The sequence below is a fragment of the Nocardia grenadensis NBRC 108939 genome (assembly GCF_001613445.1).
GTDB classification, from domain to species: domain Bacteria; phylum Actinomycetota; class Actinomycetes; order Mycobacteriales; family Mycobacteriaceae; genus Nocardia; species Nocardia grenadensis.
Map to the genome: position 1 here is coordinate 1 of NZ_BDCJ01000009.1, position 55,379 is coordinate 55,379.

Consider the following 55,379-nt stretch of genomic DNA (forward strand, 5'->3'; position numbering starts at 1 on the left):
CTTTCAAGATAGGGGACCCATTCGTGGGTCCCCTATCTGCGTTTCTGCCTACGGTGATATGGCCCGTAAACTTGGTGTGAGCACAATCCACCATTGTCGGCGGTTCGACCGTATTGCCGTCGCAATCCGTTGATCCAGTCTGGTAACCGAGAGAGGGACCCGCCGTGCCGGAACAGAACAATGGCCGGAAACCGTTCCGGCGCACTTCTTCCGGACCCGACGCCGGCTTCCGGCGCGGCGAGGGCGCCGCTGACGGCAGCCGCTCGGGTGGCGATTCCGGAGGTACGGGAGAAGGCGGCCGTTCGGGTGGCCGGGGCGGATTCCGCCGAGACGACGATCGCGGCGATGCCCGCCGCACCCGCGAACCGGATGCCAGGGGCGCGGGACGTGACCGGCCGGGGTCCGGCGGTAGCGAATTCGGTGGTGACCGGCCACGCGGTCCGCAGCGGCCCGATCGAACCGGCCGCGAAGAGCGGACCGGCTCTCCGGGGCAGCGCGACCGCGGTGCCGACCGGTCAGGATTCCGGAGTGAAGGGACACGGTCGAATTGGGAGGACAATCGTTCCCGTGGTTCACGACCGCAGTCGCGTCCGGACGGTGACAAGCGGGAGTACGGCACGCGCGAGCGCGGGGACTTCCGGTCGCAGGGAGGCGCTGCTTCTTTCGGTGATTCGGATCGAGGGCGGGACAATCGCGGCGGCGGACGCGGGGACAGCCGGGGCGGTGGCCGCCCGTCCGAGCAGTCCGCTCGTGGTGCCGATGAGCGTCGTTTCGGTGGACGGGGCGGATCCGACCGGCCCGACCGTGGGGGTGATGAGCGTCGTTTCGGTGGGCGCGGTGGATCCGACCGGTCCGACCGTGGGGGTGATGAGCGTCGTTTCGGTGGGCGCGGTGGATCCGACCGGTCCGACCGTGGGGCCGACCGGCCGCGCCGGGACGGGGTGGGGCCGGCGGAGAGCGGCAGCGGTCCGGGATTTTCTCGCGGTGGCGACGCCGGCGGACCCCGGCGCCGGGGCGGTGAGGGTGGGGGCCGTGGGGCCGATCGTCGCCCGCCGCGGCCCGACGAGCCCGATCTGCCCGATGAGGTCCAGGCCGGGGATCTCGATCCTTCGATCCGGCGCGATCTGCTGAGTCTGGACAAAGGCAATGCGGAAACTGTCGCCCGGCATCTGGCGATGGCGGTGCAGGTTCTCGACGACGACCCGCAGCTGGCATTGGCCCATGCGCGGGCCGCGCGGCAACGGGCCGGACGGATCGCCGTCGTGCGGGAGACCGCCGGCGTTATCGCCTATCACGCCGGAGAATGGGCCGAAGCCCTATCCGAGCTGCGTGCGGCGCGGCGGATGGCGGGCGGGTCCGGCTTGCTCGCGGTGATGGCCGACTGCGAACGTGGTCTCGGCCGGCCCGAACGCGCCATCGAGATCGGTCGCAGTGACGAGGGTCGCGCGCTGACCGGTGACGAGGCGATCGAACTGCGGATCGTGGTCGCGGGCGCGCGGATGGACCTCGGCCAGTACGACCAGGCCGTGGTGACCCTGCAGACTCCCGACCTCGACCCGTCCCGCACCGGTTCGGGTCCGGCGCGGCTGTTCTATGCCTACGCCGACGCGCTGGTCGCGGCCGGGCGTACCGATGAGGGACAGACCTGGTTCTTCAACGCGGCCGCCGCGGACCTCGACGGCGAAACCGATGCCGAGGAGCGTGCGGCCGAACTGACCGGCGAGGCCTGATCCGCGGCGGTCAGGACCGGGTGACCGACCAGTTGAGCTCGGTTCGCAGATCGGCCGGGTCCATCTCCGGGTTCGGTTCGGTGAGGTAGACCTCCCAGCGGTCGGCGCCCGGAACCAGGCCCTGTTCGGTGATCCAGCCGTGCAGGCGGTCCCAGGTGACGCCCAGCGTGTCGAACGCGCCATAATGCACCACACGAGCGATCGGGCCGGCCGGGAGCACACCGGGGACGACGTCGCCGTCGAGGCTGATGCGCCGGTCGACGGGGAACCCCACCTCCAGTTCCGTGGCCTCCTCGGAAGCGGCTCCCCACCGGGCGAGAGCCGGGCCGGTGATCAGGGCCTCCTGCGCGGCGAGGGCCGGCGGGAGGATGCCGAACGAGGTGTCGAAGAACGAGATCGTCTGCGCCGGCGCCACCCGGCCGCGCACCACGGCGGTGAGGGTCTCGGCGATCTCGAGCAGTTCTGGTTCGGCTGTGCGTTCGGCAGTCACGGTTCTCCTGGATAGCAGTCGTCGGTCGGCCGCGGCAGGTCGGCCTCTCTCCGGTTCCGACGGGTCACGGCATGGGAATTCATCGGCGTCCGCACATCGCGTTCACCGCGGCCGGCGGCGGATGGCAGCCTGCCAGCAGCGGTGTGGAGATATGGCCGGTAACTGGCCCGGACGCCGGTAGCGCCCTGGCTCCGTTGCGGCCGGAGCGCAGTCCCGGCGGCGGCCCTCGAGTTCACCGGGTCGACCCGGCACACATGAGAAGCTCACGGTCGTGAGGGGTGATCGTGGTCGCGGCATCGAGAGTCTCTCGAATGTGCCGTGGTATTCGGCAGAACACAGCGGCCCGTTCGGCGCCTCCGCGGTGACCGGGAGCGCGCTCTCAGAAGCGGCCCCGCCGGGCGAGATCCCGGGCCGGCGATCACGGCCTCCTGCGCCGCGAGGCCGGTGGGACGATGCGGAACGAGGCGGGTAGCGGCAACCCACCCATACCTGCCACTGCTGCGTAAGGGCTATCCGAAGATGCCCGGGCGCGAATATCGCACCGCGCTCCCCGGCCCAGGACGTCGGTCGCCTGTCCATCGGGGTGCCGGGTGGGCGACGGGAGACGGCTGGGTGTCCGGGGCGTCGGGGACAGGACGTAGGGTCCGGGTGTGCGGGAAGCGAGTGAGACACGGTTGCGGGACAGGTACGAGGCGCTGCTGCTGGATCTGGACGGAACCCTCTACCGGGGCGCCGATGTGATCGACGGTGCGCCCGAGGCGCTGGCGGGCGGGACCCAGCGATCGGTGTATGTCACCAACAACGCGAGCCGGGCGGCCGGCAGTGTGGCGGCCCATCTGGCCGAGCTGGGATATCCGGCGACGGAGGCGAATGTGGTGACCAGCGCGCAGGCGGCGAGCCGGTTACTCGCCGAGCGGCTGGCGCCCGGCGCCGAGGTGCTGGTCGTCGGTTCCGACGACCTGGCGGCGGAGATCAAGACGTCCGGTCTGCAACCGGTACGCCGGGCGACGGAGACGGTGGCGGCGGTCGTCCAGGGACATTCGCCACAGACGGCCTGGCCGGACCTGGCCGAGGCGGCCTACGCGTTGCGGGCGGGGGCGCTGTGGGTGGCGGCCAATACCGATCGGACGCTGCCGAACGAGCGCGGACTCGCGCCGGGTAACGGCGCGATGGTCGCGGCGCTGCGGGCCGCCACCGATCTGGAACCCGTGGTGGCCGGCAAGCCGTATCCACCGCTGCTCGAAGACGCGCTGATCCGGGCGGAGACACGCGCGGCCCTGGTCGTGGGCGACCGGCTCGACACCGATATCTCCGGTGCGCAAGCCGTGGATCTGGATTCGCTGCTCGTACTGACCGGGGTCAGTACCGCCGACGAACTCATCGGTCTGCCGGAGGCGGACCTGCCGACCTATGTCGCCGACAGTCTGGACGCCCTGCGGCAGCCGCCGGTGCCGGGCCTTGTCGCCCCGGAAGAGGTGCGCGCGCAGCTGCGGGCACACCCTGGCCGGGCGCTGACGGTGCGCGCGCCCCGTTCGGAAATCCGATAGCGTTGAGCTCACGATGACTACCCCGACCCCTCGCCCGAACACTCCCGGCACCGCCCGCTCCGGGCCGCTGCCCGGCCGGCATCTGCCCGGGGCCGCCGGGCACGGTGAACCCGCCGATCCGGACCGGATCCGCGCCGAGGTCCGCGACCTGCTCGCCGAACTCGGGCCGGTGCCGGATACCGGAGGCGCGACCGGGGACGATTCCGTCGGCACCGATCTGGCCCGCCGTGCGCATATCCTGGACCAGGCACACGAAGTGCTGGTACAGGCGCTGGCCACGGTGGACAAGATCTGAGGTGGCCAGGCGGGCGCGGGTGGACGCGGAACTGGTCCGCCGTGGTCTGGCGCGGTCACGGGAACACGCGGTGGAGTTGATCGGCGCCGGGCGGGTGCTGATCAACGGCACGGTGGCGGTGAAACCGGCGACCGCGGTGGAGACCGGTACCCCACTGGTGGTCAAGGAACAGGTCGACGAGGTCGCCTGGGCCTCGCGTGGGGCGCACAAACTGCTGGGTGCGCTGGAGGTGTTCGAAACGCGGGGTCTGTCGGTCGCGGGTCGGCGCTGCCTCGACGCCGGGGCGTCGACCGGCGGTTTCACCGATGTGCTGCTGAGCCGGGACGCGCGCGAGGTGGTCGCGGTCGATGTGGGCTACGGCCAGCTGGTGTGGCGGTTGCGTACCGACGACCGGGTGCGGGTGCACGACCGGACCAATGTGCGGAGCCTGACCGTCGACGATATCGGCGGGCCGGTGGAGCTGGTGGTCGCCGATCTGTCGTTCATCGCGCTGACGTTGGTACTGCCCGCGCTGGCGGGTTGCGTGCTGCCGGGCGCCGATCTGCTGCCGATGGTGAAACCGCAGTTCGAGGTCGGCAAGGATCGGGTCGGATCCGGCGGGGTGGTGCGGGATCCGCAGCTGCGGGCCGACGCGGTGTGTTCGGTCGCCGCCGCTGCCGCGGAGCTCGGGTTGCAGACCCGGGGTGTGGTGGCCAGTCCGTTGCCCGGTCCGTCCGGCAATGTCGAATACTTTCTGTGGCTGTGCCGGGACGACTCGGCGAGCTACACCATCGACGAGGTGGGGGAACTGGTGCGGCGGGCAGTCGAGGAGGGGCCACAGTGAACACGGAGGCACCCCGGCCGCGGGAGATCCTGCTGGTCTCCCATCCCGGACGGGCCGAGATCAGCGAGACGGCGCATCGGGTCGCGAAGATCTGCGCGGAAGCCGGAATCGGGTTGCGGGTGCTGGCCGACGAGGCCTACAGCACTCGATTCGACGCCGATGCCGAACCGATCGCCGACCCCTGCGGATATCCGGTGCAGGTGGTCGCCCACGAACCCGAGGCGGCGCGGGGTTGCGAGATGGTGCTGGCGCTCGGCGGTGACGGCACCCTGCTGCGCGCCGCGGAACTGGCCCGGCAGGTGACGGTTCCGGTGCTGGGCATCAACCTGGGGCGGATCGGGTTTCTCACCGAGGCCGAGGCGGAGAACCTGGACGAGGCGCTCGCCCAGGTCGTCCGGCGCGACTACCGCGTCGAACGGCGGATGACTCTGGACGTCAGTGTCCGGCTCGACGACGAGATCATCGAACGGGGGTGGGCGCTGAACGAGGCCAGTATCGAGAATGCGGCCCGGATGGGTGTTCTCGAAGTGGTACTCGAAGTCGACGGGCGACCGGTCTCCTCCTACGGTTGTGACGGAATCCTTGTCGCGACCCCTACCGGATCGACGGCGTATGCTTTCTCCGCGGGTGGGCCGGTGGTGTGGCCGGAACTGGAAGCGCTGCTGGTGATTCCGAGCAACGCGCACGCTCTGTTCGCCCGGCCCCTGGTCACCAGCCCGGATTCACGAATCGCGGTCGAATCCGTTGCCACCGGCCACGATGCGATAGTTTTCCTGGATGGCAGGCGCACCCTCGCACTGCCGCGGGGCGGCCGGGTCGAAGCGGTCCGAGGTGCCGAGCCGGTGCGGTGGGTGCGGCTGGATTCCGCGCCGTTCGCGGATCGGATGGTGCGCAAGTTCGAGCTGCCGGTCACGGGTTGGCGGGGCCGGCGGCGAACGGAGGGCACACGTGCTGACAGAGATAAGAATTGACGGACTGGGCGTCATCTCGACGGCCACCGCGCAATTCCACGAAGGGCTGACTGTGCTCACCGGGGAAACCGGAGCGGGCAAGACGATGGTGGTCACCAGCCTGCACCTGCTGAGCGGTGCGCGCGCCGATGCCGGGCGGGTCCGGCTGGGCGCGAATCGCGCGGTGGTGGAGGGCCGGTTCACCCTGGAAGAGGTGAACGAGTCGGCGCGCGCCGAAGCGGAACGGGTGCTGGAATCGGCGGCGGCCGTTGCCGACGACGACGGTACGGTGATCGCGATCCGCACCGTCGGCAGCGACGGGCGGTCCCGGGCGCATCTGGGCGGCCGTGGCGTACCGGCTTCGGTGCTGGCCGATTTCACCGCGCCGATGCTCACCGTGCACGGTCAGAACGACCAGTTGCGATTACAGCGTCCCGAACAGCAGTTGCACGCGCTGGACCAGTTCGCCGACGCGACGGTGGGGCCGCTGCTGCGGGACTACGTGGAACACCGCCGTGCCTGGCTGGATGCCCGGACGACGCTGCTGGAACGCACCGCGCGCGGCCGGGAGATGGCGGCCGAGGCCGAGCGGCTGACCCAGTCGCTGGCCGAAATCGACGCCGTCGCACCGGAGCCCGGGGAGGACGAGCGCCTGGTCGCGGAGATCAGGCGGCTCAGCGACCTGGATTCGCTGCGGGAGGCGGCGGCGACCGCGCACGAGGCGCTCGCCGGTCCGGCCGATAATCCCGGCGAAGGGGTCGGGGCGCTGGACGCGCTCGGCGTGGCCCGCTCCCGGGTGGAGGGCGCCGAGGATCCGGCGCTGGCGGCGCTGTCGCCGCGGCTGGCGGAGGCGATCGCGGTGGTGGTGGATCTGACCACCGAGCTGAGCGGCTATCTGTCGGGTCTGCCGTCGGACCCCGGGGCGCTGGAATCCATGCTGTCGCGGCAGGCGGAGTTGAAATCGCTGACCCGTAAATACGCACCCGATATCGACGGGGTGATCGCGTGGGCGGACGAGGCGCGGACCCGGCTGGACTCGCTGGATGTCTCGGAGGAGACCCTCGCGGCGCTGACCGCCGAGGTCGAGGCGGGGGCGGATCGGGTGCGGGCCGCGGCGGTGAAACTGTCGCAGGCGCGCACTGCCGCCGCGGGTGATCTGGCGGCGGCGGTGACCGAGGAGCTGAGCGGGCTCGCCATGGGCAAGGCGCGGCTGGAGGTCGAGGTGCGGCCGTTGCCTGCCGGTGCGCAGGATTCCGCGCCGCTGCTGGTCGACGGTGTCGAACTGCACGCCGGTCCGGCCGGGGTGGACGAGGTGGAGTTCCGGCTGGCCGCGCATTCCGGTGCGCAGTCGCTGCCGTTGAGCAAGAGCGCGTCCGGTGGTGAGCTCTCGCGGGTGATGCTGGCCCTGGAGGTGGTGCTGGCCGGTGCCGAGCACGGGGCGACCATGGTGTTCGACGAGGTGGACGCGGGTGTCGGCGGCCGGGCGGCGGTGGAGATCGGGCGGCGGCTGGCCCGGCTGGCACGTACCCATCAGGTCATTGTGGTGACGCATCTGGCGCAGGTGGCGGCATTCGCCGATACCCATCTGGTGGTCAACAAATCCGATGACGGCGAGGGTGCCGTGAATTCGGGGGTCCGGGCGCTGACCCAGGACGAGCGGATCGTGGAGCTGGCCCGCATGCTGGCCGGGCTCGACGATACCGAGACCGGTCGCGCGCATGCCTGGGAGCTGCTGAACACCGCCCGCGCCGAGCGGATGGCGGCATACTGACCCGTCGTGCGACACCCGGGACGCTGATCGGTACCGGTGCCGGAGGGGGCCGGTCGCCGGCCGGGTATCTCACCCGGCGCGGCCACCCGGCTCCGGTTTCGTGCCGGCAGGTCAGTCGACAGCTTTGCGCGCGGCGGAGATGAACTGGTTGATCAGGCCTTTGAGGCCGATCTCGAGCACTTTGGCCGGCACGGGGAGCGAGGGGTCGGAGGTCATCGTGTAGGTGACCCGGGTGCCGTTGTCGGCGTCGGCGAAGGTGATGACGCCGGTATGACTTTTCACCGGGGCGCCTTTGACGATCTTGTACTCCATCCGCTCGTTCGGTATCAGCGCGGTGATCTCCTCGACCACCCCGACCGGGCCGATACCGATCTTGTGCCGGGCGCCGACGCCCTCTCGTTCGGTGGTGCCCGGTGTGACGAGCGTGACGTTCACCGCGAGGAACGGATCAATGCTCTCGCGGTCGGCGAACAGCCGGTACACGGTCGCGCGCGGGGCGGCGATCACGGTATCGACGGTGGTGCTGGCCATGGAGACTCCTCTTCGTGTAGCTGTTCCGGGCAGCTTACGGCGCACGGCAGTGGATTTCGTCCGTCGCTACGCCGCGCGGAGCTCCCGATAACCGGTCGATAGCCGTTGAGTATCGACTCGCGGCGTGTCTCCACCAATGGTTGAGGGTTTGCGGCGATTATCACTGCATGAGGATGCTGGCGCTGCTGTCGAAGAATCCGGAGACGTTGCCCGGCCGAACCGGCACCGCCCGGGTCGACCGCGATACCCGGCGGCTACTCGAACGGGTGGAACCCGGTGATATCGCGGTCCTCGACGAAATGGACCTGGACCAGGTCACCGCGGATCAGTTGCTCGCGGCCGGGGTGGCGGCGGTGGTGAACAACTCGCTGTCGATCTCCGGGCGCTATCCCAATCCGGGTCCCGAACTCCTGGTGGCCGGCGGCGTGCTGCTGCTGGACACGGTCACCTCCGACGCCTTCGGTCGGATCAAGGACGGCGCGAAGGTGCGGATCGAGAACGGGGTCGTCTACGCCGACCGCCTCACCCGCCGGGAACCCGAGGTGCTGGTCGAATGCCTCGAACTCGACGAAACCGCGGTGGCCGACCGGCTATCGGAAGCGCGCAACGGTCTCGCCGGTCATCTCGAAGCCTTCGCCGGCGGCACTCTCGATTTCATCCGGACCGAATCATCGCTGCTCATGGACGGTATCGGGGTGCCCGAACCGGACCTGGACCTGAACGGCCGCCAGGTGGTGGTGGTCGGGGACGGGCCCGGGCATGCCGAGGACCTGAAGAAGCTCAAACCCTTCATCAAGGAGTACGCCCCGGTCATGATCGGGGTGGGACAGGGCGCCGAGACCGTCCGGCGCGCGGGCTACCGGCTGGATCTGATCGTCGCGAACCCCGAGCAGCTCCCCGCGAAAATCCTCACCGGTAGCGCCGAGTTGATCGTGCCGGCGGAACTGGACGGTTATGCGGAGGGCCTGGACCGGGTCAAGGAGCTGGGGATCGGCGCGATCACCTTTCCGTGCTCCGGGACGCCCGCGGATCTGGCGTTGCTGCTCGCGCACCACCGCGGCGCCGCGCTCATCGTCACGGCGGGCGCGCCCGCGTCCCTGGAGGAATTCTTCGACCGGTGCCGCCAGGACAGCAACCCCGCGACATTTCTCACGCGCCTGAAGGTCGGGGGCGCGCTCATGGACGCGACCGCGGTGGCCACGCTGTACCGGAGCCGGGTGTCCGGGGCGCTCATGGCGCTGATGGTGCTGGCCGCGCTCGTCGTGCTGATCGTGGCGGTGCTGGCCGCCGGCCACGGGAGTGAGGTGCTCGCGCCGGTGCAGGATCTGCTGCACCGCGCCGATCTGTGGGTTCGGGAGACGCTGAGCCGGCCCGGGGCGAGCTGAGCACCGCGGCCGACGCCCGGATATGAGGCGGTCCGCGCAATCACACAGCATCGTGTGGGGCGGGCGGTGCCGCGACGACTGTGCGCCGAACTGTGAGAGAAGTGGCCGGTGGTGTCCCCGGGGCGGGGGTGGTCGATTTTCGCTCGGCCCATCATCCCGATTCCGCCGCCGATGCGGCGATCGGGTGGTTAACCGGGGGTGGCGCTCGATCGTCGCCCGGGTTTCGTGTTACCGTGAAGACCCGTGGGTCATACACGGATTCAGGCGCGGGCAGCCACCAAGCATATTTTCGTCAGCGGCGGCGTCGCCTCCTCACTCGGCAAGGGTCTCACCGCCTCCAGTCTCGGTCAGTTGCTGACCGCGCGGGGGCTACGGGTCACCATGCAGAAACTCGACCCCTATCTGAACGTCGATCCCGGCACCATGAATCCGTTCCAGCACGGCGAGGTGTTCGTGACCGAGGACGGGGCCGAGACCGACCTCGATGTGGGGCACTACGAACGTTTCCTCGACCGGGAACTTTCCCGGGACGCCAACGTGACCACCGGTCAGGTGTACTCGTCGGTGATCGCCAAGGAGCGGCGCGGCGAATATCTCGGCGATACCGTGCAGGTCATCCCGCACATCACCGACGAGATCAAGGCGCGCATCCTGGCCATGCGCGGGCCGGACCTGCAAGGGCAGGAACCGGATGTGGTGATCACCGAGATCGGCGGCACGGTAGGAGACATCGAATCGCAGCCGTTCCTCGAAGCGGCCCGGCAGATCCGCCACGATATCGGCCGCGACAATGTCTTCTTCCTGCACGTCTCGCTGGTTCCGTACCTGGCCCCCTCGGGCGAGCTCAAGACCAAACCCACCCAGCACTCGGTGGCCGCGCTGCGCAGTATCGGTATCCAGCCCGACGCGCTCATCCTGCGCTGTGACCGCGAGGTACCGGCCGGCCTGAAGAACAAGATCGCGCTGATGTGCGACGTGGACGCCGACGCCTGTATCTCCACCCCTGACGCGCCGTCGATCTACGACATCCCCAAGGTGCTGCACCGGGAGGCCCTCGATGCCTACGTCGTGCGCAAACTCGGGCTGCCGTTCCGGGATGTGGACTGGACGATCTGGGGTGATCTTCTCGACCGCGTCCACGCGCCGCGGGAGACGGTGGAGGTCGCGCTGGTCGGCAAGTACGTGGACCTGCCCGACGCCTACCTGTCGGTCACCGAGGCGCTGCGGGCCGGTGGTTTCGCGCACCGGGCAAAGGTGAGCCTGCGCTGGGTACAGTCCGACGACTGCGCGACCCCGGCCGGCGCGCAGGCCGCCCTGCGCGATGTGGACGCGGTCCTCATTCCCGGCGGATTCGGGATCCGGGGGATCGAGGGCAAGGTCGGCGCCATCCATTACGCCCGTACCCGGGGGCTGCCGCTGCTCGGGCTGTGCCTGGGCCTGCAGTGCATGGTCATCGAGGCCGCACGGTCGGTGGGCCTGACCGACGCCAACTCCGCCGAGTTCGAACCGGAGACCGAGCACCCGGTGATCTCCACCATGGCCGACCAGGAACAGGCCGTGGCCGGGGAGGCCGATCTGGGTGGCACCATGCGGCTGGGTGCCTACCCGGCGGTCCTGGAGAAGGGTTCGGTGGTGGCCCGGGCCTACCAGGCCACCGAGGTCTCCGAACGGCACCGGCACCGCTACGAGGTGAACAACGCCTACCGCGACAAGATCGCCGCCGGCGGGCTGCGGTTCAGCGGTACGTCTCCGGACGGGCATCTGGTGGAGTTCGTCGAACTGCCTGCCGATATCCATCCCTTCTTCGTCGGCACCCAGGCCCATCCGGAGCTGAAGAGCCGGCCGACCCGGCCGCATCCGCTGTTCTCCGAGCTGATCGCCGCCGCGTTGCGGTACAAACTGGCCGAACGGCTGCCGGTCGATATCCCCGGCGAAGAAGAACTGGCCGGTACCTCCGAGCGGGTGTCGTGACCCCGGCGAACCCGGCGCCCGGCAGCCACGCCTTCGCGACGGTCGACAGCCGGGTCGTGTACTCGGGTGCGATTCTGGCGCTGCGGGTGGACCGGGTGGAGATGCCGGACGGGCGGGTCGTGGAACGCGAGGTCGTCGAACATCACGGTGCGGTGGCCGTGGTCGCGGTCGACGACGACGGCCGGGTGGTGCTGATCCGCCAGTACCGCCACCCCCTCGGGGAGCGGCTGCTCGAACTCCCGGCGGGCCTGATCGATATCCAGGGCGAGGATCCGCTGGAGGCCGCGCGCCGCGAACTCGCCGAGGAGACCGGGCTGGCCGCCCGGGACTGGTCGGTGCTGGTGGATGTCGCGCTGTCGCCGGGTTTCACCGACGAGGCATTGCGGGTGTATCTGGCGCGCGGGCTCGGTGAGACCGAACGACCGGACCCCGAACACGAGGAGGCCGACCTCGAGCTGGTGCGTATGCCGGTCGCCGAGGCGGTCCGCGCGGCGCTGGCCGGGACGATCGTGAACGCCACCGCCGTCGCCGGTCTGCTGGCGTTGAGCGCGGCCGAGGCCGCCGGCCTGCCGCTGCGGCCGGCCGACGCGCCGTGGCCGGGGCAGCCGGACGCACTGCTGCGCCGCCAGGCCGCGCAGCGGGACGCGGACTGACCGGGGGCCGCCGGTGCGGGAGGTCGATATCTTCCTGGACCATCTGGCCGTGGAGCGGGGTGCCGCGCGCAGCACCCTCTCCGCGTACCGCCGGGATCTGTCCCGCTACCGGGAGTTTCTGAGTGCACGCGGCCGCACCGACCTGGCCTCCGTCGTGGAGCGCGATATCACTGAGTTCGCGGTGGCTCTGCGGGCCGGCGACGCGCCGCATCCCCCGCTGGCGCCGGGCTCGGTGGCACGGGCCCTGATCGCGGTGCGGGGGCTGCACCGGTTCGCGGCCGCCGAAGGGCTGACCGGCGCCGATGTCGCGCATGCCGTCAAACCACCGATGGTGGGCCAGCGGCTGCCCAAAGCGCTCCCGGTGGATCAGGTGTTGCGGCTGCTGGACGCGGCGGATGCCGGCGCCGGGACCGGGGGGGAAGCCGCGGCGCGGGGGCTGCGTGACCGGGCGCTGCTGGAACTGCTGTACTCCACCGGCGCGCGGATCTCGGAGACCGTCGGACTCGATATCGACGACCTCGACCTCGACGACCGGGCGGTCGCCCTGCGCGGTAAGGGCGGTAAACAGCGGATCGTGCCGATCGGCCGCCCCGCGCTGGCCGCGGTGGACGCCTACCTGGTGCGGGGCCGGCCCGCCCTCGCGGCCCGCGCCCGCCGGTATATACCCGGCGCGGCGGCCGCGGTGTTCCTGAACGTGCGCGGCGGACGGTTGTCCCGGCAGAGCGCCTGGCAGGTGCTCCAACGCGCCGCCGAGCACGCCGGGATCACCGCCACGGTGTCCCCACACACCCTGCGGCATTCGTTCGCCACCCATCTGCTCGACGGTGGCGCCGATGTGCGGGTCGTCCAGGAACTACTGGGCCACGCGTCGGTGACCACCACCCAGATCTACACATTGGTCACGGTGGGGACGCTGCGCGAGGTCTGGGCGACGGCCCACCCGCGGGCGCGGTGAGCGGGTGTGTGCTCGGCGTGACGCCGCAGGCCACGCCGTGAACACCAACACGCCGCGGATACACGCGGCGCTCGAGCGGGGTCAACCGGTAGCGTCTAGGACTAGCCGGACCGTGGCGAAAGCGAGACCGTGCCTTGATCGGCCTCGTTACGCTCTACGAGGTGACGGACGGGTAGGAACATATAAGGAGCAGCGGATCGTGACGACAGCCGGATCGGCGGACTCGCCCAAGGGCGCCGAGAGCGACGATCGCGCCGCGTCTGTGTGGGGCGCGGGCCCCGAACCCGTTCCTGCCGACGCCGCGCTCGGGCCGACGGGCCGGCCCCGGCGTGCGGTCCCGGATCCGCCCGAGCCGTCGCACGAGGGCAATGCGCTCATCGTGGCGATGTGCAATCAGAAAGGCGGGGTGGGTAAGACCACCTCGACCATCAATCTCGGTGCGGCGCTGGCCGAATACGGCCGCCGGGTACTGCTGGTGGATCTCGATCCGCAGGGCGCGCTGTCGGCGGGGCTGGGTGTGGCACACCACGATCTGGACCTGACCGTGCACAATCTGCTCATCGGGGCGCCGGTGAGCGCCGATGACGTGCTCATGCAGACCAAGGTCGAGAATCTGGATCTGCTGCCCAGCAATATCGACCTGTCGGCGGCCGAGATCCAGTTGGTGAACGAGGTCGGCCGCGAGCAGTCGCTGGGCCGTGCGCTGGAACCGATCCGCGACCGCTACGACTACATCCTCATCGACTGCCAGCCGTCGCTGGGCCTGCTCACCGTGAATGCGCTCGCCTGCTCCGACGGGGTGATCATCCCGATGGAATGCGAGTACTTCTCGTTGCGCGGGCTGGCCCTGCTCAACGACACTGTGGAGAAGGTCCGGGACCGGCTGAACCCGCGGCTGAGTCTGTACGGCATCGTGGTGACCATGTTCGATGCCCGGTTGCTGCATTCCCGCCAGGTGATGGCGCGGGTGGTGGAGGTATTCGGGGAACTGGTCTACGACACCGCGATCGCGCGGACGGTCCGGTTCCCGGATGCCAGCGTCGCCGGTGAACCGATCACCACCTGGGCGCCGAAATCCAGTGGCGCCGAAGCGTATCGGGCGATGGCACGGGAAGTCATCCACCGGTCCGGTCGGTGAGCGGGCCGTCCCGGCCGGCATCGTCGACGATCAGCGAATCCGCCGCGCCCGCGGATCCGGCGGGGCCGGCAGCGGAGAAGTCGGGTTTCCATCTGCGGTTGAGCAATTTCGAAGGCCCGTTCGACCTGCTGCTCCAGTTGATCTCGCAACGCCGTCTCGATGTGACCGAGGTGGCGCTGCACAAGGTCACCGACGAATTCATCGCCTACACCAAAGCGTTGACCGCCGGATTGAACCAGCCGGGCAGTTCGCTGCGCACGGACAAGATCCTGGATCAGACCACCGAGTTCCTGGTGGTCGCGGCGACCCTGCTCGATCTGAAGGCGGCTCGGCTGCTGCCGTCTGGCGAGGTGACCGATCCCGACGATCTGGAGTTGCTCGAGGCCCGGGATCTGCTGTTCGCCCGGCTGCTGCAATACCGGGCGTTCAAGCAGGTCGCCGAGCTGCTCGGGGAACTGGAGGCGGCCGCGTTGCGCCGGTATCCGCGCAGTGTCGGCTTGGAGGAGCGGTTCGCGAGCCTGCTGCCGGAGGTCACCCTCGGGGTGGAGGCAGCCGGGTTCGCCGAGATCGCGGCGGCGGCGTTCCGGCCGCGGCCGGTGCCGACCGTGGGCCTCGACCATCTGCACGCGCACGCGATATCGGTGGCGGAGCAGGCGACGCTCGTGCTGGAGCGGCTGCGCGCACGCGGCGTGGGGGTATGGACCACGTTCGCCGAGTTGGTGGCCGATTGCGCGGCGCCGATCCAGATCGTGGCGCGGTTCCTGGCTTTGCTCGAGCTGTATCGGGGTAAGACGATCGAGTTCGACCAGCCCGATCCGCTGGGGCCATTGGCGGTGCGCTGGATAGGTGACGACGTGGACGGCGGTGCCGCGCCGGTGACCATAGAAGAGGACTACGGATGAGCGAGCCGGGCCCGAAGGCGGGCGTGTGGCACGGCCGGGCGGGATCCCGCACACATCCGCGGCGAATAGAGCACGGATGGGCCGGGACCGGAAGGCGGGAGCGTGACGTGACCATCTCGGGCTCTCGCGCGTACGTGGAGGACGGAGCATGACCGAGGCTGTGACCGATATCGCGCCCGAGCCGCTGGACGACGACGAATTCCGGGCGGCACTCGAGGCGCTGCTGCTCGTGGTGGACACTCCCGCGCCGGTGGAGCAGCTGGCCGCCGCGCTGGCGGAGACCCCGCAGCGGGTGGAACGCGCCCTGCGGGAGATGTCGGCGGAACTGGCCGCCCGGCGTAGCGGAATCGATCTGCGTTTCGCCGGGGACGGGTGGCGCTTCTATACTCGCAGCGAGTACGCACCGTATGTGGAGCGTATGTTGCTCGACGGCGCCCGGTCGAAGTTGACCAGGGCGGCTCTGGAGACGCTGGCGGTGGTGGCATACCGTCAGCCGGTGACCCGGGCCCGGGTCAGCGCGGTGCGCGGTGTCAACGTCGACGGTGTGATGCGCACCCTGCTGGCCAGGGGGTTGATCACCGAGGCGGGCACCGACCCGGAAACCAACGGCACGCTGTACGGCACCACCGAACTGTTCCTGGAACGGATCGGTTTGGCGTCGCTGAGCGATCTGCCGCCATTGGCGCCCCTGCTGCCGGGGGTGGACCTGATCGATGAGATCAACGACAGTCTGGAGACGGACCCCCGCTACACCAGGCTGCGAAAACCCGCCGAGGAAGATCTGAACCTCGGCGCCGAGGATTGACAGGAAAACGTGAAGACACCCGCTCGCCGAGACGGCATACCGGATCGTAAGAAAAGTGGCGACCAGGCCGGTCGCGGCCGCGGCGCCCCCCGGACGGGGGATGCTCGCCGCGGTGGCGGTGATACGCCTCGCACCGCCCGCACCGGAGGACCGCGCAGTACCGAACGGGGGGCCCGCAGCGACCAGCTGCCGCGCTCCGGGCGTGCCGCGGGTGCGGAATCGCCGGCCGGCGGACGCGGTGCCCGCACCGGTGGCGGTCGCGGTGGTTTCGCGACACCGGGCCGCGCGGGTGCGGCCGGGACCGGTCGCGGCGGCCCCGCGGGATCGTCCCGGGCCGGATCCGCGGGCCGCGGTGGTTCCGCGGGGACGGGCCGGGGCGGCTCGACCGCGGCGGGCCGCAGTGGCGCCGCCGGATCGCGGACCGGTGGCCGCCCGGCCGGCGGTACGGCCCGTCGGGCACAGAGCGCTCGTTCCGGGAGCAGCGCCCCGCAGCTGAACAATGCGAAACCGGCCCGGCATCAGCATGTGGAACCGGGTGAATCCGGTCACGTGAAGTTGCCGTGGGGAGAAGGCGAACGCCTGCAGAAGGTGCTGGCCAAGGCCGGGGTGGCCTCCCGCCGGGCCGCCGAGGAGATGATCGAGCAGGGGCGCGTCGAGGTCGACGGCATCATCGTGCGCGAACAGGGTCTGCGCATCGACCCGGAGAACGCCGTGGTGCGGGTGGACGGGACCCGGGTGGTGGTGCGCGAGGAACTCGTGCACCTGGCCCTGAACAAGCCCAAGGGCTGGCAGTCCACCATGTCCGACGATCTGGGCCGGCCCTGTGTCGGCGATATCGTCGCCGAGCGGGTCGCGGCCGGGCAACGGCTGTTCCATGTCGGCCGGTTGGACGCCGATACCGAAGGGTTGCTGCTGCTCACCAATGACGGCGATCTGGCGCACCGGCTGATGCACCCCTCCTTCGAGGTGTCCAAGACCTACCTGGCGACCGTGCAGGGCGAAGTGCACCGTTCGATCGGCAAGATCCTGCGCGAGGGCGTGGAGCTCGACGACGGACCGGCCAAGGTGGACCGCTTCCAGGTGCTCGAGGTCGACGAGGGACGTTCGCTGGTGAAGGTGGTGTTGCACGAGGGGCGCAAACATATCGTGCGGCGGCTGCTGGACGCGGTCGGGCATCCGGTGACCAGGCTCGTCCGCACCCATATCGGCCCGGTCGTCCTGAACGACCAACGTCCGGGCACGCTGCGCGTGCTGGGGCGCGATGAAATCGGCAAACTCTACGAGGCGGTGTCTTTGTGAACGGTGTGGAAGCTCCGGTGGGGGTCGTCGTGGATCCGGCCCGCGACCGGTCCCTGGTCGTCGCGATGGACGGTCCTTCGGGGACCGGTAAGTCCAGTGTGTCGCGGCGGCTGGCGGTACGGCTTTCGGCCCGCTACCTCGATACCGGCGCCATGTACCGGGTCGCCACGCTGCAGGTGCTGCGGGCGGGCGTCGACCCGGCGGATTCCGCCGCGGTGGCCGCGACGGTCACCGATATGCCGTTGCGGATCGGCACCGATCCCGACCGGGAACTGATCGAACTCGACGGTGACGATGTGCGTAGCGAGATCCGCGGAGCCGAGGTCACCGCGGCCGTGTCGGCGGTCTCGGCGGTGCCGGAGGTGCGGGAGCAGCTGGTGGCGCTGCAGCGCGAGATCGCGGTGAGCGCGGGCCGTATCGTGGTCGAGGGCCGGGATATCGGTACAACCGTCCTGCCCGACGCCGACGCCAAGATCTATCTGACCGCGTCCGCGCAGGCGCGCGCCCATCGGCGTAATCAGCAGAACATCGCCGAGGGCCGCGGGGACGACTACGCCGGGGTCCTCGCCGATGTAGAGCGCCGTGACCGCCTCGATTCGACGCGTGCGGTGTCGCCGCTGCGGCGGGCCGAGGACGCGGTGCAGGTCGACACCAGCGAACTGACCATGGACGAGACCATCGAGGAGCTGTACCGCGAGGTCGGCCGGCAGTTGGACCGGCCGCGGGATCGTGCCGCGGCGCGCAGCCGGGGAGTTGCCGGATGAGCGGGGACACCGTGAGTGACGTACTCGCCGGCGACGGCGTCTGGAGCGACGAATCGGAGTGGGAGCTCACCGATATCGCCGGTGACGGCGAAGCCGCCGATCATGTGCCGATGCCCACCCTGGCCGTGGTCGGCCGCCCGAACGTCGGTAAATCGACGCTGGTCAACCGCATTCTGGGCCGCCGCGAAGCCGTGGTCGAGGATGTGCCCGGGGTGACCCGGGACCGGGTGTCCTACGAGGCCAACTGGGCGGGCCGCCGCTTCTGGGTGCAGGACACCGGTGGCTGGGAACCCGATGCCAAGGGCCTGCAGCAGTCGGTGGCTCGGCAGGCGGAACTCGCCATGCGCACCGCCGATGCCATTGTGCTGGTGGTCGACGCGGTGGTCGGCGCGACCGCCACCGACGAGGCCGCGGTCAAGGTGCTGCGGCGGGCGAAGACACCGGTCATCCTGGTCGCCAACAAGGTCGACGACCAGCGCCTGGAGGCCGACGCGGCCGCCCTGTGGTCGCTGGGGCTCGGGGAGCCGCGCATGGTTTCCGCCGCGCACGGCCGCGGCACCGGTGATCTGCTCGACGATGTGCTCGATGTGCTGCCGGAGACCCCGCGGGAACTCGGCGGGCCCGGCGGCGGGCCACGCCGGGTGGCGCTGGTCGGGAAACCGAACGTCGGTAAGTCGAGCCTGCTGAACAAACTGAGCGGTGACGAGCGGTCGGTGGTGCACGATATCGCCGGCACCACCGTCGACCCGGTGGATTCACTGGTGGAACTGGGCGGCAAGGTCTGGCGTTTCGTCGATACCGCCGGGTTGCGGCGGAAGGTCGCCAACGCCAGCGGTACCGAGTACTACGCCTCGTTGCGCACCAAATCGGCGCTGGAGGCCTCCGAGGTGGCGATCATGCTGATCGACGCCGCGCAGCCCATCACCGAACAGGACCTGCGGGTGATCAGCCTGGTCGCGGACTCCGGGCGAGCTCTGGTGCTGGCGTTCAACAAATGGGATCTGGTGGACGAGGACCGCCGCCTGCAACTCGAGCGTGAGGTCGATCGCGATCTGGTGCGGGTGCCGTGGGCGCAGCGGGTCAATATCTCCGCGCAGACGGGCCGAGCGGTGCAGAAGCTCGTCCCGGCCATGGAGACCGCGCTGGAATCCTGGGACAAACGGATTTCGACCGGCCGTCTGAACACCTGGTTGAAAGAGGTGGTCGCCGCGACACCGCCGCCCATGCGCGGCGGTCGGCTGCCCCGCGTATTGTTCGCCACCCAGGCGACTACCAGGCCGCCGACCTTCGTCCTGTTCACCACCGGGTTCCTGGAGGCGGGCTATCGCCGGTTCCTGGAGCGGCGGCTGCGCGAGGAGTTCGGTTTTGCCGGGTCGCCGGTGCGGATCTCGGTCCGGGTCCGGGAGAAGCGCGCCAAGAAGTGAACCCCGGTGCTCATCCGCCGCGGAAGCGGGTGAGCACCGGCGTTTCCGGCCCGTGAGGCCCGCCGGCAGCGGGGGGATGCGTGCCACGGGTCGCGGCGGGACCGGATGCCGGCCGGTGGTAGCACGTGCCGCGCCGCCTCTTCACGGCGGAGCTCGGCGCGGGTGCCCGGACGGAACTTCGGCTCCCGGCCGCAGCCGCAGCTGTCGTATCGCGTCCCGGCGCTCAGTACTGCGGCGACCACCGACCAGGTGGTGCGGTCGTTTCGCCAGACTGGGGCGAAGTCCGTTCCGGCGCAGTACATTTCGTTTCCACAACGGGGGCACCGTACCGTACGGCCGAGCGCGGACCCGCCCCGGGCCCGCGATTTCAGCGCTGCTGCGATATCCGGCACGACGGGCAGATGTAGTGCGCCCGATACCGATATGACCTGTCGTCGCATACGTGGGTGAGAATAGCGGGCCCGCGCCGGAATATGCTCCGGAGAGCCGGGGCCGGTCCGGTTTCGTCCACCGGGGCGGATACGGAGGGAGTAGACATCATGGTCAGTCGCCGCGCCCGGGCGCTGTCGATGTTTCTGCGGGTCACCCGCAAACGCGGTATGGCGACCGCCGCGAAGGCGCGGGCCGCCATGGCCGAACCCGCCGGCACCCACACTCCGCCGCGGCGGTTGCGGCGGCGGCACCGGGTCGAAGAACGCCTCGTCGACGGATTTCCCTGCTATCGCGTGACTCCCCGGACGGCGCCGGAGTCCGGGAAAGTCGTCGTCTATCTGCACGGCGGTAGCTTCTTCCGGGAGATCAGCTGGTGGCACTGGCGGTTCGTCGATCGGCTCGTCACAGCCGGGCATCGGGTCGAGGTGCCGATCTATCCGCTGGCGCCGCGGTACACCTACCGATCGGCTCGGCCGTATCTGCTCGCGGTGTACCGGGAGGTGATCGGTGCGGTGGATCCCGGGCGGGTGCTGCTCGCCGGGGATTCCGCCGGTGGCACCCTGGCGTTGCTGCTCGCCCAGGCACTGCCGGATGCCGGGCTGCCCGGCCCGGCGCGGCTGATCCTGTTCGCGCCGTGTCTCGATATGCGCCTGTCCGCGCCGGAGATCGACCGGGTGCAGGCGGACGACCCGTGGCTGGCGCGGCCCGGCCTGCTCGAGGCGGGACGCGTCTGGGCCGGCGGGGACGACCTCGGGCTGCCGGAACTGAGCCCGATCAACGGTCCGGTGGACGGGCTACCGGAAACGGATCTCTTCGTGGGCACGCACGACATTCTGTACCCCGACGCGCGCGCGTTCGCCGAACGTGGCGGCGCGCGCGTGCGTCTCGTCGCCGAACCCGGTCTGTTCCATGTGTATCCGCTCGCTCCGGTCCCCGAGGCACGTCCCGTGGTGAAAGCGGTCCTGACCACATTGAATGCGCTGTGAGCGGCCGCACCGGCCGCCGTCGCCGGAGCGTGGCGCGCGCCGCGGACGCGGAAACGCCGGGCCGCCCGGGGAACTCGTGAACAGCCTGTGAACGCCTACGGAATTCGGTTGATTCGACCGTGACGATGCATCGCGGAGCAAAGGCCGGTACCGTACCCGGGCGTGACTACTTGTCTGCCATCGAATCACCCGAGGCGGGAGCCGTAATGACTGTCGAACCGCCACTCGAGGACGATGTCACGCAACTGGCTCAGCGCGTCGAACATGCTCGAGGTCGGCTGGCCTACCAGTTCGACCCCGCCCTCACCGAGGCACTGTCGGAATCGGAGTTGCGCGCCGAACGTGATCTCGCCGAGCGCATCCGCGAACAGGAGCGGGGGCAGCGCTGGAAGGAGATCCAAGCGGTCGCCTCGGCCAACGATCGGGCCAGACAGACCACCGAGCAGATCGAGAAGGCGGATATGCGCGACCTCTTGCTCGCCCGTAAAGCCATCGCCGCTCAGCGCCGGGAGTCCAGTCCGCACGCCAAACTCGCATCGCTGTACCGGCATCGGTCCTGGTCGTTGCGTGCGCTGGCCGGTGTGGTCGGTGCGGGGATGCTCTGGTCGGCCGTCAATGTGCAGCAGAACATCGCTCCCACCGGTGCGTCCGATCCGCTGTTCTGGTTCAGCTATCTGCTGGAAGCGATGATCAGTGTCTGCCTGATCATCATCATGATCGGCACCAACAAGGTCGCGGAGTGGGGGGTGATCAACAACCGTAAACAGGTGGCCGCCGCCGAGATCGCGCTGCTCACCCTGACCGTCGGACTGAACACCTACCCCTATCTGAGACTCGGCGAATGGTACGACGCCGCCGTGCACGCGGTCGCCCCGGTGATGATCGGTGTCGCGCTGCTCATCCACGACGCGGCGAGCAGTCGCTACGGTATGGCGATTCTGCGGGCCACCGAACAAGTCCGCGTGTTGCCCGACCCGGCGGATCAGATCCGCAACAATCTGCCCCGGGTGAGCCTGCGGCTCGATCACGCGAAGCCGGCCACCGAAATTCCGGCCGTCGAATCCGAGGCCAAACCGGCCGCGCTGGAACCGGCCGGTATGAAGACATCGGGGTCCGTATCGAGCGGTCCGGCCTTCCGGTCGGACAGCAAGGGCGGTGATACGGGAAAACGCCGGTCGGGGGATCTGGCGGAGGTCACTTCCGGGTTGATCGGGCGGACCAGCTCGCTGCTCGATGAGATGGCGGCCAATTCGCCCCTGTTCGAAGGGGATTCGGCCACCACGAAAACCGCCGATACCACCGACAAACTTCCGGTGACCAAGCCCAAGAAGCTCTCGGGGTTGGGTAAGGGTTCCGCCGACAGCGCCCGGAACGGCTCCGGGGAGGGCAAGGGCAAGTTGTCCGGAGACAAGGAGACCGACGAGTTCCTCGACGTCGTGCGCTCCTCGGACGGCTACGACACCGGCCAGTTCCGGGTCGCCGATATTCTCGAACAGGAGCTCGCCGACCTCCAGGCGGAGCGCCGCCGGGCCCGTTCCGGCCGTGCCCGCAGCACCTCCACCAACGGGGCCTGAGCCTGCTGGTGACCCGCGCCTCGCACGGGTCACCAGCGGTGCCGCGGTCAGGGGACAGCGATACCGTGGTGGGAGACGGTGAGGAGGCACGATGACCGAGCGCAAACCCGTGGGTGTCGACTTCGAGTCCTGGGTCGATCGCAAGATCCGGGAAGCCACCGAACGCGGCGACTTCGAGAACCTCGCCGGCGCCGGTGAACCGCTACCGGGCGCCGGGAACCCCTACCACGACGAGAACGCGTGGTTACGTGACTATCTGCGTCGCGAAGGAGTGAGCGGCGACGCCATGCTGCCGCCTTCGCTGCTGCTGCGCCGTGATGTGGAGCGGTTACCGGAGGCGGTCCGCGACGCCGAGTCCGAACATGAGGTACGGGAGACGGTCGCCGAGCTCAACGGGCGCATCGTCGACTGGTTGCGGATGCCCACCGGTCCGCAGGTGCCGGTCGCGCCGGTCGACGCGGACGCGGTCGTCCGGGACTGGCGGGAGCGGGCCACCCGGGTGGCCGCGGCCCGGCGCCCGGCTATCGCCCGCCCCGGCCCCGCGCCCGGCGTGCCCTGGTGGCGCCGGATCTTTCGTGGCCGCTGAGACCGAACCCGCCCGGACACCGCGGCGGTGCGGTTGTATGGAGGGATGGATCCAGCGACCCTCGCCGATCGGCTCGAGATCACCGATCTGCTCACCCACTACGCCACCGCCGTCGACAGCAAGGACTGGGCGCTGTACCGGACGGTATTCACCGCCGACGCGCAGATCGACTACAGCACGGCCGGCGGTCCGGTCGGCGATGTCGACACCGTGGTGGCCCGGCTGGCCGAACAGCTGAACCTGTTCGCCCGCACCCAGCATTTCATCTCCAATATCGCGGCGGACCTCGACGGCCATACCGCGAAGGTGCGGGCGATGTTCTTCAACCCGATGATCGTGTCCCCGGGTAAACAGTTCACCTGTGGCGGCTGGTACAACCACGACCTGATCCGGACTCCCGACGGCTGGCGCAGCACCCGGCTGCTGGAGGAGGCCGCCTGGTTCGACGGTATCGAGGCCGCGTTCGCCCAGTAGGCGGCCACGGTCAGCCGGTCAACGCGCTCTCGCTGTGCTCGCGCACATGCGTCTGTCGTGGATGCAGCTCGTACACCGCGAAGGCCGAGTGGATGACCGGCTGGGCGACATTGCGGACGCGGATACCGCCGGGTGTGGTGCCGCGTTCGCATCCGGCGTGCGCGTGCCCGTGCAGCGCCAGATCCGCCCGGTGGGTGTCGATGGGCTCACCGAGAAGATAGGAACCCAGAAACGGGTAGATCTCCCGCGGTTCCCCGTGCAGGGTGTCGCTGACGGGGGAGTAGTGGGTGAGGACCACCGTGATATCGGTGTCCAGCTCGGCCAGCGCGGTATCGAGCCGGGTGGCCAACTCCACGGTGTGCCCGGCGAACTCGCGCATCAGGTGTTCGCCGAACACGCTGGCGCATTTTCCGGCGAAACCGCCGCCGAAGCCCTTCGTCCCCGCGACACCCAGGGTGCGGTCACCGATCGTGAGCGTGGTGGCCTCACCCTCGAGGACCGTGATCCCGGCCACGGCCAGCATCTCGGTGATCTCGTCGGAGAGATCGCTGTGATGGTCGTGATTGCCCAGGACCGCGATAACCGGGACGCCGACATCGGCGAATTCCGTGGCCACCACCTCGGCTTCGGACAGGGTCCCGTGATTGGTCAGATCACCGGCCAGCAGCAGTACATCGGCGTGTTCCGGTAGATCGCGTAGCGCGGGACGCAGCATGCCCCGCGAATCGGTCCCCAGATGGACATCCCCCACAGCGGCGATCCGCATCGGTGCACTCCTTCCGCCCGGTGTCAGTCACCGAGGTTCTCGCATTCGCCCGGGCCGGGCGTTGCGGTCACGTGTACGTCGTTGTGGATCTGTGCGTCCGGGGCGATCTCGTGTACCACGTCCTCGAGCCGGCGTCGTCGCTCCGCGGTACCCACTTCCCCGTCGAGTACCACCACGTCGCCCCGGATCCGCACCCGCACGCCCTGTTCGGCGCAGCGCGGGTCCTCGGTCAAAGCCCGGTGTAGTTCGGCGGCCAGGTACTCCGGTGGCCGGCCCGGCGGACGGTTCTGGGTTTCCGACATCTATCCGGCCTTTCCTGAGGTTCGATCATCGGCCCGGGTATCGGCGATGCCGAGATCGTCGATCAACCCGAGGAACGCCCGCGCGTAGGGCGAATGTTCGGTCTGGACGCGCACCGACGGCCAGTCCACCTGTTCGCGAAGATCGCGGGAGATACGGAGGAGCGGGCTCAGGTCCAGCCGGTGCGCGTCGAAGACCAGCAGTTTGTCGACCAGCAGGTCGGTGCCGTGTACCACCGGCGCCATCGTCGGACCGACCCGCATGAGCTCCGCCCGGGCCAGCAGGGCATCGTCGACTTCGCGGTTGTTGGGCCGGTGGATGACATCGATGAGGGTGTCGCCGTCATAGGCCTTGGTGAGCCAATCCTCGGCCGCGTCGGCGATTCGCAGTCCCGCCCGGGCCAGTTCGCTGCGCGCCCGGCCGCAGTCGGCGGGTTTGACGAAGAGGTCGACGTCGTGATCCGAGGGTGGTCCGCCCCGGGCATAGACCGCGCAACCGCCCGCCACGGCGAAGGGGACGTCGTGGTGCGTCAGCGCATTCGCGGCTCGCGTCAGCGCATGCAGCAATTGCTGATGGGTCGGAGCCATACCGGGCGGCTACCCGGAAAAGGCGCCGCCAATCAGCTCACGACCGTGATCACCAGGGCCACCGCCACCACCACGAACGCCGCTACCAGGGCGATCGTCAGCACCACCGCCAGGACTCCGGTCGGGGGGAAGTGATGCCGCGTGGCCGGCTCCGCCGCGGACAACCCGGATGTCTGCGGGGTATCGGGCGGTGTGGAACCCGGCGGTACTCCGCCGCCCGGTTCCAGATCGGGGGTTTCGGCGGGGTCGGGGTCCATGGACGACATACCTTCTACCTCCCTTCTCGATCATTTCCGGAGCGCCTGGCCCGGCGGCGATGGCTGGTATCGCACAGCGGGTAGCTACCGGAACGTTTGCAGGTACACAGCGCGACCAGGAAACGGTCGGCGAGGATGCGGTCACCGTCCGGGGTAACCACCTCCAGCGGGCCCTCCACCAGCGCCGGACCCTCCGCGGTGAACGTGATTCGGCGCACCGGGTCCGCCGCATCCGGTGGGGTGGGGGCCGGGTGGGGCCGGGGATGGGGAGCGTCGTCCACCATCGCCCCGTCGTTCGCCGCGGCGGGGTCGGCGGGGCGGATCGCGGCGAGCAACTCGTCGGGACCGGCCGGTGTATCAGCGGGTTCGGTCGGCACGGATCACCACCAGTTCCTCGTGCTCTTGTTCGGGCTGGATCAGCCCGCGTTCGCGCAGCCACTCCTGCCGGCCGCGCATCACCGGCCCGAACGGGATGACGGTGCGGGCCACCACGTTCGCCTTCAGCCCGCCCGCACGCAAACGGGTGAGGGTCGCGGCGATACCCGAGACAGCGGAGTGCACGATCAGGGCGGTACCGCCGATGGCGAGCACCCGCGGCATCATCTCGCACAAGGGGTCCAGCAGATGGCGGCCGTGCCAGCCGGCGTCCCAGGCGCGCGCGGGGCCGTCCTCCGGCGGGCGGGTTTCGCTGGGTACATACGGCGGGTTGGCGACCACCACGTCGAATGTGCGGCCCTCGACCACCCGGGTGACGTCTCCGCACAGCAACTCCAGCCGCACTCCGTAGAGCCGGCTGTTGAACCAGGCCGAGGCCAGCGCGGCCCGCGACAGGTCCACCGCGGTGACCGTCGCCGCCCCCGACCGTGCGGCGTGGATCGCCAGCGCACCGGTTCCGGTGCACGCGTCCAGTACTTGCGCGTCGCGCGGTAGGGCAGCGTCGGTCATCGCCCGGGCGAGTAGCCGGGTATCCGGCTGAGGACGATAGACGCCGGGCACACGGACCAACACCGGACTCACCGTTCCGTCGTCCGCAGCGAGCTCTCGCCCACGCGCCAGCGGTCGAGCATCTGGTCCGCGCACCGGTCCTCGAGGAGGTCGGTCGCCTGGATGCCGAAAACCACCGATTCGGCCAGTCCGGGTTCACGGGAGAGCAGGTCGTCGAGTACCTCCCGGCGCACCACCTGTTCGTGGACGGCGTCGGCGGTCACGTGCTCGCTGTAGAACCGGACGCAGTCCGGGTGTGCGGAGAACCGCTGTAGCGCCTCGACCATCAGTTTCGAAGCCGGTGAGGAGGTGATCTCCACCGCCGCGAAGTGGCCCACGACCGCCCCTCGCAGTGAACGGCGCAGGCCGAACAGCGACATCATGTCGACCAGGGCGAGCGTGGAGGCGGGGACGACGTCCACATAGTGCAGATAGCCGTCGGACAGGCCCGCGCCGCGCAGCAGGTCGGCGTAGAGCCGGGCGTGGATGCGGTCCCCGTGCCCGCCGCCGAACTCGTCGAACTCGATCGCCACCAACCCGGCCTTCGCCCGGCCGCGCAGGCGGGGAATCACCCAGGCCACCGGATCGGCCTCCTTGTGGTGGTATATCGAGCGCTGGACGAAATACTCGCGTATCTGCCACCAGGAACCGTCGTCGCGCAGCCGGCCCGGGACACCGCCGGCTACCGGCACGGTGAGCAATCGCTCCAGTTCCGCGGTGACATCGGTACCTCCGGGTACCTCGGCGCGCAGGGTGGCGAGGAACCGCCGCTCGAGCTCCGTGCGTATCCGCAGCAGCCCCGGATCCCACTCCCAGTCGGCATCCACGCCACGGAAACCCTGATAGTGCAGCTCATAGCAGGTGTGCAGGGTCAGCTGGAAATCGTCACCGTAGGGGTCGAGGTCGTCGGGGACCTCGGGTACCGGCCGGCCGGGCGCGTCCCGCAGCAGGGTCAGCACGGCCTCCGACAGCGGGCCGCGGGCCACGGGGAGCGGCGGCGCGGTGACGGCGGTCTCGCGCGGGGTGAGTGTTTCGACCATGATCCGCCTTTCGGAGGCATCGAACTTCGGATCCGGGGAGGACAGCGGGACGCGCCGCACGTCACCCGGCCGGATAGGGCGCTCCGCGCAGGGCTCGGGCGAGGTGCGCCGCATTGCGGGCGGCGGTCGCGTTGGTGGAGGCGACCGCGCTGGGGACCTCGTCCAGATCCAGATAGTCGACGCCGCTCATGGCTTCGCCGTTCCAGTAGGTCCCGCCCTGGGCGGGCAGGCTGTAGCCGATATCGTTCAGGCCCTGGAACAGGTCGGCGGTGATCTTGTGGGCGCCGTCCTCGTTTCCGACCACCGCAGTCAGGGCGACCTTGCCGAACATGGCGGGTCGTCCGGCGTCGTCGGTTTCCGACATTCGGCGTCGAGTCTTTCCAGTACGCGCTGCGCCACCGACGACATATGGCCGACCCAGGTCGGGGTCGCGAAGAGCAGGATATCCGCGCCGGTGACGCGGGCCCGGACCGCCGGCCATTCGTCGCCGTCGCCCTCGTCGGCGCTGACGCCCGGGCGGATATCGTGATCGACGACCCGGATCACCTCGCCCGTCACATCGTGTTCCGCGAGTTCGTCGAGCACCTGCCGGGCCAGCAGATCGCTACTGGATCCGGCCGGTGAGCTCTTCAGCGAGCACACCAGCGCCACCGCGGTCAGAGAAGCCATTCCGGAACCTCCGCCCCTGTTCGGTCGACCGGTCCGACCCGGCCCTGTGCCTGTGCGCAATAGCCGATGGCACGGGGGATAAACATCTCTATCCAGCCGCACGGTGGTGTGTACGACAGGATATTCCGGGGTCGGCGGCGGTGTACACCGTCGGCCGACCGTGCCAGAATGGTCGGCAGGTTGAAAACATGCAGCCGATCCCGGTACCGCGTATCCCTCGGTGCTCGGGTTCGATGAGCGGGACCGGCTCCCGTTCCGATATCCGCCCGTAGCGCGTACGCCAACCGGAAATCCCCACCAGCAAGGGATGGGATTGATATGTCGGTTACCACCGCCCGGTACCAGGTCGATCAGCAACGGAAGCGCGACCCACGACCGGTGACCACCGGCCGTATGTGGTCGCGACGTAGTACCGAACACCCCGAATGTGTGATCGCCCGTGTCGAAGGCGAGTTGGATGCCGTAATGCACGACGAACTGCGCGATCTGCTCGAGCGGTGCCGCGCCGGCCTGTGCCACGCCGTGGTGCTCGACCTGCGTGCCACCACGTTCATGAGCATTCGCGCCGCCGTCCTCCTCACCGAAGCCAAGGCCGCCGCGTGGCGGGCCGGGGTGGAACTTCGGGTGGTCAGCGGCCGTAAGGAAGTGGAGCGGGCGCTCGAGGTCGCGGGTGTCCGGCCTCAGTTCCGGTATTTTCCGAGCCTGAGCAGCGCGCTCGCGAGCTGACCCGCGTTCGTCCAGGAGAACACCGCCCCGGCTGCGCGCGCAGCCGGGGCGGTGTCGCTTTCCGCGCGGGAGCAGTCGATACTCGAGGCGTGTCGCTAGAAGACGGCGTTGTCGCCGAGGAACTACTGGACTCGATCGGAAGCGTCTCGCAGTGTGCGGGCGCCTTCCGCTTCTGGTTCGCCGACCAACGCTGGGAATGGTCGGAAGCCGTCGCCGAGATGCACGGTTACCCGGCCGCGCCGCTGACGCCCAGCACCGAGCTGCTGCTCGGCCACATGCACCCCGATGATCGCGCCCAGGTGGCGAACGCCCTGGCGAAATCGGTGGCCGAAGAGACACCGTTCTGCAGCAGGCATCGCATAGTCGACCGCGCCGGCCGAGACAAGCAGGTGATCGTGGTGGCCGATGTGATGACCGATGAGCAGGGCACCGTCATCGGTTCCACGGGCTATTACATCGACCTCACCGAGACGCTCGCCGAAGAGCGGGAGGAGGCTCTGCACGACACACTGCCGGGTCTCTACGCGGCACGAGCGGTGATCGAGCAGGCCAAGGGCGCGTTGATGGTCGTGTACGGGATCAGTGCCGACCAGGCGTTCCGGGTGCTGATCTGGCGTTCCCAGGAGACCAACACCAAACTCCGGGCGCTGGCCGCGCAGTTGGTCGCCGAACTGCCCACGGTCGATCACGCCGCGCCCGCACTGCGCACCGAATTCGATCATCTGCTGCTGACCGTCCACGAACGGATCGACCACACGTGAACTGGGCGGGGTTTCGGCGATTCCGGCCGGGGTATGTGCGCATGTGACAATCAGGCCGACATCCGAGATAAAGATGAACCGCGGCGTCACCGACGGTCACGGGCACCGACGGGGCCCGGCGGGCGCCCCCCGCCCGCCGAGGTGCGGGCGGTAGGAACGAGGTGGTGATGCGCATGGGGGAGAGTGTCTCCGATTCCGTGTATACGACATCGGCGGATACGACGGTGGGCGTACGGATTCCGGCCCGGCACGAGCAGCTGGTGATGCTGCGCGCGCTGGCCGAGACCGTATCGCTGATTGCCGATTTCGGTCTGGACGAGGTGACCGATATCCGGCTCGCCCTCGACGAGGTGGCTACGTCGTTGATTGCGGCGGCTGTTCCCGATTCGAGTCTGACCTGCGATTTCGATTACGACGAGCATCGCATGACAGTGCGCGTAACCTCGATCTCGGAGGTCGACTCGCTCCGCGATCAGGAGGGATTCGGCTGGCATATCGTGCGGACGCTGACCCGCTCGGTCAGTGTGGAACAGCATCCCTACGACGTGGCGAGTGGTGGTTACCCGACCGATGTCGAGTTCAGCTGGTTCCGAGGAGGCGCCGATGGCGCGTGAAGGAGCACGGGCGGATCCCGGGCCTTCACGCCGCCATCGCGGCCACGACACTTACGACAATATCGAGCCGTTGTTCGGCAAAGCGGCCGCTCTCGCGGAGGGTGACCCCGCCCGCGCCGACCTGCGCGCGGAGATCATGCGGCGGTGTCTTCCGCTGGCCGAGCATATCGCCAGGAAGTTCTCCGGACGCGGCGAGAACTACGACGATCTGCTCCAGGTGGCTCGGCTGGGCCTGGTGAACGCGGTGGACCGCTTCGATGTCTCGCGTGGTTCGTCGTTCCTGTCCTTCGCCGTCCCGACCATCATGGGTGAGGTTCGCCGACATTTCCGCGACAACACCTGGTCGGTCCGGGTGCCGCGCCGGGTGAAGGAACTACAGCTCAACCTGGGCCCCACCATCGAGATCCTCTCGCAGCGGCTGGGGCGGGTGCCGCGGGCCAAGGAGATCGCCGCCGAACTCGAGATCGATGTGGTGGAGGTGACCCAGGCCCTCATCGCCGGTAATGCCTACCAGGCGTCCTCGCTGGACGCGCCCGCCACCGGGGAGGACAGCGACAGTTCGGCATTACCGTTGGTGGAATCGCTGGGCGCCGACGAGCCGTCCTACGGCTGGCTGGAGGATTACCTGGCCATCGAACCCCTGCTCGACGAGTTGTCCGAGCGGGAACGCCAGGTGCTGCGTATGCGGTTCTTCGAGTCCTGCACCCAGTCGCAGATCGCGGAGGAGCTGGGGGTCTCGCAGATGCATATCTCGCGGATACTCTCGCGCACTCTCGGCTGGCTCCGCGAGCAGGCGCTGCGCGACTGACCGGCACCGCCGGCCCGGCGGCCGGAGCCGGGATCAGCCGGTCGCCGCCGGATCCGTCCGGTCGGCGGGAGCGCGGGAAAGGATGCCGCGGACGAAGGCGGCCTGGCCCGCGTGCTGGAGGTCGTCGGCGATCACGCTGACCAGGCGTACACCCATGGTGACCGGCGGATCCCAGTTCGTGTCCACGACCGCGTCCAGGTCCCGGTCGTCCAGCGCGGCCACGAACCGGGCCGTCCGCGCGTGTACGGCGTCGTGGTATCCGGTGAGCAGTTCGGGCGGAGCGCTGATCAGGGCTACCTCGGCGGGGGTGTCACCGTAACCGGTGGCGTCCCGGTCGATCGGTAGGTCGAAGCGCTCGAACCAGCCGCGGCCCGTCCACAGTGATTCGGCGCCCTGTAGTTCCGCCAGATGCTCGTCCTGTACCCGAGTGAGGTGCCAGACCAGCCACGCGATGGAATTGGCCGCCGGATCGAGACGGTGGGTCAGGGCCTGCTCGTCGAGTCCGTCCACCGCTTCGTGGACCGCGCCGCGGATTCGATCGAAGGCTTCGGTCAGTAGATCGGCACTGTTCATCGCTGTCTCCGTCGCTGCTGGATAGCGTGGCAACGCCGACGCGACGGGCCGGGTGCCGCGAGCTGTCGTCCGGTATCGGCGCATTACCACGATCCGGGCCGCGCAAACGGGGGCGGCGCGACGAGAAATAGAACATGTTCTTGCTGCGTTCGGGTCGCCGTGCCATGGTGGCTCCATGGATCTGCAGGCACTCGAACTTCTCCGTGGCCTCAAGTACCGGTACTTCCGCACTCTGGATCTGAAACAGTGGGACGATTTCGCCGCCACGCTGGATCCGGAGATCGAAGCCCGCTACGGCACCCACGCCATGGGTAAGGAACTCACCCTCGACGGGCGCGACGCGGTGGTCGGTTTCATGCGCGAGAACATGGGCCCCGGCATCGTCACCACCCATGTGGCCAATCATCCGGAGATCACCGTGGACGGTGACACCGCGACCGGTAGCTGGCTGTTCGAGGACACGGTACTGGCCACGGATTTCGGGGTACTGATCCGCGGCGCCGGGTATTACACCGACCGCTACCGACGCGGCGCCGACGGGGTCTGGCGTATTCACGCCACCTCCTACGTCCGGATCTACGAATCCTCGCAATCGCTGGCCGATACCCCCAGCCATACGCTGCTCAGCAATATGTGGGCGACCGACTCGAAGTGAGCCCGCTCAGGGCACCGGAACCGCGCGACCGCGGATCCTGCCCTGTTCGAGCAGTTCGTAGGCGCGCCCTCCTTCCAGCGGGAACCGCTGGGGGCGCGCGGCGATCAGGCCTTCGCGGGCCGGCGCGATACTGTCGATGAGATCGCGTTTGGTGCCGCCGTAGAATTTGCGCACCGTCGCGCCCCAGGGCAGCCCGGGGCCGCCCGCGGGACCCGCGGTGATACCGGGATCGCCTTCGCTCGGCCCGATCATCCGGTAGGCCCCGTCGGGTCCGACCGATTCGACCGAGAGTCGGGCGGCCACCGGGCCGAACCTGCCCGTCCTCGTGCAGATCGCCGATTTCGATCGCGGCGCCCCACCGCACGCCACGGCGCGGGCGGCGTTCGCGGCACGGGTCGAGGTGCGCCACTATCCCTGCGACCACTTCGGAACCCGGCCGGGCAACCCGTTCTTCGACTCCGCCGTGGCCTACCAGCTGCTGTTCCTGCGTCGGCATCTGGCGGCGGCACGGAACGGGGACACTACCCCGGCCGTGAGCCGCTGATACCGGACCCGGCCTGCGGTAGCGTCTGCGGCACCCCGACGGTGTCCCACAGCACAAATCGCAGGCAGGTAACACCAGTTGTGAATGCCCTTACGTTCACGACGATTCGGCATATCGTCGGGCGGGTAATTCCCGGTGTCGGCGGTTGTCGCGGCCGCCGGCCCCTGATCGATACACAGGAGCAGAATGAGTGCCAAAACCGAACTCGTCCGCGAACTGAACGGACCCACTGCCGCGTCGGAAATGCTCTCCGACTCCGAGATCGAGGATCTGCTCGGATTGTTCCGCAGTGCCCAGCAACAGGAGAAGGACCTGCTCATCGAAGCTGTCAACGGAATGATCCGGTTCTTCCCCCCGCCGTTCCGGACGATCACCCGCCGGATCATGTTCGGGGACAAACTCGAAGGATGAGCGATCTGGTCACCCGCGCGCAGATGATCCTGCTCGCGCGCACGCTACACGTGCCTGTCGAACGTATCGCCTACCTCGAACGTCTGGGCGCCGAACACCTGCACGAACTCGAACAGCGGATGTCGGGCCGGATCTTCGAGTACCACGGCGAGATGTTCAAACGGATCGGGCGCCTGATCCCGATTATTCCCCTTACGGTGTCCCTGCCCCTGGTCCAGCGGATCGTGCCGCCCATGATGACCGGCCGAGCGGCCGGAGCGGTCGGCGTCGAGTACCCCGATGCGGCCGCCGAGACGCTCACCATGCTCAAAACCGAGTACGCCGCGGACTGTACACCGTATGTGGATCCCAAGGCGCTCGGCGAACTGGGCGACATCATGGCTTCCGAGCCGTTGGTCGCCATCGTGAACGAGGTCCTGCGCCGCAAAGACCACATCACCGTCGGGCCGTTTCTCGAGTACGCCAAACCGAAATTCGTCGAGGCGGTCGAGTACGGGACGCTGGATGACGAGGGCATCATCTTCTCCGCCGCCTACGCGTACTCCGCGCCCGCCATCAGCAACATACTGCGCCAGTTGCTGAACGGCCGGTCGAATCGGATTCCGCGAATGATGGAGACGGTGCTGGCCGGTTCGCCGGAACTGAAGGAGGCGGCGATCTCGGTGATGTCGCGGGCGTCCCGGGACGTGGTATCCGAGATCGGGGATATCCTGCTCGCGATCGCCGGTCCGGAAGCGCTGAGCAAACTCGCCGCCCACGTCATCCAGAAGGGCGCCGCGCCGGAACTGATGACCTTCATCTCGAAGCTCGGTCACCCGGCCCTGCAGCGGATGGCGATGAACCCGATCTTCGCCAATACCGCCGCGCTCACCGCGATCGTCGAATCCCTGGTGATCGCGTTCTATCCCGGGCCGTGGCGGGGTCTGCTGCTGCTGGCCGAACGTACCCATCCCGATGTGCAGCGCTTTATCGTCGGCCTGCTGGTGCGGATGCCGGTGGAGCGGATCGCCGAACTGCCGGAGATCGCGAACGCCGACGACCTGTGGCCGGAACTGCTCCGGCTGGTGGCTCTCGCCGATCATCCCTCGCAACGCCGGATCGGCGCGATCTGGGCGGGGTTGCCGGCGGAGCGGCGGGCCGGGCTGCACCGGCGGATCGCCGAGCTCCGGCTGGACGCGCGATTGGCCGGAATCGTCGAGCAGGTGCCCAACATATCGGTGGAGGAGGTGTTCTATCAGCGTCGGCGCCGTGGGCGGCGCCGCGGCTCGACCCCCGATAGCTGGAGTGTCGCCTGATCGCCTGCAGTTTGCCGAACAGCCGCCGGGTCGGGTCTCGATTCGATGCAGCTACGGTGTCGATCGCCCACAGCCCGGCATATTCGGTTACCTTCGTGTAGGTCTCTGATTTCGCTCGGAATTTGCTATCCCTCGCCGGATGCGGCGGCAAATCGACGAAAAGAGGTCGGCACGAGATGAGCAACGGACAGTTCCTCCATCGGATATGCCGTACGGCCGTACTCGCCGGTATCACGGCGGCCGTGCTGGCGCCCACAACGCCCGCGCTGGCCGAACCACTCTGGCCGAACGGACCGGACGTCCCCGGCGCACCGGCCGTCATCCCGACCCAGGCGCCCTGCTCGACGGCGGCCCGGGCCTGCCTGCGGCTGTCCAGCAACGAGGTCTGGTTGATGGACGACGGCAAGGTCGTCTACGGGCCGACGCCGATGTCGCACGGCATGGAGGGCTTCGAGACCCCGCCCGGCGTCTTCCGCGTCGCGTTCAAAGAGCTGTACCACTGGAGCACCATGCACAACGCCCCGATGCATTACGCGGTCTTCTTCAACGGCGATATCGCGTTCCACATCGGGCCGGTAGAACACAAATCGCACGGGTGCATCCGGCTGACCGAACCCGGCGCCGTCGCGGTCTACCACTACCTGAACCCGGGTGATGTGGTCGAGGTCGTGCCCTGATCTCCGGCCGAGCCGGTCCGGGCCGCGGCGCCCGGACCGGCGACCCGGTCCCCGGGGCGCGCGTCCGGTTTCGTACGCTTGCCCCATGTGGATCATCGTGGCTGTCGCCGTCATCAGTTGCCTGCTCATCGCGATCGGCTTCGCGCTGGGTCTGCCGGACTGAGCTCCGCCGATCCGCGGAAGAGCCCGCCCGCTTCGCCGCGGACGGGCGCTTTGTATCGTCCGGTGTTCGGCCGATCAGTCGGCGCCGGTCGTAGTGCTGTCCGCCGTCGATTCACGATCGGGCCGGTCGACCGCCACCGGGCGCAGTAGCGCCCACGTCACGAAGGCCACGGCGACCACCAGCAGAGCCAGGCCGGCCCAGAGGTTCACATTGATCCCTCCGGTCTTCGCCTCCTCGTCGACGGTGTCGTGCACGAGTCCGGTGATCGCCAGGATGATGCCGTAGAGGCCGAGCAGGCTGCCCACAATGGTGCGGATATCGAAGAGCACGATGGTTGTCCTATCCGGTGACGATATTGAGGACGATCACGAGCACCAGCGCGATACCCGCCAGCAGGACCGGGCGCTGATACCAGGGCAGGGTGGCGGCCTCGGGGTCTGTGCGCAGTTCGCGCGGTGTCTCCGAGTAGACCAGCCCGACCAGCTCGGCGGCCGGTTTCGGTGCGGTCACCAGCGTCACGGCCACGCTGACCAGGATATCCACCACGAAGGCGGCGCCGGCGGCGACGAAGCTCACGCCCTGGCCCGAGAGCGAGAACACCCCCGTCTGGTTCAGGACGAAGATGGTCACCGCCACCGCGGTACCCGCCACCAGGCCGGTCCAACCGGCCGTGGGAGTCATCCGTTTCCAGAACATGCCCAGGATGAAGGTGGCGAACAGGGGTGCGTTGAAGAAACTGAACAGCGTTTGCAGGTAGTCCATGATGTTGCTGAACCCGCCCGCGATGAAGGCGGTGAAGACGGCGGCGATGGTGGCGCCCACCGTGGCCAGCCGGCCCACCCGCAGGTAGTAGCCGTCGGATTTGTCCTTGACCACGTACTGCTGCCACAGGTCGATACTGAACACCGTGTTGAAGGCCGAGACATTGGCCGCCATCCCGGCCATGAAGGCGGCCAGCAGGCCGGCCAGGCCCACCCCGAGTAAACCGTTGGGCAGCACTTCCTTCATGAGGTAGAGCAGCGCCTGGTTGTAGGTGACGTCGCTTTCCACGTCCGGGTTCGCGGTGACCGCCGCTTTGTACTGGGCCATCTGCGGGACCAGTACCGCGCTGATCATGCCGGGAATGATCACGATCAGCGGAATGAGGATCTTCGGGTAGGCGCCGATGATCGGGGTGCGGCGCGCGGCGGCGATGGAATGGGTGGCCAGGGCGCGCTGCACCTCGACGAAGTTGGTGGTCCAGTACCCGAACGAGAGCACGAAGCCGAGGCCGAACACGATGCCGAGGATGGACAGGAAATCATTGGCGAAGCCCGACAACGCGTTACCCGGCCAGGAGTCCAGCTGTGCGGGGCCGCCGGGGGAGGCAGCCACTTTGTCCTGCAATCCGTCCCAGCCGCCTACCCGGTGCAGACCGATGAGGGTCAGCGGGAGCAGCGCGGCCACTATGACGAAGAACTGCAGCACCTCGTTGTAGATCGCCGCCGACAACCCACCCAGGGTGATGTAGGAGAGCACGATGATCGCCGCCGCGATCACCGCCACCCATAGTGGCCAGCCCAGCAGGACATTGAGAATGGTGCCGAGCAGATAGAGGTTGACCCCCGCGATGAGGACCTGGGCCAGCGCGAAACTGAGCGCGTTCACCAGATGCGCGCCGGTACCGAAGCGGCGGCGCATGAACTCCGGCACGCTGCGCACCTTGGAGCCGTAGTAGAACGGCATCATCACCACACCCAGGAAGAGCATGGCCGGGACCGCACCGATCCAGAAGTAGTGGAAGGCGGGGAAACCGTATTCGGCGCCGTTGGCCGACATGCCCATGATCTCGACCGCGCCGAGGTTGGCCGAGATGAACGCGAGCCCGGTGACCCAGGCCGGTAGGGACCGTCCGGAGAGGAAGAAGTCCATACTCGACGACACCCGTTGCCGGGCCAGTAGCCCGATACCGAGGACGAAGACGAAATAGAGGATGACTATCGCGTAGTCGACGGGCTGGGCATCGAGCCGCAGTACCTCGCCTTCCGCGACCAGTGAAACGACCTCGTGGGATAGCTCGTGCTGCGACATGCGACGTTCTCCTCGAAGCGGTCCCGGACAACCGCGTGCAGCTCGCGTCACCGCTTCTACCGATGGCTGGCCGCACTACCAGACCGGCTCTGGTGTATAAAACGTACCGCGCTGGTCGGCCGTCCGGGTGCTGTCCGGCGGAATCGGGCGTGTCCGGTGTGAGGAGAGTCCCGGTGGCCGGTCTCCGCCCGACTGCGAGCGCAGTGATGCGGGCGCAGCCCCTCGTGCGCCGTCCTGTGTGTTGCTACCATGGACGACGGCGCATCCAATCGCACTGTGCGCCAGGGAGATTCGAGTGTCCCTGGCGCCCCTGTGGTGTGCGCGGGTTTCGTGGTCACCGAAGTAGGGGTCGCCGTGATTGTACGCGTGCAGAGCACCGAATTGTCGGGTGTTCAACGTTTCGTCCGGCGACTCGTCTCCGATTGGGGCCCCGGCGCCGGCCGGACGGGCGGTGTGGCACTGCTCGGTTCGCCGCAACAGCGTTCGCGCCGCCGGTCCGCGCCGGACACCGACCTGCTGATCTGGACGCCGTACACCTGCACGCTGGTGGTACTGGCCGATTTCGGTTCGGTCCAGCACGGTGTGCTCACCACCGGACCCACCGGGCGCTGGCAACTCGGTGACGGCGCCGCGGATCTGCGCACCGGGAAGTCCACGCCGAATCCGGTGCTGCGCGGGCGCAAAGTGCGCAGCGAACTGACCGCGCTCTTCCGGCGGCACGGTCTCTCCGAACATATCGATGTACTCGTGGTATTGATCCCCAAGACCGGTTCGCGGATCACATGGACACCGCCGCCGCCGGAGGACGGTATCGAGACCGTCCTGGTCCGGATCGGTCGATCCGAGGGATTGACCGAGTATTTCGAGCGATCGGCTACGGGCCCGATGCGCTGGCGCGGCGAGGACATCGAGCGGGCCTTCGAGATCCTGGGAGCGACAAGATATCTGCCCGATCCGGACGCACTCGGCCAGGAGGGGTTCGCTGTCGCGCCCGGCAGCACTGCCGGTACTCGTGCCGCTTCGGGCGGGTCAGCGGAGCCGGTGGCCTCGACTGAACCGGGCCCTGTCGCAGCGCTATCCACGACGTCCGGCCTACCCCGGGAAGGACACGTCACCGAAGAATTCGTGGCTGCGCCACCCGGTGCTTCCGTGGAACAGGATGACCCCTCCGGCCCGCCGCTCCGGTTTTCGAGCGCCCTACCCGCACCGATGGCCGCTCCGGACGCGCATCCTGAGCGCGGTGAGATCACCCGTGGAATCGATACGGGCCCGGCCGATTCCGGCGAGCTGCGGAGCGGAGACGAGCGCCCGGTGGCGAGCGATGCGGCGAACTCGGCCGGTATGCGGGACATGGTTACCTCGGCTCGTGATCGGACCGGCTCGGATCAACGGTTGCCCGGTCCGGATGCCGGGGTGGAGGACGGCGCCGGGCGCCCGGCCGCGCGGGAATCCGGTGTCGGGGAAAGGGTTACCGGCGATGAGCGCGACGATGGTGTTTCCGCTGGTATGGCGGTGGAAACACTGCCGCGGCGGGGGGGCTCGGAACGAGAGGCCGGCCCGGAGCCGGTGGCGCGGACCGGCTCGCCGGCGGCATCGGTCGAGCCCGGCGCTCCGATGGCACCCACGGCCGTGCGCGATGATCCGGCCGCTGCCCTGGTCGAGCACGGTGGTCCAGCGGCGGCAACAGCGGGGCACGGCAGTGCGGCGCCGACAACGGCCGGGTACGGGAGTGCGGCCGAGTCCGGCGTACGGGCAGTGCCGGATCCGGCGGTGTCGCGCGAATTCGCCGGCTCGCAAGGGGACGACGAGCCGGCCGGCCCCGCCCGTATCGGGTCCCGTTCACCCGGGCACGGCGGCCGGGACTTCCCCGGGGCGGCGCCTGCTTCCGAGTCCGATGGTGGCCACCGGATCGGTGACCGCGTCCCGGCGCCGGCGCGGCGGGGTCTCGCCGGGCTCCGGGCGATTCCGGCGCGAGCGCGCCGGGCCGCGTCCGGTCCGCGCCCGGCGGCCCGGCCACCCCGGGAGCCCTGGGAGAGTCGCGCCCACGGCGGACCCGTGCGCCGCGGGAAGGATCTGCGGTATCCAGCGGTACTGGGGTTGGCCGGGGTGGCGCTCGCGGCCGTGACGGCGACAGTTTTCGCGGCGTCCGGCTTCGCCCGATTCGATGTCACCGAATACGGTGACCTGTGCGCGGGCGGTGAGGGGAATCCCGCCGCCGCACCGTATTCGGCGGCCGGGCCCAGTCCGGTGTATCTCGGCGAGGAACTGGCCGAGTACACCGCGTTCGGGCCCTCGGCGGTATGGCGGCCGATCGATTCCGGTGCGGTGCAGCTGGTCGCGTGCGTGGGACAGGAACGCCGCGGGGAACTCGTGCACACCTGCCAGTACCCGCCCGCACCCGGACAGCCGGTGGGCCGCACCCTCAACCTCTTCACGGCGGTCTATCGCCTCACCGTGTACGAGGCCCGCACCGGGAGCCGGCTGGCCGCGATGGAGATCACCGGCGACGCGTTCGGTACGGATCCCGCTGCCGCGGTGCCGGATCCGTGTCGCGCGGCCACCGGCGCGCCCGAGGACGGACTTCCGGGACGCCGATACAGCCGGCCCTCGCACCAGCAGATCGAACAGGCCCTCACCCCGTTCGTGGCACCGGCGTCGCAGCGGGTCCGGGCCGCTCGCTGAGTCGGTACCGGCGACCGTGCCGAGTCCGGTCGCCTGGTGCGGCGCGTCGCCTGTCCGCGCCGGAACCGACGGTGGGCGTCCGCGCAGCCGTTAGGCTCGGGGCACCGCCGATCAACGCCGCACCCGGCACCGGTGCCGGCCCGAACGCAGGAGACGCAGCACAGTGGGCAAAGGTTCGATCCTCATCACCGGTGCGAGTTCGGGTCTGGGCGCCGAGATGGCGCGGCAGTTCGCCGCCGTCGGCTACGACCTGGCCCTGTGCGCCCGGCGCACGGAGCGGCTCGGCGAGCTGGCCCGGGAGATCGAGGCGGCGCATCCCGGGACCCGGGTGCGGGTCGCCGAACTGGATGTCACCGATTTCGACGCGGTGCCCGAGGTTTTCGACGGTTTCGCCGCCGACCTAGGCCGGATAGACCGGGTGATCGTCAATGCCGGTCTCGGCAAAGGGGTGCCGTTCGGGAAGGGGGGCGAACGCCCCAACCGGCAGACCGTGCAGACCAATTTCCTCGGCGCCATGGCTCAGCTGGAGGCGGCCATGAAGATCTTCCGCGCGCAGGGCGGCGGTCATCTCGTGGTGATCTCATCGATCTCCGCGGTCCGCGGTATGCCCAAGACGATGACCGCCTACGCCGCGAGCAAGGCCGGGGTGGCCGCGCTGGCCGAGGGCATCGCCGCGGAACGGGTCCCGGGGGTGGATGTCTCGATCATCTATCCCGGCTATATCGCTTCGGAGATGAACGACAAGGCCGCGCATCCGCCCACCTTCCTGGTCGATACCCGCACCGGGGTCCGCTCCATGGTGTCGGCGATCGAGAAGCGTCGGTTCAAGGCCTACTGCCCGGCGTGGCCGTGGGTACCGCTGGCCTACGCGATGAAGGTGCTGCCGCTGTCCATCGTGCGCCGGCTGGCCGGTATCTGAGCGGTACCCGGCTCATTCGGGCGGTTCGAGCACTGTCACGGCCGTGGAGAGGTCGGTGAGCGCGGCCACTATCTCGGTCAGGCGCTCGATACCGAGTTCGGCCGTGAGCCGGGCAGCGAACTCGGCGTGCCGCGGCGTGATCCGGGTCACCGCGGCGTGACCCGCGTCGGTCATCGCGACCAGTTTCGCGCGGCGGTGCGCCGGATTCGGCCGGTATTCCGCGAGACCGCGTTCCACCAGCAGGTCGGCGATCCGTTGGACCCCCTGCCGGGTGACACCCATTGCCCGGGCGATGCCGGCCACCGGGAGCGGTTCGTGCAGTACGGCGCCCAGCACCTGCCACCAGGCGGCGGTGAGACCGGCAGGCCCGGCCAGGTCCTCGGCGATCGCGAGGAACTGGCCGTTGAGCCGAAACGAGGTGAGGGCGGCCGTACTGAACAGCTGCTGCTCGGAATTCTGCACGATGCCCGGACCTCAGACCGCTGCCTGCCGCGCCTCGTACTCGGCCAGGGCCGCGTAACCCGCCGGATCTCCCGCGCCGAACAGGCGGTACCAGCCGTCGAGTACCTCGGGTTCGTAGATCTCCAGGGCGGCCAGCACTTCGCGCGCGAACTCGAAGGGCGCGGTGGAATTCGCCGTGATCACCCCGCGATCGGTGACCGCCGGTTCGTCGACGTAGTGGTCGCCACCCGCGTACCCGCTGGCGGCCAGGAATGCGGCGACATTACTGGTGTGCCGGCGTTCGTCGAGCAGACCCGCCCGCGCGAGGCCGAAGGTCGCGCCACAGATCGCGGCGACCGGGACGCCGGCCGCGGCGAATTCGCGGGCCTTCCGGGTGAAGGCGTCGAGCTCACCGCGTTCCCAGCCGGTGGCGCCCGGCAGGATGAGCATGGCGCTGTCGGCCGGGGCGAGTTCGGCCAGGGCGATATCGGGCACGATGCGCATACCACCCATGGTGGTGACGGGCTCGGTGCTCATGCCGACGGTACGGGTGCGGTAGGCGCCGGGTTCGCGGTGCCAGGCGTCGTTGTTGATATGCGCGGTCGCCGCGCCCACCTCCCAGTCGGCGAGGGTGTCGAAGACGGCCACGTGCACGAATTTCGGGATCATGACAATATCCTGTCAATACGACATCATGCTGTCAATGTGGATCAGAAGCGTGGTGTCCCGCCCACCGCCCCGTCGCGTTCGAGAGCGGCCACCTCCGCCGTGCTGTATCCGAGTTCGGCCAGTACCGCGTGGTTGTCCTGACCGAGTAGCGGGGCGTGGGCGCGGTGGTAGCGGCCGGGACGAGGAGCTGCTGCGCTATCTCAGCATCATCCAGAACGGTCAGCGCCGAGCCGCGCTCGACGATACCGAGATCGGCGCTCAGACGATCCCGGGGCCGGTGAGGGCCTGATCATCGACCTCGCCCCGGCCAACTGGAATCTTGCCCAGTTCCCCGAGCCCGACAAGCTCGACTTGACCCGCCCGGCCCGCTCGCACGTCGGCTTCGGTTTCGGCCCGCACCAGTGCGTCGGCCAGCAGCCGGCCCAGGGGGATTACAGATCGTCTTCGAAACCCTGCTGCGGCGGATTCCCGCCATGCGCCTGGCGATTGCGGCCGAGGATGCCGAGTTCGAACACGACAAGCTCGCCTTCGGCGTAAACCGCTACCTGTGACGTGATGACCACGCCGCACAACTCCCGGAGAGGAAACGACCTGTGACGACCAGTCTGCCCGGCAACATCTACTACGACCCCTACGATGTCGAGCTGAACGCCGACCCGTATCCCATGTTCAAACGGCTCCGCGACGAGCGACCGCTCTACTACAACGAAACCCACGATTTCTACGCACTGAGCCGGTTCGCCGACGTCAATGCCGCCCTGATGGACCAGGAAACCTTCAGTTCGGCGCGTGGCGCGATCATCGAACTCGTCCAGACGAATATCGAGATCCCGCCGGGTGTGCTGCTCTTCGAGGATCCACCCGTCCACACCATGCACCGCAAACTGCTGTCGCGCATGTTCATCCCGCGCAAGATCTCCGCGCTGGAAGAAAAGGTGCGCGGGTTCTGCCGGCGCAGCCTCGACCCGTTCGTCGGCACCGGCCGTATCGATTTCATCGCCGACCTGGGCGCGCAGATGCCCATGCGGACCATCGGCATGCTGCTCGGCATTCCCGAAGAGGAACAGGAGGCGGTCCGGGATCGTGCCAACGACCTGACACGCACCGAAGAGGGCAAGCCGATGCAGTTCTCGGCGGAGAGCCTGGCCGGTGAATTTCTTGGGAAGTACGTCGACTGGCGGGCCGACAACCCCTCCGATGACATCATCTCCGAACTGCTCGATGTCGAATTCGAAGACGAGACCGGCACCCTGCGCCACCTGACCCGCGCCGAGGTGCTCGCCTACATCAATTTCGTATCCGTGGCCGGTAACGAGACCACCAGCCGGCTGATCGGCTGGGCGGGCAAGGTCCTCTCCGAACACCCCGACCAGCGCCGCGAACTCGTCGAGAACCCGTCTCTCATTCCCGCCGCCATCGAGGAACTGCTGCGCTTCGAACCCCCCGCGCCGCACGTGGCCCGCTATGTGACCCGGGATATCGAATTCCACGGCACGACGGTGCCCGCGGGCAGCGCCATGATGATGCTCATCGGCGCCGCCAACCGCGACCACCGCCAATTCGCGCCTGACGGCGATGTCTTCGATATCCACCGGGAGGCCAAACCGCACCTGGCCTTTGGCGTGGGCACTCACTTCTGCATGGGTTCGGCGCTGGCGCGATTGGAAGGCCGGATCGCACTGGAGGAGATCCTGAAACGCTTCCCGGAGTGGGAGGCCGACGCGTCCGACGCCAAACTCTCATCGACCTCCACAGTGCGCGGCTGGGAGAGTATGCCGGCCACGTTCTGAGGGGAGCCGACGGCAGGGGCGGCGTAATAGGGGGAGTATTCCGCCCGGCTGTCGACTCGTCATCGGTTGCCCGGCCGTTCGACCTCCAGCGCTTCCTCTTTCTCGGACACCGCCCGTTTCGGGCTCGGTGGTCTCAGAGGGTCATTACGTGTCGTTCCAGCACGGTGAGAATCGTCGCGCGGTCGACGGACCCGTGCGGCGTGACCGCGTCCAGCGACAAACCGGAGATCAGCGCGGCAAGATGCGCGGCGGCCGAAGCCGGGTCGGCGGTGCCGGTCGCGGCCACCGCGTCGGTGAGTACCTGTCGCAGATCCGCGGCCATCTGCCGCACCACCGGCCCGAACGCCGGGTCGAGCCGGGATGCGGCGATGATCTCCAGCAGGACGACGGCTTCCCGGTGGCGTTCCTCGTCCAGCGGTACCAGTTCCGCGAGCACGGCGAGCAGGTGCCCGCGGGCCGCCCCGCGGTCCCCGTTCCCGGGTGCGGGGTGACGGGTGAGGCGTTGCCCCATCCGGTTGCCGACCTCGGCCGCCACTGCCACGACCAGCGATTCGTGGTCGGCGAAGTAGTGCCGCACCGACCCCACGTTCAGGTCGGCCTCCACCGCGACCTTCCGGAAGGTCGCGGCGGCGATACCGCCGCGCACGATCAGGCGCAGCGCGGCGTCGACGATATGGCGGCGGCGCGCCTCGGCATCTACTCGGACCGGCACCGGTCCAGTCTAGAAAATCGGTTCAGGTTTGTATCACGGGTGTGATAAAAAGGTCGCCCGTGCTACCGACCTGTAGAAAGGACCGATGATGGACGAGGCCGCGGCGATTGCCGCCAACCGGGCGAACTGGGACGACCGGGCCGAGGTCCACCGGCGTTCGCGCATGTACGACGTGGATGCCTTCGTAGCCGATGCCGAACGGATCTCTCCGGTGGTGCGCAATGATCTGGCGGTGCTGGCCGCGCATCTGCCGGAATCCGGAGTACGGGATCGGTCCCTGTTGCATCTGCAGTGTCATATCGGCATCGACACACTCTCCTGGTCCCGCCTGGGCGCGGTCGAAGTGCACGGGCTCGATTTCTCGCCCAACTCGCTGAGGCACGCCGCGCGGATCGCGCAGGCCGCCGGTCGCGGGATCACCTTCGTGGAAGGCGACGCACGATTCGCCTCGGCCGTGCTGGACCGCCGGTTCGACCTCGTAGTCACCAGTGCCGGAACCATTGTATGGCTACCCGAACTGGATGACTGGGCGCGGTCGATCCACGACCTCCTCGAACCCGGCGGGCTATTCCTGATCCGCGACGACCATCCGATCCTCGGATCCATGGAATTCGAGCCCTGGCAGATCACCGACGATTATCTGGGCGGCGGCGGTCACCGCATCTACATCGAATCCGGTAGCTATACCGAGGACTCGTCCGGGCAGATCGCGCACGACACCGTGTCCGAGTGGCGGCACGGCCTGGGCGAGGTGGTCGGCGCGCTGCTCCGAGCGGGGCTGCGGATCGCCGCGGTGGAGGAACTGCCCGCCATGGACTGGCCTGCCTTCCCCGGCCTGGTGTTGTGCCCGCAGGGGTGGACGCTGCCGCCGGAAGCGCCGCGGATCCCACTGAACTTCGCCGTCGTGGCCACGCGACCGGACTGACCGTGCCGCCCCGCCCGCTCGGCCGGTTCGATGGGGCGGGTCCCGTCTCCCCTCTACGCTGGGTTGATGTTCTTCATCTTCGGTTTCGGCACCAAGCGGCGGAACCTCGGCCCCGGCGGAACCCGGACCTGCCCACGCTGCCACAACACGACGCAATGGCTGCGGGTACAAGAGTTCAAACAGCTCACGGTGTTCTTCGTCCCGGTCGCACGCTGGAAGCGCCGCTCACTCGAGGTGTGCGGAATCTGCGGCACCGCGATCGAAGCCTGAGCCGAGGCGCCGGCCTCGTTCTCCGGCGCCACGAGGTTCACCGAACCCTGTCCGACGGTCGACAGCTCGGCCGAGGAACATATCCGGGATCGGGTTCGTGCCGCCGCCGTATTCCGACCAGGCCGGTCCGGCCGGATTCGATGAGGGCGGTGGCGTCGAAATAGCAGTTGCCGGTGTTGTATCGCGCCTTACGGGACAGGATTTCCGCGGCGGCGTCACCCATGATCCGCGCCCGTCAGGAGGCACCCGGCAGACGGACCCGCGCGGCCAGGGCGCGATGGTCCGCGCCGGGTAGTCCGACGGTTTCCACCGCGACCGCGCGAGCGTCCGCGAGAACGATGTGGTCGATACCGACCACCGGCGGCCACCATTTGTCGGTCGGGTAGGTGACGAGATGTCCGGCGCCCGCTTGTTCGGCCGCGTCATGGAAACGCCCCGATATCAGCGCGCGGAATTGCGAATGGTCGTGGGTCGCGTTGAAGTCGCCGCCGGCGATCACCGGCCGGCCGACCGACGATCGGCCGAGAATATCGCGCAGCCGGGACAATTCGTCGGCCCATACCTGCGTGCCGTAGACCGGTGGCACCGGATGGAACGCGTACACCGTGACCGGCCCGACGCCGGGGATATTCGCCGTCGCCGCGAGCTGGTTCAGGACGAAGCCGTCGTATTCGACGGTCTCCGACAGCGGGTAGGCGCTCCAGATCCCCGTGCCGGCCGCGGTCCGGCCGGGGGAGAGGTACCGGTACGGCAACACCTCGTCGAGGCCGGCCCGGCCGAGATCCGCGACCGCCGCCGGTGTGAGTTCGTTGACGGTGAGCACACCGACCTTCCGGTCCCGCACCTCCTGGATAAGGGCCCGGGGGTCGGCTCCGTCGAACAGGAGATTGGCCTGCATCACTGTCAGTTCGGGGCCGTCGGCGGTACCCGGGTGGCCGAAATACAGCGGACCCTGGGTCCATGCCGCGGCGGCGGCAACGAGGGCCGCCACTGCCACGCCGTGCCACTGCCGCACGGCCACCCACACCGCCAGGGCGACCGGTGCGGAAGCCATCAGGTACGGCGCAATGGAAGCGCCCAGGACCAGCGGTTGCGCCGACGAGCGGCTGAAGTGCAATCCGACCCCGACCGAACCTGCCAGCGTCGCGGCCCAGGCGAGAGCCTGGATACCGGCGCGGACCGACTTCGACATCACAGGTGACAGACAATCACACCTGTCCGCACGGCCGACAGTTCCGAGTTGGGGTCGGGCTTCGCTTCCGACAGTTCACCGACGCAGATCACACCTTTCGCCGGCGACCGGGGTGATGGCGAAGCGATGTGGGAGGACCCTCGTTTTCAGCACTGGTGGGTGCGGGTGGCCGCCGGTACCGTTGCCCTGTTCAGGGCTGCCTCTGCGGGTCTCGAACGGGAATCGGGACTACTCGAACGAGGTGAGAAGAGATGGACGGACTCCGGACCGTCGTACTGATCGCGGCCACCGTGGCCACCGGCCTGATGGCGGGAGTGTTCGGCATCTACGCGGTGGCGATCATGCCCGGCCTGCGGACGACCGACGACCGCACCTTCATCGGTGCGTATCAGGCGATCGACCGCGCGATCATCAATCCGCTGTTCCTGGCCACCTTCCTGGGGGCCCTGATCCTGTCGATCGCGGCAGCGCTGCTGAACTTCGGCGGCGACAGCCGCTCGGTGCTGTTCTGGGTGGTGGCCGCGGCAGTGCTCTACCTGGTGGCCGTGGTGATCACCTTCGCCGTACATCTGCCGCTCAACGACGCGTTGAAGGCCGCGGGCGCGCCCGCCGACCTGGCCGATCCGGCAGCGGTACGGGAGGCATTCGCCGAGGCGCGGTGGGTGGCCTGGAATATTGTGCGCACAATGACGAGCACGGCGGCGTTCGTGTGCCTGGGCTGGGCGCTGATCGTCTGGGGCAAGGTCCGGACTGCGAGCTGACCCGGAGCGGGGCGTAAGTCGGTCCCGGCCGGTCGACCTGGGAGGACTGGCACGTCGGTCGAGCGTGTGGTGCAGCAGCGGCTGCCGAAGAAAATCAACGGCTGCATCGACGGCGATGGCATGCCGAAGGCTCATCCGTGATGCTCCGCCGGTGTTCCCAAGTCTCCGATCGGTGGTCGTGTACCCCTTCCCCTTTCAACATATATCGCACAGGGGGACTTGCGGCAAGGCCCGGGACATGGCGCAGAATATCCGGCCGAAGGCCAGGACCTGCGAAAACGCGGGGTTCGAACTGTGTGTGAACAGTGTGAGCATCTGGTGGAACTCCGAACTCTCAGTGGATGGGGGGCTCATGTTCGATGTGATCATTGCCGGCGGTGGCCCGACCGGTTCGATGCTGGCCGGGGAACTGCGCCTGCACGGTGTGCGCGTGGTCGTACTGGAGAAGGAGCTGCAGCCGCCCGCGTTCGTCCGTTCGCTGGGTCTGCATGCGCGCAGTATCGAGGTGATGGATCAGCGGGGTCTGCTGGAGCGGTTTCTCGCGCGCGGCCGTAAGCACCCGCTCGGGGGATTCTTCGCCGGTATCGCCAAGCCCGCCCCCGAAGGTCTGGACAGTGCGCACGCCTACGTTCTCGGAATTCCGCAGACTGTCACCGAGCCCTTGCTGGCCGAGCACGCCGCCGAACTCGGGGCGGAGATCCGGCGGGGCAGCGAGGTGGCCGGGCTGAGCCAGGACGAGCACGGGGTGGACGTCGAACTGGCCGATAGTACGCGATTGCGCGCGCGGTACCTCGTGGGTTGCGATGGCGGCCGCAGTACGGTGCGCAAACTGCTCGGTGTCGATTTCCTGGGCGACCCGTCCTACAACGACACGCTGGTGGGCGAAATGGAGGTGACCGAGGACCCGGCCACGATCAGCGCCACCGTCGCCGAGGTTCGTAGGACGCAACTGCGTTTCGGCTTGGGCCCGCTGGGCGACGGGGTGTATCGGGTCGTCGTACCCGCGGCCGAGGTGGTCGAGGACCGTTCGGTCACCCCGACTCTGGAGGAATTCGCGCAGCAGCTGCGAGTGTTCGCCGGCACCGATTTCGGTGTGCATTCGCCGCGGTGGTTGTCCCGTTTCGGCGATGCCACCCGGTTGGCCGAGCGGTATCGAGTCGGACGGGTGCTGCTGGCCGGCGATGCGGCGCACGTCCATCCGCCGATGGGTGGACAGGGGCTGAACCTGGGCATTCAGGACGCGTTCAACCTCGGCTGGAAACTGGCTGCCGAGATCAACGGCTGGGCGCCGGAGGGGTCGTTGGACAGCTATGAGAGCGAACGGCGGCCCGTGGCCGTCGACGTGCTCGACAACACCCGCGCGCAGGCCGAGCTGATGTCCACCGAACCGGGCCCGCGGGCGGTGCGCCGGCTGCTGTCGGAATTGATGGATTTCGAGGAGGTGAACCGCTACCTGATCGAGAAGATCGTCGCGATCGGTATCCGCTACGACTTCGGCGAGGGGCACGAGCTGCTCGGCCGGCGGCTGCGTGACATGCGATTGGGGCCCGCTCGTCTCTACGAGTTGATGCACGCGGGCCGCGGCCTGCTGCTCGACCGGACCGGGCGGCTCTCGGTCACCGGGTGGACGGATCGGATCGACCACGTCGTCGCCGTCGACGCGGAACTCGAGGTACCTGCCGTTCTGCTCCGCCCCGACGGCCACGTGACATGGGTCGGCGACGAACAACAGGATTTGCTCGAGCACCTGCCGCGCTGGTTCGGCGCCGCCGGCACAGATCGGGGCGAGCGGTCACCTCTTCCGGCAAGTTCCGGCCGATCGGGCTAGGTCGGGCTGTACAAGGACCGGCGGAGGACCGAGCGAACGTGTCGAGGGCCGAGGCCGATCGGACCGCCCGAGATCTGAACATGACCACGGCCGGGGCCTGATGGGTGAGGACCGAGGCCGATCCGGCACGCGGCGGGCTTCCGGTTCGCTGCGCGGTAGGCACGATCTGCTCGGCGAGATCATGGGCGCGGGGCCGGTTTCGTGCGCGAAGGCGACCCGGGCTGGGCACGTGGCACCACCCACCTGTTCGGCGGCGGTTGGCGCGATGGTGAACACCGGTACCGCAGGCGCAGACGCCAGGTGTCGGTACGGTGCCTTACCGTCACCGAATGTCGTTCACCCTGCGCCAGTGGCATACCGATGCCGGCGAACCCGAGCCGGACCCCTCGATACAGCAAACGTCGGTAGTACACCGAGAGGCTCTCGGTCCCTGGACATTCGAGGTCCGCAGCGATATCCCACTGTCGCCGACCGATTGTGAACGGATCATCGCCTCCATCGTTTCGCCGGACGGGGATGAACAGGACCCCGGCGGCATCCCAGATGACGCGGCCGTGCGGGCGGATGCGGCACTCACCGAAGCGCTGGGCACGGAGCGCAGTCTGGACGACTACCTCGACGACGACGTGTCGCTGTTCATCCGGACCGACTTCGGTGACGACGAGGCGTGGCGGGTCGTGGCCGCATTGGCGATGGCCCCCGGCACGGGCGAGGATGCCGAGTTCGTCGCCACGCTGACCTGCATCGACAACTCGGGTAGCCGTCGCGGACCGGCGGATCTCGGCCGGTTGTGGCGGGGCGCGATGAGTTCTCGGCCCGGATGGCGTCGTCACCGGTATGTCGACGCATACTCTCGAAACCACCGGTGCCGATATCGTCTACGACGTGCACGGCCCGCTGCCCACCGCCGGGGGACGGCCGCCGCTGTTCATGATCGGTCAACCCATGGCAGCAGCCGGCTTCCGGGCCCTTGCCACATATTTTCCCGACCGCACTGTTGTCACCTATGACCCGCGAGGCATCGGACGCAGTGTCCGCAAAGACGGCCGCGTCGATCACGAACCGGAGGTCCAAGCGGAGGATGTGCATGCCGTTGTCGAGGCGCTCGGTGCCGGTCCCGTCGAGATGTTCGCGAGCAGCGGCGGTGCGGTGACCGCGCTCGCGCTCGTGGCGGCCCACCCCGGCGACGTGATCACCCTGGTGGCGCACGAGCCGCCGCTGATTCCGGTGCTGCCCGATGCCGAGGCGGCCGAACGTGCCCGGGTGGCCGTGCGTGACACCTACGAGGCAAAGGGCTCCGGTGCCGGGATGGCGGCCTTTCTCGCGATGACCTCCTGGCAGGGCGAGTTCACCGACGAGTACTTCGCGCAACCGGCCGCCGACCCCGCCCTGTTCGGGATGCCGGCCGAGGACGACGGTTCGCGAGACGACCCGCTGCTGTCGGATCGCTCCCGGGCGGTCACCAGCTATCGGCCCGACCTCACCGCGACGGCCGCCGCGCCGACCCGCATCGTCATCGCTGTAGGTATGGAAACAGGGAATACGTTCACCGGCCGCACCGCGACAGCCACCGCGGAATTGCTCGGTCAGCGCGTGACCGTGTTCCCCAGTCATCACGGCGGATTCCTCGACGGAGAATTCGGATATGCGGGGCAGCCCGAGGAATTCGCGCACAGGCTGCGGGAGGTTCTGGACGATCAGGGGTGAGCCCATAGCGGCCGACGAGCAGCGTCGAGACGCCGCCGATGTGCTCCCGGCAGGGCGATCGGCGCGCCGAGCCGGGCGGAAATACCGGGAGACCGCTACCCCGAGCGGCGGATCGCCCGGTGCGGTTCGGCGCGTATGGGTAACCCGCTGTGGCGTTGGAATGCCCGGTGATCTGTACATTGACCATCGGCACCAACCGCGACCGGCGCGGCTCGGCCCCGGCGCTCGTCCGTGGATATTGGGGGTCGTCCGGTTCCCAGCCGATGACTTCGGCGCTCCGCTCGGCCAGTTCGACGAAGCGGGGGTCGTGCAGCGCGTGCTCGATATCGGTGAGGTAGTCGTCGAAGCCTTCGGAGACCAGCGCTTTGGCCAGCACGAAGGATTCTCGGGCGGTCTGCACGTCGTGTGGTGTGAAGCCGAGGGTCGGCATTCCCTCCAGCAATGCCACCGCGCGGTCGGGCAACAAGGTGCGGTCACCGGAGGTGAGCCGGTGGAGCATATCTCGCTGCGCGGTCAACTCGGTGATTCGTGCGGTGAGGCGTTGTTCGGCATCGGCGAGTGCATCGGCGAACTGCGCGGGGTCGGAGTCGATAAGCGGGCCGATGTCGGCCAGCGGCACCCCGGCGGCGGCCAGTGTCCTGACCTGTACCAACCTCAACAGTTCGGGTGAGCCGTATCGCCGGTAACCCGAGCTGTCGCGCGCCGGCTCGTCGAGCAGGCCGAGCTTGTGGTAATGCCGCACCGTTTTGATCGTGATGCCGGCGAACACGGCCGCCTGGCCGATGGTCACCCCGTAGGTCATCGACTCAGCGATCCTGTCCATCGCATGCTGCCGCGGTCTCCCGAACGGCGGCAGCAACAGCCCGGAAATCCTTCCGCCGGATCTGGGGCAGGCCAATCGGTCCCGGACCGGTTCGAGCGCGGCGCAGACCTCGTTGATCTCGATGTTTACCTCGGCATGCTGAGCGGCACTCATCGAAGCGGACATACCGAACGGACGCACGAGCGGCAGGAACCACCGCATCCGGCGCCACACACGCCGAATCATCTCTCGCCCTTCCTCACCGGTGTATCCCCACGGAACTCCGCCGTCGACAGAGACCACACCAGCAACCCGGTCCGGGTTGCGGTCGGCCCAGTGAGCGGGCCGGTCAGCAGTTCGAGCTGGATGCCGCCGGTCTGGGGTTCGGCGGACAGCGTCATCAGCCGGGCGGCTCCGGCGTTGGCAATAGTGGCCCAGCGATGTATCAGGCGGCGGCATGCATGGACGAGCCAGGTGGGTGGAGTTCGGTGATTCGGTGTCGAAGGTGGCGAGGATGCCGGTGACGTCGGCGCAGGACCAGGCGCCCAGAGTGAGCCGGCAGTGCTCGGTGTCGAGGTGTTCCACGACGGAGCCGCCTGGTGCCCAGCGGGCCACGATGCGAGCGGGCAGGTTGAGCCGGGCGGTGCCGGTGCAGTGCCAAGCGGCGGGCGTGTCGCCGCGGTCGTGGGTGCTCATCACGAAGTGAGCGAGGTCGTCGTCAGGGAGCGCGCGGGCGGAGAAGTGTTGCGTGGTGGGGCGGGGGTGCAGTCGATCGACGCGGTGCACTCGCCACTCGTGGTCGGCGAGGTCGTAGGCCCGTGTCGTCTGGGCTCGAATACGAGGGCGGGTGGCCGGTCAGAACAGGGTGTCGCGTCCCCGCAGAGGCCGATAACCGGTCGGTCCCAGCTGGGCGAGTTCGGCGTCAATGTCGACGTCGACCGCGCCGAAGAAGTTGGTACCTCTCTGCTTGTCGAGGCTTGACACAGAGAGAGACCCTTACCGAGATAGTCCCAAGCGCGGCGCGGGATGCCGTCTATCGATGTTTGGTGTTGTTCGTGTTCGGAGCGAGGGTGGGGCGGACGTGGGTGAGTAGCAGGTCGAGGAAGCGGTCAGGTCGGCGGAAGGCGGCGAAATGGCTCGAATTCTCGATGAGTGCGAATTTCTTGACGGGGGCGGTGACGTCGTCGAAGAACGACTTGGCCGATTCCGCAGGGGTGATGATGTCGCGATCGCCCTGGAAGAGGAAGAACGGGGTCGCGAGCGTGGTGCCCTCGGCCCATTCGTCGATCGCGACCGATTGGGGTGCGAGGCATTCGGAGAAGCTCATGGCCTTCAGGTAGGTGCCGACCTCACCGAGAGAGTGCAGGGGCGAGGTCAACAGCGAGCCCATGACGACTTTCTTGACGGTGTCGAAGGTGAGCGGATCGGAGCTGACTGTGTATTTGTTGTACTGCGACCAGTCCTTGGTGGTCCATGTCGATCGGTCCGCTCCGATGGCGGTGACAGCGGTGAGGTCCTTGTGCTTGCCGGTCTTTTCGAGGCGTTCGAGCAAGCCCAGGTAGGCGGTGTGGTCGCGGCCGCCGGCGTTGATGTTCTGGTCGGTGCCGACATAGGCGGAGAACAGCTGCGAATGATGGCGGGCGAGGCGCAGCGCGACGAACGAGCCGAAAGAACACCCGACCAGTACGACCTTCTCGACGCCGAGCCGGGCCTGCGCATAAGCCGCGACCTCCAGGGCATCGTGTTCGAGCTGCCGCAGACTCATCTCACCCTGACCGTCCGGGCCGGTATGGCCGAAGGTTTTTCCGGCGCCTCGCATATCCCAGCGCACCACGGTGAAGTGATGTTCCCAGTCTCGGGTGCGAGTGGCGTAGATGAGGTTGGAAGCGCCGGGTCCGCCGTGGAGTTCGAGTAGGACCGGATTGCCGCGGTGCTCCCCGCGGATCGAGATCCACTGGCCGATGCCGCCGATCTGCACGAATCCGGCTTCGTCGATGCCGTCCGCCGCGGTGATGCGCAGGCGCTGGGAGTGCTTCGTGCCCGGAATCCGCATGATTACTCCTTAAACTGTTTATGACGGAAACATGACCGTTTAAGGTATAAACGGACGAGTCTTCTGTCAACTCGATCCCAGAAAGAGGACCTCCGGCCATGCCCCGCCGTGCCGAGAACAAGCCCCGTGACCTGCGCACTGCTGCCGCACTACTGTGGGGCGAACCTGACGGGCCCGTGCGCGGGCCCAAGCCCGGCCTCACCATCGCCGGCATCACCACTGCCGCAGTCGCCTGCGCCGATGCCGATGGCCTGGATGCGGTGTCGATGAACAAGGTGGGTGCCGCGTTCGGTGTTTCCGGTATGGCCCTCTACCGCCACATCCCCGGCAAGACAGAACTCGTCGAATTGATGGTCGAAGCCGTCCTCGCCCCCGGCCCCAGGCTGCCGGACCCTGATACGGATTGGCGTACGCGACTACTGACCTGGGCACGTCAGCTGTTGACCATCTACTCCACGCATCCGTGGCTGCTCACCGCAACCACCATGCGCCGCCAACTCCTGGGCCCGAACCAACTCCGATGGATGGACGCGGCCTTGGAGGTGCTGGAATCGACGGGACTGCAGGCCATCGAACGCCATCAGGTATTCCTGCTCATCGCCGGACACGTCCGCAACCTCGCTCAGCAGCACGCCGATTTCGACGCCGACCACGCCCGTGAATGGCAGCAGCTCACCAGCGAACTCGTCGACCGCCACGCCGAATGCTTCCCCGCGCTGGTGCGAACGCTCACCGGCACCGACCGGCAGATCGACTCACTCGCCTTCGGTCTCGACCGCATTTTCGACGGGGTCCAAACGCTCATCGACCACACCACGACAGCGGGCAGCTGACCACCACAGGCAGATCGGCCGTCGAGGCGAAAGGGACTGGCGCCGGCCTCTCTGGGAGGAATCGGTCTTTACAGATCCAAGCGGACATTATCCAGGTCTCGCCGATTCGCCGCTCCGCCGGCTCGAATAGTGAGGTCTGCGCGCGAGAACCGGCCAGCAGGTACCTGCTGGCCGGTTCTCGCGTTTCAGCGTCGCGCGACACCGAGGCGGGTGAGGGCTGGTACGCAACAGAGACTCGCGCCGCGCGAAGGCGCGACTGCCGGTCACGGCATCGGCCATGGCGCGCTCGTATGCGGGGAACGCGATGGTGTGATCACCGCTCGCGGCGGCCAATTCGCCTGCCAGTGTGTAGGTGCCGATCACGACGAGGCTGGCGCTGGTGCTGCCGCCCACCTCTGGGCCGGGGCAGT

The 55,379-nt window shown here is 68.5% G+C and carries 56 protein-coding genes and 5 pseudogenes; 41 read left to right on the forward strand and 20 right to left on the reverse strand.

Annotated features, from left to right (window positions below; all coding sequences use genetic code 11):
- Positions 1 to 809: 809 nt before the first annotated feature.
- Positions 810 to 1,730 (forward strand): annotated as a pseudogene (locus NGR01S_RS30095) (tetratricopeptide repeat protein); the annotation flags it as partial.
- A 10-nt stretch (positions 1,731 to 1,740) separates the two neighbouring features.
- Here NGR01S_RS30095 and NGR01S_RS09865 read toward each other — a convergent pair.
- Positions 1,741 to 2,220: a GyrI-like domain-containing protein gene (locus NGR01S_RS09865; protein WP_063035889.1), complete on the reverse strand. Its 480-nt coding sequence runs from the start codon at positions 2,218 to 2,220 to the stop codon at positions 1,741 to 1,743.
- Positions 2,221 to 2,870: 650 nt separating this feature from the next.
- On the opposite strand from NGR01S_RS09865, the gene NGR01S_RS09870 reads away from it, so the two are divergent.
- Genes NGR01S_RS09870 through recN form a run of 5 tightly spaced genes read left to right on the forward strand, consistent with a single transcriptional unit; the run spans position 2,871 to position 7,606 of the window.
- Positions 2,871 to 3,767, forward strand: a complete 897-nt coding sequence (locus NGR01S_RS09870) for an HAD-IIA family hydrolase (protein WP_063035890.1) — start codon at positions 2,871 to 2,873, stop codon at positions 3,765 to 3,767.
- A 13-nt stretch (positions 3,768 to 3,780) separates the two neighbouring features.
- Entirely contained in the window at positions 3,781 to 4,062 is a 282-nt protein-coding gene (locus tag NGR01S_RS09875) for a hypothetical protein (protein ID WP_063035891.1), read from the forward strand.
- A 1-nt stretch (position 4,063) separates the two neighbouring features.
- On the forward strand, positions 4,064 to 4,885 hold the full coding sequence (locus NGR01S_RS09880) for a TlyA family RNA methyltransferase (RefSeq protein WP_063035892.1): 822 nt from the start codon (positions 4,064 to 4,066) through the stop codon (positions 4,883 to 4,885).
- Positions 4,882 to 5,856 carry an NAD kinase gene (locus NGR01S_RS09885; RefSeq protein WP_063035893.1) on the forward strand — a complete coding sequence of 325 codons (975 nt, stop codon included), beginning with the start codon at positions 4,882 to 4,884 and terminating at the stop codon, positions 5,854 to 5,856. Before NGR01S_RS09880 ends, NGR01S_RS09885 begins: the two co-directional genes overlap by 4 nt.
- Complete coding sequence (gene recN, locus NGR01S_RS09890) at positions 5,834 to 7,606, forward strand: DNA repair protein RecN (RefSeq protein ID WP_063036297.1); 1,773 nt, start codon at positions 5,834 to 5,836, stop codon at positions 7,604 to 7,606. The genes NGR01S_RS09885 and recN overlap by 23 nt, the downstream gene beginning before the upstream one ends.
- Before the next feature lie 111 nt (positions 7,607 to 7,717).
- Here the strand turns inward: recN and NGR01S_RS09895 are convergent, their stop codons facing one another.
- Complete coding sequence (locus NGR01S_RS09895; RefSeq protein ID WP_063035894.1) at positions 7,718 to 8,137, reverse strand: SRPBCC family protein; 420 nt, start codon at positions 8,135 to 8,137, stop codon at positions 7,718 to 7,720.
- Between the two features lie 167 nt (positions 8,138 to 8,304).
- Between NGR01S_RS09895 and steA the strand changes: the two genes are divergently transcribed.
- From steA to NGR01S_RS09965, 14 genes are all read left to right on the forward strand, one after another.
- Positions 8,305 to 9,522 carry a putative cytokinetic ring protein SteA gene (steA, locus tag NGR01S_RS09900; protein WP_063035895.1) on the forward strand — a complete coding sequence of 406 codons (1,218 nt, stop codon included), beginning with the start codon at positions 8,305 to 8,307 and terminating at the stop codon, positions 9,520 to 9,522.
- A gap of 243 nt (positions 9,523 to 9,765) precedes the next feature.
- On the forward strand, positions 9,766 to 11,493 hold the full coding sequence (pyrG, locus tag NGR01S_RS09905) for a CTP synthase (RefSeq protein WP_063035896.1): 1,728 nt from the start codon (positions 9,766 to 9,768) through the stop codon (positions 11,491 to 11,493).
- Positions 11,490 to 12,146, forward strand: a complete 657-nt coding sequence (locus tag NGR01S_RS09910; RefSeq protein ID WP_063035897.1) for an NUDIX domain-containing protein — start codon at positions 11,490 to 11,492, stop codon at positions 12,144 to 12,146. The genes pyrG and NGR01S_RS09910 overlap by 4 nt, the downstream gene beginning before the upstream one ends.
- A gap of 13 nt (positions 12,147 to 12,159) precedes the next feature.
- Positions 12,160 to 13,101, forward strand: a complete 942-nt coding sequence (xerD, locus tag NGR01S_RS09915) for a site-specific tyrosine recombinase XerD (protein ID WP_063035898.1) — start codon at positions 12,160 to 12,162, stop codon at positions 13,099 to 13,101.
- A gap of 262 nt (positions 13,102 to 13,363) precedes the next feature.
- Complete coding sequence (locus tag NGR01S_RS09920) at positions 13,364 to 14,239, forward strand: ParA family protein (protein ID WP_245664547.1); 876 nt, start codon at positions 13,364 to 13,366, stop codon at positions 14,237 to 14,239.
- A gap of 29 nt (positions 14,240 to 14,268) precedes the next feature.
- Positions 14,269 to 15,141 (forward strand): segregation and condensation protein A, encoded by an 873-nt coding sequence (locus NGR01S_RS09925; protein ID WP_063036298.1) that lies wholly within the window; start codon positions 14,269 to 14,271, stop codon positions 15,139 to 15,141.
- Positions 15,142 to 15,289: 148 nt separating this feature from the next.
- A complete protein-coding gene (scpB, locus tag NGR01S_RS09930; RefSeq protein WP_063035900.1) occupies positions 15,290 to 15,946 on the forward strand; it encodes an SMC-Scp complex subunit ScpB in 657 nt (218 codons plus the stop codon).
- A 9-nt stretch (positions 15,947 to 15,955) separates the two neighbouring features.
- Entirely contained in the window at positions 15,956 to 17,245 is a 1,290-nt protein-coding gene (locus NGR01S_RS30100) for a pseudouridine synthase (protein WP_084480611.1), read from the forward strand.
- Between the two features lie 65 nt (positions 17,246 to 17,310).
- Positions 17,311 to 18,009: a (d)CMP kinase gene (gene cmk / locus NGR01S_RS09940; protein ID WP_063036299.1), complete on the forward strand. Its 699-nt coding sequence runs from the start codon at positions 17,311 to 17,313 to the stop codon at positions 18,007 to 18,009.
- The gene (gene der, locus NGR01S_RS09945; RefSeq protein ID WP_063035901.1) at positions 18,006 to 19,433 is read left to right on the forward strand and encodes a ribosome biogenesis GTPase Der; all 1,428 of its coding nucleotides are present in this window, start codon (positions 18,006 to 18,008) and stop codon (positions 19,431 to 19,433) included. The genes cmk and der overlap by 4 nt, the downstream gene beginning before the upstream one ends.
- A gap of 539 nt (positions 19,434 to 19,972) precedes the next feature.
- Positions 19,973 to 20,851, forward strand: coding sequence for an alpha/beta hydrolase fold domain-containing protein (locus NGR01S_RS09950; RefSeq protein WP_063035902.1), 879 nt, complete (start codon positions 19,973 to 19,975; stop codon positions 20,849 to 20,851).
- Positions 20,852 to 21,057: 206 nt separating this feature from the next.
- On the forward strand, positions 21,058 to 22,425 hold the full coding sequence (locus NGR01S_RS09955; protein WP_063035903.1) for a hypothetical protein: 1,368 nt from the start codon (positions 21,058 to 21,060) through the stop codon (positions 22,423 to 22,425).
- Positions 22,426 to 22,516: 91 nt separating this feature from the next.
- Positions 22,517 to 23,011, forward strand: a complete 495-nt coding sequence (locus NGR01S_RS09960) for a DnaJ family domain-containing protein (protein ID WP_063035904.1) — start codon at positions 22,517 to 22,519, stop codon at positions 23,009 to 23,011.
- Positions 23,012 to 23,056: 45 nt separating this feature from the next.
- Complete coding sequence (locus NGR01S_RS09965; protein ID WP_063035905.1) at positions 23,057 to 23,485, forward strand: nuclear transport factor 2 family protein; 429 nt, start codon at positions 23,057 to 23,059, stop codon at positions 23,483 to 23,485.
- A 10-nt stretch (positions 23,486 to 23,495) separates the two neighbouring features.
- Here NGR01S_RS09965 and NGR01S_RS09970 read toward each other — a convergent pair whose 3' ends face one another.
- The 8 genes and pseudogenes from NGR01S_RS09970 to NGR01S_RS10005 all read right to left on the reverse strand — a co-directional run bounded on the left by NGR01S_RS09970 (position 23,496) and on the right by NGR01S_RS10005 (position 28,088).
- On the reverse strand, positions 23,496 to 24,251 hold the full coding sequence (locus NGR01S_RS09970; RefSeq protein ID WP_063035906.1) for a metallophosphoesterase family protein: 756 nt from the start codon (positions 24,249 to 24,251) through the stop codon (positions 23,496 to 23,498).
- A gap of 23 nt (positions 24,252 to 24,274) precedes the next feature.
- A complete protein-coding gene (locus NGR01S_RS33145) occupies positions 24,275 to 24,553 on the reverse strand; it encodes a BON domain-containing protein (RefSeq protein ID WP_063035907.1) in 279 nt (92 codons plus the stop codon).
- The gene (locus tag NGR01S_RS09980; protein WP_063035908.1) at positions 24,554 to 25,138 is read right to left on the reverse strand and encodes a nucleotidyltransferase family protein; all 585 of its coding nucleotides are present in this window, start codon (positions 25,136 to 25,138) and stop codon (positions 24,554 to 24,556) included.
- Positions 25,139 to 25,170: 32 nt separating this feature from the next.
- Positions 25,171 to 25,404 (reverse strand): DUF6480 family protein, encoded by a 234-nt coding sequence (locus NGR01S_RS09985; protein ID WP_063035909.1) that lies wholly within the window; start codon positions 25,402 to 25,404, stop codon positions 25,171 to 25,173.
- Positions 25,405 to 25,409: 5 nt separating this feature from the next.
- Complete coding sequence (locus NGR01S_RS09990; RefSeq protein WP_307718769.1) at positions 25,410 to 25,772, reverse strand: CDGSH iron-sulfur domain-containing protein; 363 nt, start codon at positions 25,770 to 25,772, stop codon at positions 25,410 to 25,412.
- Positions 25,753 to 26,403, reverse strand: a complete 651-nt coding sequence (locus NGR01S_RS09995; protein WP_084480732.1) for a HemK2/MTQ2 family protein methyltransferase — start codon at positions 26,401 to 26,403, stop codon at positions 25,753 to 25,755. Before NGR01S_RS09995 ends, NGR01S_RS09990 begins: the two co-directional genes overlap by 20 nt.
- 5 nt (positions 26,404 to 26,408) lie before the next feature.
- The gene (locus NGR01S_RS10000; protein ID WP_063036303.1) at positions 26,409 to 27,419 is read right to left on the reverse strand and encodes an iron-containing redox enzyme family protein; all 1,011 of its coding nucleotides are present in this window, start codon (positions 27,417 to 27,419) and stop codon (positions 26,409 to 26,411) included.
- Between the two features lie 61 nt (positions 27,420 to 27,480).
- Positions 27,481 to 28,088 (reverse strand): annotated as a pseudogene (locus NGR01S_RS10005) (flavodoxin family protein).
- A 318-nt stretch (positions 28,089 to 28,406) separates the two neighbouring features.
- Between NGR01S_RS10005 and NGR01S_RS10010 the strand changes: the two are divergent.
- The 4 genes from NGR01S_RS10010 (at position 28,407) to NGR01S_RS10025 (ending at position 30,997) form a co-directional block, all read left to right on the forward strand.
- Positions 28,407 to 28,814, forward strand: coding sequence for an STAS domain-containing protein (locus NGR01S_RS10010; protein ID WP_063035910.1), 408 nt, complete (start codon positions 28,407 to 28,409; stop codon positions 28,812 to 28,814).
- 89 nt (positions 28,815 to 28,903) lie between these two features.
- Complete coding sequence (locus NGR01S_RS10015; protein WP_063035911.1) at positions 28,904 to 29,575, forward strand: PAS and ANTAR domain-containing protein; 672 nt, start codon at positions 28,904 to 28,906, stop codon at positions 29,573 to 29,575.
- Positions 29,576 to 29,748: 173 nt separating this feature from the next.
- Positions 29,749 to 30,189, forward strand: coding sequence for an ATP-binding protein (locus tag NGR01S_RS10020; protein ID WP_063035912.1), 441 nt, complete (start codon positions 29,749 to 29,751; stop codon positions 30,187 to 30,189).
- The gene (locus tag NGR01S_RS10025) at positions 30,179 to 30,997 is read left to right on the forward strand and encodes a SigB/SigF/SigG family RNA polymerase sigma factor (RefSeq protein ID WP_063035913.1); all 819 of its coding nucleotides are present in this window, start codon (positions 30,179 to 30,181) and stop codon (positions 30,995 to 30,997) included. Before NGR01S_RS10020 ends, NGR01S_RS10025 begins: the two co-directional genes overlap by 11 nt.
- A gap of 33 nt (positions 30,998 to 31,030) precedes the next feature.
- Here NGR01S_RS10025 and NGR01S_RS10030 read toward each other — a convergent pair whose 3' ends face one another.
- Positions 31,031 to 31,570, reverse strand: a complete 540-nt coding sequence (locus tag NGR01S_RS10030) for a mycothiol transferase (RefSeq protein ID WP_063035914.1) — start codon at positions 31,568 to 31,570, stop codon at positions 31,031 to 31,033.
- A 175-nt stretch (positions 31,571 to 31,745) separates the two neighbouring features.
- Between NGR01S_RS10030 and NGR01S_RS10035 the strand changes: the two genes are divergently transcribed.
- Positions 31,746 to 32,225, forward strand: coding sequence for a nuclear transport factor 2 family protein (locus NGR01S_RS10035; protein ID WP_063035915.1), 480 nt, complete (start codon positions 31,746 to 31,748; stop codon positions 32,223 to 32,225).
- A 6-nt stretch (positions 32,226 to 32,231) separates the two neighbouring features.
- Here NGR01S_RS10035 and NGR01S_RS10040 read toward each other — a convergent pair whose 3' ends face one another.
- A complete protein-coding gene (locus NGR01S_RS10040; protein ID WP_063035916.1) occupies positions 32,232 to 32,528 on the reverse strand; it encodes an MDR/zinc-dependent alcohol dehydrogenase-like family protein in 297 nt (98 codons plus the stop codon).
- A 7-nt stretch (positions 32,529 to 32,535) separates the two neighbouring features.
- Here NGR01S_RS10040 and NGR01S_RS10045 point away from each other — a divergent pair.
- From NGR01S_RS10045 to NGR01S_RS10060, 4 genes and pseudogenes are all read left to right on the forward strand, one after another.
- Positions 32,536 to 32,769, forward strand: a pseudogene (locus NGR01S_RS10045) (alpha/beta hydrolase); the annotation flags it as partial.
- A 186-nt stretch (positions 32,770 to 32,955) separates the two neighbouring features.
- The gene (locus NGR01S_RS10050) at positions 32,956 to 33,180 is read left to right on the forward strand and encodes a hypothetical protein (RefSeq protein WP_063035918.1); all 225 of its coding nucleotides are present in this window, start codon (positions 32,956 to 32,958) and stop codon (positions 33,178 to 33,180) included.
- Entirely contained in the window at positions 33,177 to 34,475 is a 1,299-nt protein-coding gene (locus NGR01S_RS10055; RefSeq protein ID WP_063035919.1) for a hypothetical protein, read from the forward strand. Before NGR01S_RS10050 ends, NGR01S_RS10055 begins: the two co-directional genes overlap by 4 nt.
- Positions 34,476 to 34,651: 176 nt before the next feature.
- Positions 34,652 to 35,152, forward strand: coding sequence for a L,D-transpeptidase (locus tag NGR01S_RS10060; RefSeq protein WP_063035920.1), 501 nt, complete (start codon positions 34,652 to 34,654; stop codon positions 35,150 to 35,152).
- Between the two features lie 237 nt (positions 35,153 to 35,389).
- On the opposite strand, the gene NGR01S_RS10065 is transcribed toward NGR01S_RS10060, so the two are convergent.
- Together NGR01S_RS10065 and NGR01S_RS10070 are read right to left on the reverse strand one after the other, a co-directional pair.
- Positions 35,390 to 35,644, reverse strand: coding sequence for a hypothetical protein (locus tag NGR01S_RS10065; RefSeq protein ID WP_084480618.1), 255 nt, complete (start codon positions 35,642 to 35,644; stop codon positions 35,390 to 35,392).
- A gap of 10 nt (positions 35,645 to 35,654) precedes the next feature.
- Positions 35,655 to 37,385 (reverse strand): sodium:solute symporter family protein, encoded by a 1,731-nt coding sequence (locus NGR01S_RS10070; RefSeq protein WP_063035922.1) that lies wholly within the window; start codon positions 37,383 to 37,385, stop codon positions 35,655 to 35,657.
- 354 nt (positions 37,386 to 37,739) lie between these two features.
- On the opposite strand from NGR01S_RS10070, the gene NGR01S_RS10075 reads away from it, so the two are divergent.
- The gene (locus tag NGR01S_RS10075) at positions 37,740 to 40,067 is read left to right on the forward strand and encodes a hypothetical protein (protein ID WP_218020753.1); all 2,328 of its coding nucleotides are present in this window, start codon (positions 37,740 to 37,742) and stop codon (positions 40,065 to 40,067) included.
- A 163-nt stretch (positions 40,068 to 40,230) separates the two neighbouring features.
- On the forward strand, positions 40,231 to 40,986 hold the full coding sequence (locus NGR01S_RS10080) for an SDR family oxidoreductase (RefSeq protein WP_063035924.1): 756 nt from the start codon (positions 40,231 to 40,233) through the stop codon (positions 40,984 to 40,986).
- A 12-nt stretch (positions 40,987 to 40,998) separates the two neighbouring features.
- Here the strand turns inward: NGR01S_RS10080 and NGR01S_RS10085 are convergent, their stop codons facing one another.
- Positions 40,999 to 41,451: a MarR family winged helix-turn-helix transcriptional regulator gene (locus NGR01S_RS10085; RefSeq protein ID WP_063035925.1), complete on the reverse strand. Its 453-nt coding sequence runs from the start codon at positions 41,449 to 41,451 to the stop codon at positions 40,999 to 41,001.
- 9 nt (positions 41,452 to 41,460) lie between these two features.
- Positions 41,461 to 42,096 carry a type 1 glutamine amidotransferase family protein gene (locus NGR01S_RS10090; RefSeq protein WP_174551689.1) on the reverse strand — a complete coding sequence of 212 codons (636 nt, stop codon included), beginning with the start codon at positions 42,094 to 42,096 and terminating at the stop codon, positions 41,461 to 41,463.
- Positions 42,097 to 42,277: 181 nt separating this feature from the next.
- Here NGR01S_RS10090 and NGR01S_RS32400 point away from each other — a divergent pair.
- Positions 42,278 to 42,647, forward strand: a pseudogene (locus tag NGR01S_RS32400) (cytochrome P450); the annotation flags it as partial.
- A 114-nt stretch (positions 42,648 to 42,761) separates the two neighbouring features.
- Entirely contained in the window at positions 42,762 to 43,886 is a 1,125-nt protein-coding gene (locus NGR01S_RS10095; protein ID WP_157107224.1) for a cytochrome P450, read from the forward strand.
- A 133-nt stretch (positions 43,887 to 44,019) separates the two neighbouring features.
- Here NGR01S_RS10095 and NGR01S_RS10100 read toward each other — a convergent pair whose 3' ends face one another.
- Positions 44,020 to 44,598 (reverse strand): TetR/AcrR family transcriptional regulator, encoded by a 579-nt coding sequence (locus tag NGR01S_RS10100; RefSeq protein WP_063035927.1) that lies wholly within the window; start codon positions 44,596 to 44,598, stop codon positions 44,020 to 44,022.
- Positions 44,599 to 44,686: 88 nt separating this feature from the next.
- Here NGR01S_RS10100 and NGR01S_RS10105 point away from each other — a divergent pair, with 88 nt between their 5' ends.
- Positions 44,687 to 45,523 carry a class I SAM-dependent methyltransferase gene (locus tag NGR01S_RS10105; protein WP_157107225.1) on the forward strand — a complete coding sequence of 279 codons (837 nt, stop codon included), beginning with the start codon at positions 44,687 to 44,689 and terminating at the stop codon, positions 45,521 to 45,523.
- Between the two features lie 66 nt (positions 45,524 to 45,589).
- Complete coding sequence (locus tag NGR01S_RS10110) at positions 45,590 to 45,793, forward strand: zinc-ribbon domain-containing protein (protein ID WP_063035929.1); 204 nt, start codon at positions 45,590 to 45,592, stop codon at positions 45,791 to 45,793.
- A gap of 235 nt (positions 45,794 to 46,028) precedes the next feature.
- Here the strand turns inward: NGR01S_RS10110 and NGR01S_RS10120 are convergent, their stop codons facing one another.
- Positions 46,029 to 46,985, reverse strand: a complete 957-nt coding sequence (locus tag NGR01S_RS10120) for an endonuclease/exonuclease/phosphatase family protein (RefSeq protein WP_063035931.1) — start codon at positions 46,983 to 46,985, stop codon at positions 46,029 to 46,031.
- Positions 46,986 to 47,236: 251 nt separating this feature from the next.
- Between NGR01S_RS10120 and NGR01S_RS10125 the strand changes: the two genes are divergently transcribed.
- From NGR01S_RS10125 to NGR01S_RS32405, 5 genes are all read left to right on the forward strand, one after another.
- On the forward strand, positions 47,237 to 47,746 hold the full coding sequence (locus NGR01S_RS10125; protein WP_063035932.1) for an anthrone oxygenase family protein: 510 nt from the start codon (positions 47,237 to 47,239) through the stop codon (positions 47,744 to 47,746).
- Between the two features lie 352 nt (positions 47,747 to 48,098).
- Complete coding sequence (rox, locus tag NGR01S_RS10130; protein ID WP_063036305.1) at positions 48,099 to 49,574, forward strand: rifampin monooxygenase; 1,476 nt, start codon at positions 48,099 to 48,101, stop codon at positions 49,572 to 49,574.
- Between the two features lie 329 nt (positions 49,575 to 49,903).
- The gene (locus NGR01S_RS33150; protein ID WP_373861405.1) at positions 49,904 to 50,584 is read left to right on the forward strand and encodes a DUF6924 domain-containing protein; all 681 of its coding nucleotides are present in this window, start codon (positions 49,904 to 49,906) and stop codon (positions 50,582 to 50,584) included.
- Positions 50,472 to 51,281, forward strand: coding sequence for an alpha/beta fold hydrolase (locus NGR01S_RS10135; protein WP_373861411.1), 810 nt, complete (start codon positions 50,472 to 50,474; stop codon positions 51,279 to 51,281). The genes NGR01S_RS33150 and NGR01S_RS10135 overlap by 113 nt, the downstream gene beginning before the upstream one ends.
- Before the next feature lie 160 nt (positions 51,282 to 51,441).
- Positions 51,442 to 51,951, forward strand: a complete 510-nt coding sequence (locus NGR01S_RS32405) for a hypothetical protein (RefSeq protein WP_063035934.1) — start codon at positions 51,442 to 51,444, stop codon at positions 51,949 to 51,951.
- Here NGR01S_RS32405 and NGR01S_RS33000 read toward each other — a convergent pair.
- Positions 51,931 to 52,779 (reverse strand): annotated as a pseudogene (locus NGR01S_RS33000) (MerR family transcriptional regulator); the annotation flags it as partial. The gene NGR01S_RS32405 and the pseudogene NGR01S_RS33000 sit on opposite strands and share 21 nt — an antisense overlap.
- Before the next feature lie 337 nt (positions 52,780 to 53,116).
- A complete protein-coding gene (locus NGR01S_RS10150) occupies positions 53,117 to 54,136 on the reverse strand; it encodes an alpha/beta fold hydrolase (RefSeq protein WP_063035936.1) in 1,020 nt (339 codons plus the stop codon).
- Positions 54,137 to 54,234: 98 nt separating this feature from the next.
- Here NGR01S_RS10150 and NGR01S_RS10155 point away from each other — a divergent pair, with 98 nt between their 5' ends.
- Positions 54,235 to 54,969: a TetR/AcrR family transcriptional regulator gene (locus NGR01S_RS10155; RefSeq protein WP_063035937.1), complete on the forward strand. Its 735-nt coding sequence runs from the start codon at positions 54,235 to 54,237 to the stop codon at positions 54,967 to 54,969.
- Positions 54,970 to 55,379 lie beyond the last annotated feature (410 nt).

What these genes read in the sequence shown, in the direction of transcription:
- steA (WP_063035895.1), top strand. Translation starts at nt 8,305, where the DNA reads ATGAGGATGCTGGCGCTGCTGTCGAAGAATCCGGAGACGTTGCCCGGC.
- NGR01S_RS09965 (WP_063035905.1), top strand. Translation starts at nt 23,057, where the DNA reads ATGGATCCAGCGACCCTCGCCGATCGGCTCGAGATCACCGATCTGCTC.
- NGR01S_RS09985 (WP_063035909.1), bottom strand. Translation starts at nt 25,404, where the DNA reads ATGTCGTCCATGGACCCCGACCCCGCCGAAACCCCCGATCTGGAACCG.
- NGR01S_RS10070 (WP_063035922.1), bottom strand. Translation starts at nt 37,385, where the DNA reads ATGTCGCAGCACGAGCTATCCCACGAGGTCGTTTCACTGGTCGCGGAA.
- NGR01S_RS33150 (WP_373861405.1), top strand. Translation starts at nt 49,904, where the DNA reads ATGTCGTTCACCCTGCGCCAGTGGCATACCGATGCCGGCGAACCCGAG.
- NGR01S_RS10000 (WP_063036303.1), bottom strand. Translation starts at nt 27,419, where the DNA reads ATGGTCGAAACACTCACCCCGCGCGAGACCGCCGTCACCGCGCCGCCG.
- NGR01S_RS32405 (WP_063035934.1), top strand. Translation starts at nt 51,442, where the DNA reads ATGCCCGGTGATCTGTACATTGACCATCGGCACCAACCGCGACCGGCG.
- NGR01S_RS10030 (WP_063035914.1), bottom strand. Translation starts at nt 31,570, where the DNA reads ATGAACAGTGCCGATCTACTGACCGAAGCCTTCGATCGAATCCGCGGC.
- NGR01S_RS09875 (WP_063035891.1), top strand. Translation starts at nt 3,781, where the DNA reads ATGACTACCCCGACCCCTCGCCCGAACACTCCCGGCACCGCCCGCTCC.
- NGR01S_RS10055 (WP_063035919.1), top strand. Translation starts at nt 33,177, where the DNA reads ATGAGCGATCTGGTCACCCGCGCGCAGATGATCCTGCTCGCGCGCACG.
- scpB (WP_063035900.1), top strand. Translation starts at nt 15,290, where the DNA reads ATGACCGAGGCTGTGACCGATATCGCGCCCGAGCCGCTGGACGACGAC.
- NGR01S_RS09960 (WP_063035904.1), top strand. Translation starts at nt 22,517, where the DNA reads ATGACCGAGCGCAAACCCGTGGGTGTCGACTTCGAGTCCTGGGTCGAT.
- NGR01S_RS10025 (WP_063035913.1), top strand. Translation starts at nt 30,179, where the DNA reads ATGGCGCGTGAAGGAGCACGGGCGGATCCCGGGCCTTCACGCCGCCAT.
- der (WP_063035901.1), top strand. Translation starts at nt 18,006, where the DNA reads ATGAGCGGGGACACCGTGAGTGACGTACTCGCCGGCGACGGCGTCTGG.
- NGR01S_RS10155 (WP_063035937.1), top strand. Translation starts at nt 54,235, where the DNA reads ATGCCCCGCCGTGCCGAGAACAAGCCCCGTGACCTGCGCACTGCTGCC.
- NGR01S_RS09895 (WP_063035894.1), bottom strand. Translation starts at nt 8,137, where the DNA reads ATGGCCAGCACCACCGTCGATACCGTGATCGCCGCCCCGCGCGCGACC.
- NGR01S_RS10105 (WP_157107225.1), top strand. Translation starts at nt 44,687, where the DNA reads ATGGACGAGGCCGCGGCGATTGCCGCCAACCGGGCGAACTGGGACGAC.
- rox (WP_063036305.1), top strand. Translation starts at nt 48,099, where the DNA reads ATGTTCGATGTGATCATTGCCGGCGGTGGCCCGACCGGTTCGATGCTG.
- NGR01S_RS10150 (WP_063035936.1), bottom strand. Translation starts at nt 54,136, where the DNA reads ATGCGGATTCCGGGCACGAAGCACTCCCAGCGCCTGCGCATCACCGCG.
- NGR01S_RS10125 (WP_063035932.1), top strand. Translation starts at nt 47,237, where the DNA reads ATGGACGGACTCCGGACCGTCGTACTGATCGCGGCCACCGTGGCCACC.
- NGR01S_RS10095 (WP_157107224.1), top strand. Translation starts at nt 42,762, where the DNA reads ATGTTCAAACGGCTCCGCGACGAGCGACCGCTCTACTACAACGAAACC.
- cmk (WP_063036299.1), top strand. Translation starts at nt 17,311, where the DNA reads ATGGACGGTCCTTCGGGGACCGGTAAGTCCAGTGTGTCGCGGCGGCTG.
- NGR01S_RS10050 (WP_063035918.1), top strand. Translation starts at nt 32,956, where the DNA reads ATGAGTGCCAAAACCGAACTCGTCCGCGAACTGAACGGACCCACTGCC.
- NGR01S_RS10020 (WP_063035912.1), top strand. Translation starts at nt 29,749, where the DNA reads ATGGGGGAGAGTGTCTCCGATTCCGTGTATACGACATCGGCGGATACG.
- NGR01S_RS09955 (WP_063035903.1), top strand. Translation starts at nt 21,058, where the DNA reads ATGACTGTCGAACCGCCACTCGAGGACGATGTCACGCAACTGGCTCAG.
- NGR01S_RS10120 (WP_063035931.1), bottom strand. Translation starts at nt 46,985, where the DNA reads ATGTCGAAGTCGGTCCGCGCCGGTATCCAGGCTCTCGCCTGGGCCGCG.
- NGR01S_RS09950 (WP_063035902.1), top strand. Translation starts at nt 19,973, where the DNA reads ATGGTCAGTCGCCGCGCCCGGGCGCTGTCGATGTTTCTGCGGGTCACC.
- NGR01S_RS09980 (WP_063035908.1), bottom strand. Translation starts at nt 25,138, where the DNA reads ATGGCTCCGACCCATCAGCAATTGCTGCATGCGCTGACGCGAGCCGCG.
- NGR01S_RS10010 (WP_063035910.1), top strand. Translation starts at nt 28,407, where the DNA reads ATGTCGGTTACCACCGCCCGGTACCAGGTCGATCAGCAACGGAAGCGC.
- NGR01S_RS10060 (WP_063035920.1), top strand. Translation starts at nt 34,652, where the DNA reads ATGAGCAACGGACAGTTCCTCCATCGGATATGCCGTACGGCCGTACTC.
- NGR01S_RS33145 (WP_063035907.1), bottom strand. Translation starts at nt 24,553, where the DNA reads ATGTCGGAAACCCAGAACCGTCCGCCGGGCCGGCCACCGGAGTACCTG.
- NGR01S_RS09970 (WP_063035906.1), bottom strand. Translation starts at nt 24,251, where the DNA reads ATGCGGATCGCCGCTGTGGGGGATGTCCATCTGGGGACCGATTCGCGG.
- NGR01S_RS10110 (WP_063035929.1), top strand. Translation starts at nt 45,590, where the DNA reads ATGTTCTTCATCTTCGGTTTCGGCACCAAGCGGCGGAACCTCGGCCCC.
- NGR01S_RS10090 (WP_174551689.1), bottom strand. Translation starts at nt 42,096, where the DNA reads ATGATCCCGAAATTCGTGCACGTGGCCGTCTTCGACACCCTCGCCGAC.
- NGR01S_RS10035 (WP_063035915.1), top strand. Translation starts at nt 31,746, where the DNA reads ATGGATCTGCAGGCACTCGAACTTCTCCGTGGCCTCAAGTACCGGTAC.